Source organism: Streptomyces sp. NPDC039480 (assembly GCF_055597165.1).
Map to the genome: position 1 here is coordinate 115,344 of NZ_JBVITX010000003.1, position 55,879 is coordinate 171,222.

53 protein-coding genes and 1 pseudogene (2 of these 54 only partly in view) are annotated in these 55,879 nt (G+C 72.1%); 28 read left to right on the plus strand and 26 right to left on the minus strand.

Annotated elements, in window-relative coordinates:
* Both ACZ56E_RS11150 and ACZ56E_RS11155 read left to right on the plus strand, forming a co-directional pair.
* A protein-coding gene (locus ACZ56E_RS11150; RefSeq protein ID WP_471213286.1) for a GntR family transcriptional regulator crosses the window boundary here: on the plus strand, positions 1–763 show its 3' portion. Its footprint begins 80 nt before the window's first position; 763 of the gene's 843 nt are visible here — the last part of the coding sequence; its start codon lies beyond the left edge, outside the window; the stop codon is at positions 761–763.
* Complete coding sequence (locus ACZ56E_RS11155; RefSeq protein ID WP_471213287.1) at positions 760–2,325, plus strand: MFS transporter; 1,566 nt, start codon at positions 760–762, stop codon at positions 2,323–2,325. Before ACZ56E_RS11150 ends, ACZ56E_RS11155 begins: the two co-directional genes overlap by 4 nt.
* A gap of 16 nt (positions 2,326–2,341) precedes the next feature.
* On the opposite strand, the gene ACZ56E_RS11160 is transcribed toward ACZ56E_RS11155, so the two are convergent.
* The 8 genes from ACZ56E_RS11160 to ACZ56E_RS11195 form a co-directional block, all read right to left on the minus strand.
* Positions 2,342–3,250, minus strand: coding sequence for a branched-chain amino acid transaminase (locus ACZ56E_RS11160; protein ID WP_471213288.1), 909 nt, complete (start codon positions 3,248–3,250; stop codon positions 2,342–2,344).
* Positions 3,247–4,335: an Ldh family oxidoreductase gene (locus ACZ56E_RS11165; protein WP_471213290.1), complete on the minus strand. Its 1,089-nt coding sequence runs from the start codon at positions 4,333–4,335 to the stop codon at positions 3,247–3,249. The genes ACZ56E_RS11160 and ACZ56E_RS11165 overlap by 4 nt, the downstream gene beginning before the upstream one ends.
* 16 nt (positions 4,336–4,351) lie before the next feature.
* Positions 4,352–5,356, minus strand: a complete 1,005-nt coding sequence (locus tag ACZ56E_RS11170) for a diiron oxygenase (RefSeq protein WP_471213292.1) — start codon at positions 5,354–5,356, stop codon at positions 4,352–4,354.
* Positions 5,278–6,333, minus strand: a complete 1,056-nt coding sequence (locus ACZ56E_RS11175) for an EamA family transporter (RefSeq protein WP_471213294.1) — start codon at positions 6,331–6,333, stop codon at positions 5,278–5,280. Before ACZ56E_RS11175 ends, ACZ56E_RS11170 begins: the two co-directional genes overlap by 79 nt.
* Positions 6,327–7,631, minus strand: coding sequence for a KamA family radical SAM protein (locus ACZ56E_RS11180; protein ID WP_471213295.1), 1,305 nt, complete (start codon positions 7,629–7,631; stop codon positions 6,327–6,329). Before ACZ56E_RS11180 ends, ACZ56E_RS11175 begins: the two co-directional genes overlap by 7 nt.
* Before the next feature lie 33 nt (positions 7,632–7,664).
* Positions 7,665–8,432, minus strand: a complete 768-nt coding sequence (locus ACZ56E_RS11185) for a TauD/TfdA family dioxygenase (RefSeq protein WP_471213297.1) — start codon at positions 8,430–8,432, stop codon at positions 7,665–7,667.
* 96 nt (positions 8,433–8,528) lie between these two features.
* On the minus strand, positions 8,529–9,416 hold the full coding sequence (locus tag ACZ56E_RS11190) for a helix-turn-helix domain-containing protein (protein ID WP_471213298.1): 888 nt from the start codon (positions 9,414–9,416) through the stop codon (positions 8,529–8,531).
* 57 nt (positions 9,417–9,473) lie between these two features.
* Entirely contained in the window at positions 9,474–10,715 is a 1,242-nt protein-coding gene (locus ACZ56E_RS11195; protein ID WP_471213300.1) for a glycosyltransferase, read from the minus strand.
* Positions 10,716–10,898: 183 nt separating this feature from the next.
* Here ACZ56E_RS11195 and ACZ56E_RS11200 point away from each other — a divergent pair.
* Positions 10,899–11,120 (plus strand): annotated as a pseudogene (locus ACZ56E_RS11200) (transposase); the annotation flags it as partial.
* A 19-nt stretch (positions 11,121–11,139) separates the two neighbouring features.
* On the opposite strand, the gene ACZ56E_RS11205 reads toward ACZ56E_RS11200, so the two are convergent.
* The gene (locus tag ACZ56E_RS11205) at positions 11,140–12,027 is read right to left on the minus strand and encodes an SDR family oxidoreductase (RefSeq protein WP_471213301.1); all 888 of its coding nucleotides are present in this window, start codon (positions 12,025–12,027) and stop codon (positions 11,140–11,142) included.
* A 65-nt stretch (positions 12,028–12,092) separates the two neighbouring features.
* Between ACZ56E_RS11205 and ACZ56E_RS11210 the strand changes: the two genes are divergently transcribed.
* Positions 12,093–12,668, plus strand: coding sequence for a TetR/AcrR family transcriptional regulator (locus tag ACZ56E_RS11210; RefSeq protein WP_471213303.1), 576 nt, complete (start codon positions 12,093–12,095; stop codon positions 12,666–12,668).
* Between the two features lie 47 nt (positions 12,669–12,715).
* On the opposite strand, the gene ACZ56E_RS11215 is transcribed toward ACZ56E_RS11210, so the two are convergent.
* The 3 genes from ACZ56E_RS11215 to ACZ56E_RS11225 form a co-directional block, all read right to left on the minus strand.
* Positions 12,716–13,765 carry a DUF8094 domain-containing protein gene (locus ACZ56E_RS11215; RefSeq protein ID WP_471213304.1) on the minus strand — a complete coding sequence of 350 codons (1,050 nt, stop codon included), beginning with the start codon at positions 13,763–13,765 and terminating at the stop codon, positions 12,716–12,718.
* 102 nt (positions 13,766–13,867) lie between these two features.
* Complete coding sequence (locus ACZ56E_RS11220; protein WP_471213305.1) at positions 13,868–14,509, minus strand: response regulator; 642 nt, start codon at positions 14,507–14,509, stop codon at positions 13,868–13,870.
* The gene (locus tag ACZ56E_RS11225; protein WP_471213307.1) at positions 14,506–15,834 is read right to left on the minus strand and encodes a sensor histidine kinase; all 1,329 of its coding nucleotides are present in this window, start codon (positions 15,832–15,834) and stop codon (positions 14,506–14,508) included. The genes ACZ56E_RS11220 and ACZ56E_RS11225 overlap by 4 nt, the downstream gene beginning before the upstream one ends.
* Before the next feature lie 170 nt (positions 15,835–16,004).
* On the opposite strand from ACZ56E_RS11225, the gene ACZ56E_RS11230 reads away from it, so the two are divergent.
* The 3 genes from ACZ56E_RS11230 (at position 16,005) to ACZ56E_RS11240 (ending at position 18,448) form a co-directional block, all read left to right on the plus strand.
* Positions 16,005–17,111 (plus strand): ABC transporter permease, encoded by a 1,107-nt coding sequence (locus tag ACZ56E_RS11230; RefSeq protein ID WP_471213308.1) that lies wholly within the window; start codon positions 16,005–16,007, stop codon positions 17,109–17,111.
* On the plus strand, positions 17,108–17,827 hold the full coding sequence (locus tag ACZ56E_RS11235) for an ABC transporter ATP-binding protein (protein WP_471213309.1): 720 nt from the start codon (positions 17,108–17,110) through the stop codon (positions 17,825–17,827). Before ACZ56E_RS11230 ends, ACZ56E_RS11235 begins: the two co-directional genes overlap by 4 nt.
* Before the next feature lie 84 nt (positions 17,828–17,911).
* Complete coding sequence (locus ACZ56E_RS11240) at positions 17,912–18,448, plus strand: hypothetical protein (protein WP_471213311.1); 537 nt, start codon at positions 17,912–17,914, stop codon at positions 18,446–18,448.
* A gap of 36 nt (positions 18,449–18,484) precedes the next feature.
* Here the strand turns inward: ACZ56E_RS11240 and ACZ56E_RS11245 are convergent, their stop codons facing one another.
* Positions 18,485–19,264 (minus strand): DJ-1/PfpI family protein, encoded by a 780-nt coding sequence (locus ACZ56E_RS11245; protein WP_471213312.1) that lies wholly within the window; start codon positions 19,262–19,264, stop codon positions 18,485–18,487.
* Positions 19,265–19,444: 180 nt separating this feature from the next.
* On the opposite strand from ACZ56E_RS11245, the gene ACZ56E_RS11250 reads away from it, so the two are divergent.
* From ACZ56E_RS11250 to ACZ56E_RS11270, 5 genes are all read left to right on the plus strand, one after another.
* Positions 19,445–20,266, plus strand: a complete 822-nt coding sequence (locus ACZ56E_RS11250) for an alpha/beta fold hydrolase (protein ID WP_471213314.1) — start codon at positions 19,445–19,447, stop codon at positions 20,264–20,266.
* Positions 20,267–20,359: 93 nt separating this feature from the next.
* Positions 20,360–21,229 (plus strand): alpha/beta fold hydrolase, encoded by an 870-nt coding sequence (locus ACZ56E_RS11255; protein WP_471213315.1) that lies wholly within the window; start codon positions 20,360–20,362, stop codon positions 21,227–21,229.
* A gap of 91 nt (positions 21,230–21,320) precedes the next feature.
* Positions 21,321–21,725: an ArsR/SmtB family transcription factor gene (locus ACZ56E_RS11260; protein ID WP_471213317.1), complete on the plus strand. Its 405-nt coding sequence runs from the start codon at positions 21,321–21,323 to the stop codon at positions 21,723–21,725.
* The gene (locus ACZ56E_RS11265) at positions 21,722–22,207 is read left to right on the plus strand and encodes an SRPBCC family protein (RefSeq protein WP_471213318.1); all 486 of its coding nucleotides are present in this window, start codon (positions 21,722–21,724) and stop codon (positions 22,205–22,207) included. Before ACZ56E_RS11260 ends, ACZ56E_RS11265 begins: the two co-directional genes overlap by 4 nt.
* Positions 22,208–22,359: 152 nt before the next feature.
* Complete coding sequence (locus ACZ56E_RS11270) at positions 22,360–22,980, plus strand: L-threonylcarbamoyladenylate synthase (protein ID WP_468611016.1); 621 nt, start codon at positions 22,360–22,362, stop codon at positions 22,978–22,980.
* A 51-nt stretch (positions 22,981–23,031) separates the two neighbouring features.
* On the opposite strand, the gene ACZ56E_RS11275 is transcribed toward ACZ56E_RS11270, so the two are convergent.
* Together ACZ56E_RS11275 and ACZ56E_RS11280 are read right to left on the minus strand one after the other, a co-directional pair.
* Positions 23,032–26,211: an amidohydrolase family protein gene (locus ACZ56E_RS11275; protein WP_471213320.1), complete on the minus strand. Its 3,180-nt coding sequence runs from the start codon at positions 26,209–26,211 to the stop codon at positions 23,032–23,034.
* A 119-nt stretch (positions 26,212–26,330) separates the two neighbouring features.
* Entirely contained in the window at positions 26,331–28,103 is a 1,773-nt protein-coding gene (locus ACZ56E_RS11280) for an immunity 49 family protein (RefSeq protein WP_471213321.1), read from the minus strand.
* 184 nt (positions 28,104–28,287) lie between these two features.
* Here ACZ56E_RS11280 and ACZ56E_RS11285 point away from each other — a divergent pair, with 184 nt between their 5' ends.
* From ACZ56E_RS11285 to ACZ56E_RS11315, 7 genes are all read left to right on the plus strand, one after another.
* Positions 28,288–29,493 carry an alpha/beta hydrolase family protein gene (locus ACZ56E_RS11285; RefSeq protein WP_471213322.1) on the plus strand — a complete coding sequence of 402 codons (1,206 nt, stop codon included), beginning with the start codon at positions 28,288–28,290 and terminating at the stop codon, positions 29,491–29,493.
* A 28-nt stretch (positions 29,494–29,521) separates the two neighbouring features.
* Positions 29,522–29,962, plus strand: coding sequence for a GNAT family N-acetyltransferase (locus ACZ56E_RS11290; RefSeq protein WP_471213324.1), 441 nt, complete (start codon positions 29,522–29,524; stop codon positions 29,960–29,962).
* Between the two features lie 108 nt (positions 29,963–30,070).
* On the plus strand, positions 30,071–30,613 hold the full coding sequence (locus ACZ56E_RS11295; protein WP_471213325.1) for a hypothetical protein: 543 nt from the start codon (positions 30,071–30,073) through the stop codon (positions 30,611–30,613).
* Between the two features lie 41 nt (positions 30,614–30,654).
* Complete coding sequence (locus ACZ56E_RS11300) at positions 30,655–31,299, plus strand: SMI1/KNR4 family protein (RefSeq protein WP_471213326.1); 645 nt, start codon at positions 30,655–30,657, stop codon at positions 31,297–31,299.
* Between the two features lie 328 nt (positions 31,300–31,627).
* Positions 31,628–32,122: a transglycosylase SLT domain-containing protein gene (locus ACZ56E_RS11305; RefSeq protein ID WP_471213327.1), complete on the plus strand. Its 495-nt coding sequence runs from the start codon at positions 31,628–31,630 to the stop codon at positions 32,120–32,122.
* 64 nt (positions 32,123–32,186) lie between these two features.
* The gene (locus tag ACZ56E_RS11310) at positions 32,187–33,323 is read left to right on the plus strand and encodes an LCP family protein (RefSeq protein WP_471213329.1); all 1,137 of its coding nucleotides are present in this window, start codon (positions 32,187–32,189) and stop codon (positions 33,321–33,323) included.
* Positions 33,324–33,482: 159 nt separating this feature from the next.
* Positions 33,483–35,081, plus strand: a complete 1,599-nt coding sequence (locus ACZ56E_RS11315) for a sigma-70 family RNA polymerase sigma factor (protein WP_471213330.1) — start codon at positions 33,483–33,485, stop codon at positions 35,079–35,081.
* Positions 35,082–35,147: 66 nt separating this feature from the next.
* On the opposite strand, the gene ACZ56E_RS11320 is transcribed toward ACZ56E_RS11315, so the two are convergent.
* Entirely contained in the window at positions 35,148–36,254 is a 1,107-nt protein-coding gene (locus ACZ56E_RS11320) for a hypothetical protein (RefSeq protein WP_471213331.1), read from the minus strand.
* A 208-nt stretch (positions 36,255–36,462) separates the two neighbouring features.
* Here ACZ56E_RS11320 and ACZ56E_RS11325 point away from each other — a divergent pair, with 208 nt between their 5' ends.
* Positions 36,463–37,158 carry a ribonuclease H family protein gene (locus tag ACZ56E_RS11325; RefSeq protein ID WP_471213333.1) on the plus strand — a complete coding sequence of 232 codons (696 nt, stop codon included), beginning with the start codon at positions 36,463–36,465 and terminating at the stop codon, positions 37,156–37,158.
* Between the two features lie 289 nt (positions 37,159–37,447).
* The gene (locus ACZ56E_RS11330; protein ID WP_468611005.1) at positions 37,448–38,101 is read left to right on the plus strand and encodes a M23 family metallopeptidase; all 654 of its coding nucleotides are present in this window, start codon (positions 37,448–37,450) and stop codon (positions 38,099–38,101) included.
* A 35-nt stretch (positions 38,102–38,136) separates the two neighbouring features.
* Here ACZ56E_RS11330 and ACZ56E_RS11335 read toward each other — a convergent pair whose 3' ends face one another.
* A complete protein-coding gene (locus ACZ56E_RS11335) occupies positions 38,137–38,958 on the minus strand; it encodes a phosphoenolpyruvate hydrolase family protein (protein ID WP_468611004.1) in 822 nt (273 codons plus the stop codon).
* 24 nt (positions 38,959–38,982) lie between these two features.
* Entirely contained in the window at positions 38,983–40,236 is a 1,254-nt protein-coding gene (locus tag ACZ56E_RS11340; protein WP_471213335.1) for a Tm-1-like ATP-binding domain-containing protein, read from the minus strand.
* A 110-nt stretch (positions 40,237–40,346) separates the two neighbouring features.
* Here ACZ56E_RS11340 and ACZ56E_RS11345 point away from each other — a divergent pair, with 110 nt between their 5' ends.
* From ACZ56E_RS11345 to ACZ56E_RS11355, 3 genes are read left to right on the plus strand one after another with little or no spacing between them, the layout of a single operon-like run.
* A complete protein-coding gene (locus ACZ56E_RS11345) occupies positions 40,347–41,801 on the plus strand; it encodes an aminotransferase-like domain-containing protein (protein WP_471213336.1) in 1,455 nt (484 codons plus the stop codon).
* 12 nt (positions 41,802–41,813) lie between these two features.
* Positions 41,814–43,556: an ankyrin repeat domain-containing protein gene (locus tag ACZ56E_RS11350; RefSeq protein ID WP_471213337.1), complete on the plus strand. Its 1,743-nt coding sequence runs from the start codon at positions 41,814–41,816 to the stop codon at positions 43,554–43,556.
* A gap of 49 nt (positions 43,557–43,605) precedes the next feature.
* Positions 43,606–44,499 (plus strand): AraC family transcriptional regulator, encoded by an 894-nt coding sequence (locus ACZ56E_RS11355; protein ID WP_471213338.1) that lies wholly within the window; start codon positions 43,606–43,608, stop codon positions 44,497–44,499.
* On the opposite strand, the gene ACZ56E_RS11360 is transcribed toward ACZ56E_RS11355, so the two are convergent.
* A complete protein-coding gene (locus tag ACZ56E_RS11360) occupies positions 44,484–44,819 on the minus strand; it encodes a cupin domain-containing protein (RefSeq protein WP_468610999.1) in 336 nt (111 codons plus the stop codon). The two genes, ACZ56E_RS11355 and ACZ56E_RS11360, sit on opposite strands and share 16 nt — an antisense overlap.
* 70 nt (positions 44,820–44,889) lie before the next feature.
* Between ACZ56E_RS11360 and ACZ56E_RS11365 the strand changes: the two genes are divergently transcribed.
* The 4 genes from ACZ56E_RS11365 (at position 44,890) to ACZ56E_RS11380 (ending at position 48,112) form a co-directional block, all read left to right on the plus strand.
* The gene (locus tag ACZ56E_RS11365; RefSeq protein WP_471213340.1) at positions 44,890–45,855 is read left to right on the plus strand and encodes a helix-turn-helix domain-containing protein; all 966 of its coding nucleotides are present in this window, start codon (positions 44,890–44,892) and stop codon (positions 45,853–45,855) included.
* A gap of 104 nt (positions 45,856–45,959) precedes the next feature.
* Positions 45,960–46,448 carry an STAS domain-containing protein gene (locus ACZ56E_RS11370; protein ID WP_471213341.1) on the plus strand — a complete coding sequence of 163 codons (489 nt, stop codon included), beginning with the start codon at positions 45,960–45,962 and terminating at the stop codon, positions 46,446–46,448.
* A 75-nt stretch (positions 46,449–46,523) separates the two neighbouring features.
* Positions 46,524–47,366 (plus strand): DUF1206 domain-containing protein, encoded by an 843-nt coding sequence (locus ACZ56E_RS11375; RefSeq protein ID WP_471213342.1) that lies wholly within the window; start codon positions 46,524–46,526, stop codon positions 47,364–47,366.
* 116 nt (positions 47,367–47,482) lie between these two features.
* Positions 47,483–48,112 carry an acyl-CoA-like ligand-binding transcription factor gene (locus ACZ56E_RS11380; protein WP_471214069.1) on the plus strand — a complete coding sequence of 210 codons (630 nt, stop codon included), beginning with the start codon at positions 47,483–47,485 and terminating at the stop codon, positions 48,110–48,112.
* Between the two features lie 86 nt (positions 48,113–48,198).
* Here ACZ56E_RS11380 and ACZ56E_RS11385 read toward each other — a convergent pair whose 3' ends face one another.
* The 7 genes from ACZ56E_RS11385 to ACZ56E_RS11415 form a co-directional block, all read right to left on the minus strand.
* Positions 48,199–48,747, minus strand: a complete 549-nt coding sequence (locus tag ACZ56E_RS11385) for a tellurite resistance TerB family protein (RefSeq protein WP_365357587.1) — start codon at positions 48,745–48,747, stop codon at positions 48,199–48,201.
* Positions 48,748–48,872: 125 nt separating this feature from the next.
* The gene (locus ACZ56E_RS11390; RefSeq protein ID WP_468610995.1) at positions 48,873–49,493 is read right to left on the minus strand and encodes a PepSY domain-containing protein; all 621 of its coding nucleotides are present in this window, start codon (positions 49,491–49,493) and stop codon (positions 48,873–48,875) included.
* A 117-nt stretch (positions 49,494–49,610) separates the two neighbouring features.
* A complete protein-coding gene (gene secD / locus ACZ56E_RS11395) occupies positions 49,611–51,968 on the minus strand; it encodes a protein translocase subunit SecD (RefSeq protein ID WP_471213344.1) in 2,358 nt (785 codons plus the stop codon).
* A 92-nt stretch (positions 51,969–52,060) separates the two neighbouring features.
* Positions 52,061–52,432 carry a hypothetical protein gene (locus ACZ56E_RS11400; RefSeq protein ID WP_471213346.1) on the minus strand — a complete coding sequence of 124 codons (372 nt, stop codon included), beginning with the start codon at positions 52,430–52,432 and terminating at the stop codon, positions 52,061–52,063.
* A 108-nt stretch (positions 52,433–52,540) separates the two neighbouring features.
* Positions 52,541–53,596 (minus strand): LacI family DNA-binding transcriptional regulator, encoded by a 1,056-nt coding sequence (locus ACZ56E_RS11405; RefSeq protein WP_471213347.1) that lies wholly within the window; start codon positions 53,594–53,596, stop codon positions 52,541–52,543.
* 77 nt (positions 53,597–53,673) lie between these two features.
* Entirely contained in the window at positions 53,674–54,579 is a 906-nt protein-coding gene (locus ACZ56E_RS11410; RefSeq protein WP_471213348.1) for an ROK family protein, read from the minus strand.
* Positions 54,576–55,879 carry the 3' portion of a class I mannose-6-phosphate isomerase gene (locus ACZ56E_RS11415; RefSeq protein ID WP_471213350.1) on the minus strand. 394 nt of this gene lie beyond the right edge of the window, so the window shows 1,304 of its 1,698 coding nt (coding positions 395–1,698); its start codon lies beyond the right edge, outside the window; it ends in the stop codon at positions 54,576–54,578. The genes ACZ56E_RS11410 and ACZ56E_RS11415 overlap by 4 nt, the downstream gene beginning before the upstream one ends.

Genomic DNA, 55,879 nt, shown 5'->3' on the forward strand with positions numbered 1-55,879 from the left:
GGCCCGGCAGGTCGCCGAAGTGCTGCGCCGTCAGATCGCCTCCGGGGCCTTCACCTCGGGCATGCTGCCCGACGAGCGGATTCTGATCGCCGACTTCGCGGTGTCGCGCAACACCGTCCGCGAGGCGCTGGGCGTGCTGCGCGACGAAGGCGTCGTCGAGCGGCGTCAGGGCGTGGGCACGGTGATCGTACGGCGGCCGTACGAGCACACCTTGGAGCGGCTGACCGGCCTGGCCGAAACGCTGAGCACGCACGGCGAGGTGACCAATCAGGTGCGGGTCGCGGACCTGGTGCGCCCACCCGGCGAGGTGGCACGCAAGCTGCACGTCCCCGACGGCGGCCGGGTGGTCTACATCGAACGGCTGCGGCTGCTGGACGGCGCTCCGCTCTCCCTCGACCTGACCTACCTGGCCGCGGACATCGGGGAGCCGCTGCTCGGCGCCGACCTGGCCGGACGGGACCTGTTCGGACTCATCGAGGAGTCCACCGGCGGCCGGCTCGGCTCGGCGAGCGTCACCGTGCACGCGGTGGGCGGCGACCCGCACACGTGCGCGCTGCTCGACCTCCCGGCGGGCTCGGCGCTGTTCACCGTCGAACGGCTGACCAGGATGCCCGACGGGCGCCCGGTGGACCTGGAGTTCCTGCGTATCCGCGGCGACCGCCTCGCGTTCCGCGCCGAACTCGTCCGCGCCGTACCGGAGCCGCACGACGGCCCTCCCCCCAGGAACGACGACAACCTGTCTCGGGCAGGAGGCGAACGGTGAACTCCGACTCCCCGCCCGCGGGCACGGACCAGGACGCGGGCCGAGGCGTAGACGTGGACAGGGACACCGGCCGGGATGCGGCAGACCCCGGCCCGCTGACCGTCGCCGTGATGTGTCTGTGCGTCACCCTGGTGGTGGGCATGGTCTCCGCGGTGAACCTCGCCGTGCCCGCGCTCTCGCGCAGCGCCCTGCGCCCGTCGGCCGAGGCGGTGCTGTGGGTGGTCGACGGCTATGTGGTGTTCTTCGCCTGCCTGCTCATTCCGGGCGGTGCGCTCGCCGACCGGCTCGGCCGCAAGCGGGTGCTGGCGGCGGGCATGGGTCTGTTCACCGCCGGATGCGTGCTGTGCGCCATGGCGCCGGGCATCGGCACGGTGATCGCGGGCCGGGTGATCAGCGGGGTCGGTGCCGCCGCGGTGCTGCCGACGACGCTGGCCCTGATGGTGGGCGGCGCGCCGACGCACCGCCGGCCACGGCTGGTGGCGGTGTGGGCGTCGATGACGGGGCTGGCGGCCGTACTGGGCAACGTCGGCGGTGGTGCGGCGCTGCAACTCGGTTCGTGGCGGGCGCTGTTCTGGTGTGTGGTGCCGTTGGCGCTGGCGGCACTTGTCCTGGTGGTGGCGTTCTCACCGGCGCCGCCGCGGCACGACCGGCCGGTGTCGACGGTGTCCGCGGTGCTGCTGACGGCCGGGTTCCTCGCCCTGCTGTGGGGCATCGTGTCCGGGCCGCAAGCCGGTTGGGGCAGCGCGCGGGTGCTGGGCGGTTTCGGTGCGGCGGCGGTGCTGCTGGCGGCCTGGGCCGGCTGGGACCTTCGCCGAGAGCATCCGATGCTGGACCCCCGGCTGTTCACCGTGCCGGTGGTGCGGGCGGGGGCGGTCGGCATGGCGTTGGTGTTCTTCGGGATGTTCGGCCTGTTCTTCGTCAACGGGCAGTATCTGCAGTACGCCAAGGGCTACTCACCGCTCGGGGCGGGAGTGCGGCTGCTGCCGATGGCGGGTGCGCTGTTGCTCGCGCCGCGCTGCGCGGCGGCCCTGGAGCGGCGCACCGGGCCACGGGTGACGCTGGGATCGGGGTTGATGGTGCTGGCCGCCGGTCTGGGCACGGTCTCGTTGGTCGGCCCGAGCACTCCGTATCCCCTGTACGCGCTCGGGGCGACGCTCACCGCGGCCGGGTGCGGCCTGTCGACGCCGCTGCTGTCGTACGGCATGATGTCCGCGCTGCCGGCGCAGCGGGCCGGGGTCGGTTCCGGTTTGCAGAGTCTGGCGCGGGAGTTGGGCAGTGCGCTGGGCGTGGCGGTCAGCGGCAGCGTGGTGACCGGGGTGTTCACCGCGGGCCTCCCGGCGCCGCTGCGCGGGCCCGACGCGCCGACGACCGTCCCCGCCGCCGAACACCGTCTGGACGCCCAGGGGTTGACCTCGCCCGACCTGCGGCACGCCGTCGTCGCGGACTTCACCACCTCCCTCGACACCGCGATGCGTGTGCTGGCGGTTCTGGTGGTGGTGGTCGGCGCGCTGGTGCTCGCCTGGTATCCGCGTCGCACGCCCCGGGCAGAGGACGGACGGTAGAAGGGTGACGGAGTGCTCACACCTCGGTGAGCCAGTCGGCGGCTGCCGGAGATTTTCCGCCGACCGCGTTCCGGTAGGCGTCACACAGCGCCGCCGTGACCGGACCGCAGCCCTCCGTCGTGGTGCGGCGGTCATCGACCGACTCGACCGGCACGACGCCGATGGCGGTCCCGGTCAGGAAGATCTCGTCCGCGGTGTACGCCTCGGCGTGTGACAGGGGGCGCTCGACGGTGGGGATGCCTGCGTCGCCGGCCAGTTCGAGCACGGTGGAGCGAGTGATGCCGGGGAGTATGCCCTGCTCCACGGGAGGGGTGTGCAGTACGCCGGAGCTGACGAGGAAGACGTTGGCGGCGGAGCTCTCGGAGATGTGTCCGGACGCGGTCAGCAGGAGGGCGTCGTCGTAACCGGCCCTGACCGCCGCGATCTTGGCGAGTGAGGAGTTGAGGTACGCGCCCGTGGCCTTCGCAAGCGGAGGAATGGTGTCCTGGTGGTTGCGCCGCCAACTGCTCGTCATGAGGCGCCAGTTACGGGTCGGTTGCTCCTCCCACGCCCAGGCGGCGATGGTCACGCGTACCGCCGACAGGTCGAGGGCGACGCCCATGCTGCCGTACCCCAGGTAGACGAGGGGGCGGACATAGCGTGGTCCGGGGCCGCCCGCTCTGATCAGTTCGGTGGTGGCGGCGATCAGTTCGTCGTCGGTGTGGGGGATGTCCATCAGGTAGACGCGGGCAGAGCGCCGGAGTCTCGCCAGGTGGTCGCGGAGCCGGAACACCGCTTGGCCGTCCGCGGTCTCGTGTGCCCTGATGCCTTCGTAGACCGCCCATCCGTAGTGCAGGGACTGGGTCAGCACATGGATCTGTGCGTCGTCCCAGGGGATGAGTCGGCCGTCCATCCAGATGAATTCGGCCGGGGACAGTGCGGTCACGGTGTCCTCCTCCGGGCGCCCGGAGGCGCGGGGGCTGCGATGCGGTGCCGCTGTGCCAGCGCGTACAGCGCTCGTGCCGTGTCCGGGTCCAGCGGGATGCCGTCCCTGGCGGCGCCGGCTTCCTGGTCGCGCTCCGGGTCTCCCGGGCACCGCACCGGCTCGGAGCCCGCGGGCGGTGCCCCGCGCGTGGTGCGTACGAGGTCGCGCAGCCGCCCGTCGAAGGCGCCCCGCCCACCGAAAGCGGCCGGATCCAGGCACAGCAAGAAGTGCGCCACCTCACGGCCTTTGCCGGGCGTCGCCTGTTCCATGTGGTCGAGCTCCCAGTCCAGCGGAGCGTCGGCGAGGACCGCGGTCATCAGGGTCACCATCATGCTCAGGCCTTGGCCCTTGTGCCCTGCGCCGAGCGGGGACAGGGCCGCGACCTCGGCAGCGTCGCGGGTGCCGCGACCGTCCGCGGCCGTGGCCCAGCCGGGGTCGAGGGGCAGACCGCGGCGCCCCCGTTCCCGTACCTCCCCCAGGCACACCTCACTGGTCGCCATGTCGAGAGCGAACTCGGTGTCGCCCTCTCCTGCCGCGACGCTGACCGGATTGGTGCCGAACATCGGGCCCCGCCCGTTGTAGGGGGCCACCCGCGACGAGGCGGACGTCATGGCCCAGCCGACCATCCCTGCTCTCGCCATGGCCCGGCTGTAGACCGAAGCGGCTCCGAAGTGGTTGGAGTTGCGGACCACGACGGCCGCGACCCCGTGCTCGGCCGCGCGCCGCACCGCCTCCCGTACCCCCGCGGTCCCGGCGACCACACCCAGTGCGGCGTCGGCGTCGATGAGCGCTGTCGAGCCGGTCTCCCTGACGGTCCGGATCTTCGGCCTGGCGTTGGCGATGCCCCGTTCGATGTCGTCTAGATACCGGGGCAGCAGCCGCAGCCCGTGGGTGCTGATGCCGCGCATCGAGGTCTCCACGAGCGCGTCGGCGACGACAGCACGGGCCTCGTCGTCGACGCCGTGGTCGGCCAGGGCGGCGACCACGATCCTGCGGGCCGTCTCGGCATCGATGCGGTACGTCCCCGTTGTGTCCTCGGATTTCATGGGGCCAGTACCCTCCTCACAGCACATAGGGCAGGTCGCCGGTCACCTTGACACTCGACCAGTCGAAGTCGACCTCGTCGATGACCTCCAGTTCGGTGAGGACCTGGTGCAGTCCGCTGTAGTCACGCAGCAGCGCGGTACGCCCGGCGGCCCTGCAGTCCTGGAGCATCCGGGTGCCGTCCGCCACCCCGACGAGCCGCATGATCGCTTCCCAGGCCCGGTAGTCGTTCGCGGAGTACGCCTCCAGCGCCCGGCAGAGCGCACGGACCAGGAACCGCTGCTGCTCGCGGCCCAGTTGGGGGTAGAGCACCTTGAGCAGTTCGCCGCTGATGGAGCCGTGGCAGACCTCGTCGTGCCGGTGCAGCCGGGAGATCTCCACGATCATCGGCTGGACGCCCGACGCCTTGGCGACGAGTTCGAGGTAGGCGCCGATGGACAGTTCGGTGGTGATGGCGAACGCGAGCGTGTACAGACTGCGCTGCCAGCGCTCCGACGCCTGCCCGCGCAGCGCGCGGTGCGTCTCGGCGACGTACGGCAGCGGCAGTTCCTTCGCTCGGAAGTGGCTGCCTCGTTTGGCCCGGGTGACGTCGCTGGCCATGCGGTGCATGAGGATGTGGAACTGCTCGTCCACCATGGCCTGTATCAGCGAGACCTCCAAGGCCTCGCCCCACAGGCCGGGGAACTCACCGCGCAGGATGAGCCCGAAGGCCGGATTGACCACATGGGTCTCGGAGTACTCGGTGTTCCTGTTGAGGGCGATCATGGCCCAGGTGAGGATGGCGCCCCGCTGCTCAGGAGGCAGGCCCAGATATACGGGGTGGTCGGCGAACGGGACGATGTCCTCGGGGTAGTCCGGCAAGGAAGGGTCGAACAGGTCGAGCAGTTCGGGGTCGTCCCGCTTGACGGTGGCCCTGCGCCGCCAGTTGGCCGCGAGGCGGTGGATCACCGGGTTGTCGACGGCGCCGAAGAGGGTGCTGCCGAGTTCGTCTTCCTCGGGGTTGCTGATGAACCGCTCGTCCATCCTTCATGTTCCTCTCGTGCTCTCGTGGCATCGGGGGGCGCGCCCGGTCCCGGCGGTCGCGTACGCATGGACCGCTGGGCCAGCAGCACCCCGGCGAGGACGGTGGCGACTCCCCCGCACTGCACGGCCGACAGGGTCTCGCCGAGGAGGAGGAACGCCGCTCCCGCCCCGGCCACGACCTCCAGGGTCGCGAACAGGCTCGCCGTGGAAGGCACCAGGAACTGCTGGGCGGCGATTCCGCTCAGGTAGGCGACGAGCGTCGCCACGACAGCGGCCCAGACGAGCACCGCCCATACGGGGGCGGAGACCGATCCGTAGTCGACGGTGTCCGCGAGGGCCGCGTAGGGGAAGCCGGTCGGCGGGGACAGGACGTTCAGTGCGACCGCGCCGACGGCGATGCCCAGCGCGGCCACGGCCACCGGATCGCGGTGGAGCAGGGCCCGGCCCGCGAGCAGGAAGCGTACGGACAGGGCCGCCGCCGTGCCGAGGGCGGCCAGCACCCCGATCAGGTCGAGCCGCAGCCGTGCCCACACCTCGCCGACCAGCAGCAGGCCGGTGAGCACGACGGCCGTGCCCGCCCAGACCAGGCGCGGCTGCGCGATCCGCCGTACGCAGCGCGACCAGACGACGACGATCACCGGTGACAGGAACTGCAGCACGACGAAGACACCGACCGGGATCCGCGCGACCGCGACGCCGCACAGCGTCTGCAGCGCGGCGAAGGAGAACAGTCCGAGGACGGCGATGACGGCCCACTCCTGTCGGGTCGCCAGCAGCTGCCGCGGCCGGCTGACGGCGGCGTATGCGAGGAGCAGCACGGCCGCGACGGTGAGCCGGGCCTGGGCGATCTCGGGCGCCGAGAGTCCCGCCGACGCGAGGACCTTGGTGGCGGGGCCGACCGTCCCGAAGGCGCAGGCCGACAGGACGGCGAGAGCGGCCCCGGCGGCCGCGCCGGTCGGGCGTGCGGCGTTCAGCACGGTCGTTCCCGTACGGCGGCGGCCTGCGGGAAGAAGAGCCGGTCGGGCCCGCCGAACGGGACCAGTTCGGACCACCACTGGGCGGCCGGGTCCCACCGCGCGTGGAAGGGCCGGCCCACCAGGTCGGGTATCCGGGCCTGCAGATAGCGCAGCGCGAAGGCCCGCCCGCCCGGCAGTTCGGTCACGCCGTCCACGGTCACCTTGCCCTCGGTCGTCGACATCACCGGTCCGCGGGCGGTACGGCCGAGTCCGGACATGCGCCGCACGGCGTCGCGGTGGATCTCGTACGCGCGCTGGAGCGGCAGGCCGAAGTAGCGTCGCGCGCCGGTGTCGCGCTCCACGAACAGGTAGTACGGGTGGATGCCGAGCAGGAGCTGTGTACGCCACGCGTTCGCCCACACCGCGGGGTCGTCATTGACGTGGCGTACGACGGGTGCCTGGGAGCGCAGTTGGGCGCCCACCCCGTGCAGGGCGGCCACGGCGAGCCGGGTCAGGTCGGGTTCCAGCTCCCTCGGGTGCGACACATGCACCATGACCGCGAGGTGGCGTCCGGCGCGGACCACGCGTTCGAGCAGGCGGAGCAGGCTGTCGGCGTCCGGCCCTGTCACCAGGCGGGCGGGATGGAAGGAGAGTGCTTTGGTGCCGATGCGGATGGTGGTGATGTGTTCCAGGCCGGGGCTCAGGACGGCGTCGACGTAGGGTTCCAGGAGTTCGGTGCGCATCACGAGCGGGTCGCCGCCGGTGAACAGCACATCGCTGATCTCGGGATGGTCCCGCAGATACGCGATGACCTGTCGCGGGTCGTCGTCCGCGATGCGCAGCTCCGGCCGGCCGACGAACTGTGCCCAGCGGAAGCAGTAGGCGCAGTACGCGTGGCAGGTCTGCCCATGGCGGGGGAAGACCAGGGCGGTCTGCGCGTATTTGTGCTGCACTCCGCTGACCGGGATGTTGCGGGTGAGCTGTTCGCCGGGGTGCGGATTGAGGCGGCGGCGGATGGCGGCCACGGTGTCCCGCAGCGCGGCGGGGTCGCCCAGCGCGCGCTCGACGGCCCGGAAGTCCCGCGGGTCGAGCATGTCGCGGTGGGGGAAGACCAGCCGGTACAGCGGATCGTCGGGAACGTTCTCCCAGTCGATCAGAGTGTCGATGACATGAGCGCTGACCTTGAACGGCAGTACGTGGCCGACCACTTCCACGTCATGGGCCTGCTGGGCGTCCTTGCACCGGTCGCGGACCAGCATGGCCAGCCTGCGTCCCGACACCGTACGTGTCGCGGAGACGGCCTGTTCGGCGATGGTCATCTGAGGGTCGGGCCCTTCTGCTGGGAGGCGCGCTCAGGCGGCGATCCAGTACCTGGTGAGGTGGCGGCCCGCGTCCTCGTACTGTGAACGGGCGTGCAGCAGCCGCTGGTTGTCCCAGATGAGCAGCGAGCCGTCGGCGACGAGCACCTGGGTGCGGTACTTGTCGAACAGCTCGCTCACCCGGCGGGCGAGGTCGGCCCCGGCCTGCCCGAGTGGAAGCCGTTCCGGCGGCAGCGGTGCCGAGTCGAGGGAGGCGTCGTAGTCCGCCGCCGTCAGCAGGTTGTAACTGAACCGCAGGACTGGGCGGCCGTGTTCGTCGTCGTAGAGCATGGGAGCGAGTACGGGCTCGCTGTCGCGTGCCGGGCCGGGAAAGACGAGGCGCGGCCCGGTCAGGAGCGCGTGCTCGGCCGGGCCGAGCAGCTTCTCCAGGACCCTGAGGTCGAGCAGATCGGTGTGGCCGCCCCCGCAGCGGGCCTGCTGGTGGCAGTACAGGGCCAGATAACGCGGGCTCGGGTCCAGGCCCGGTGCTTCGGTGTGGGCGCGGATGGTGTTGCGGCTCTGGGAGTAGGCGCGGCCGTCGTTGCCCGGACGGTAGACGACCTCGTGTTCCACGGTGCCGGTGTACTGGGGGATGAAGCGGCCGATGTCCTGGAGCAGCTCGATCGCATCCCGCTGGCCTCCCGGCAGGGCCACGACGGCAAAGCCGTCGGCGTCGAGTGCGGACCGTACGCTGGACTCGTTTGCGGACCGTACGCGCGATTCGCGTGCGGATCGTACGCTCGACTCGCATGGCACCGGCATGCCGCGCCCCCCTATACGCCGCTTCTCTTCTCCGAGCAGCCTGGCAAGGGGCACCGCGGCCGTATTGAAGAAAACCGACCTCGCCCCCAGGGTGGCTCAATCGGGCAGTACCAGGCTGGTCGGCTGGCCCTCGACCCGGTCCACGTCCGGGGGCCCTGTGCCGACGGTGGCGCGGGCTCGCAGGAAGCGTGACATGGTCCAGCCGGTCATGGACTTGAACTCCCGGCTCAGGTGGGACTGGTCGGAGTAGCCGGAGAGGGAGGCGGCGATGGCGCCGGGAAGCCCGTCGGTCACCAACCGGAGGGCGCCGCGCAGCCGCAGGATGCGGGAGGCCGTTTTCGGCAGCAGCCCGATCTGGTGCTCGAAGCACCGCTCCAAGTGCCTCTCGCTCCAGCCGCATTCACGTGCGAGCAGATGGACGGGCACGCCTCCGGACGTCTCACAGAGCCGGTTCCATGCCCACAGGACGCGTGCGGAGACGGCCGGCGCGCCGTCGAGCCAGCGGGTCAGCACCGTGTCCAGCAGTGCGAAGCGCCCGGGCCAGTCGGGGCAGTCGTCCAGCCGCTCGTCGAGTGCGTGGAACCGGGGGCCGAGCAGGTCGGCGGGCTCGGTCAGCGAGTTGGCGAGCTGGTCCATCGGGGTGCCGAAGAAGGTGTACGCCGCCCAGGGGGCGAGGACGACCTCCACGCCGCGCAGCCTGCCGTCGTGCTCACCGAGCCGGGCGCGCGACTGCGGGCCCGACACCAGGGAGGTGAACGAACATGCCGCGTCAGGCTCCTCCCGGGTGGCGTCGTGCACGCGCAGCTTCTGCCCGAAGAGGATGACCAACGTCGCCATGCAGTCGGGGAGTTCGAGCCGCCGCCGGGGCGCGGTCAGGTCGAAACTGAAGCCGCGGTAGCGCACGACGAGCGAGCGCAGCCGGGCGGCGGGCAGGGCGGTTGCCACCTCCCAGGTTCCGGCCGGGTCGAACTCGTGCCTCACCACCTCGCCATTGTGGGCGGGCGCGTGCCCGGCTCCGACCGTTGGTTCGCGCCAGAATCCTCATCCGAGCCTGTCGAGCGCGTCGAGGACATGCCGTGCGCCGTCCTCCTCGGCGATGCCTGCGGCGAGGAGGCGGGCGCGGCCGCGCAGGGCGGGGTCGCGGACCGCGGCGGCGATCGCGTCCGACAGACACTGTGCGGTCAGGCGCTGGTAGCGCAGGGGACGTGGGGACACGCCGAGGTCATGGAGACGGGCGGCCCAGAAGTGCTGGTCCAGCTGCACCGGGACGGGCACGGCGGGTACACCGGCGCGCAGGCCTGCCGCCGTGGTGCCGGCACCTGCGTGGTGGACGACGGCGGCGGTCCGGGGGAACAGCCAGGCGTGCGGTACTTCCTTGACCGTGATCAGGTCGTCGTTCTCGGCGTGCAGACCACTCCAGCCCGCCTGGAGAACACCCCGCACCTTCGCCCGGCGCATCGCCTCTCCGACCAGGACGCTCAGCCGTTCGGCGTCCTCGGTGACGAAGCTGCCGAAGCCGGCGAAGACCGGTGGCGGACCAGCGGCGAGAAAGTCGACGAGCCGCGGCTCGGGCTGCCAGCCCGGCGGGGTTTCGGGCCACCAGTACCCGCAGACCCGGTGCCCTTCGGGCCAGTCCCCCGGGCGCGGGACGACCCGTGGGCTGAAGCCGTGCAGGACGCCGCGCCCGCGGGGCATGCCCAGGGGCCCGCCGAACCTGCGCGGTGGCAGCCCGAGTTCGCGCCGCAGCTGCCCGACAGCCGGAGCGAACATCCGGTCGGTGGCCGCCAGCAGAACGTGGGCGCTCAGGCGGTTCCCGTACGAGCCGAACGAGCGAGCCCCGCCGACCGGTGCCGCGAAGGCAGCTGTGGGCTGGATCGGCTGGAGGTAGACGCCGAGGCTCGGCAGCCGCAGCGCCTCGCCCAGCACCGCGCACATCGGGTCGGTGACCGTGGAGCTCAGCAGTACGTCGGCGCCCTGCCGCACGGCGTCGTGCACGCCCGCCGACAGCGCCGGCATGAAGGCCTTCGCCATCCGCATCAGCCGTGCGAGAGCCACGGGCGCGCTGACCGCCCTGGCCAGCCCCTGCCCGCCCGCGGAGGCCAGCTCCGCCCGCGGGTCCACGGGCAGCGCCCGGAACCCGAGCCCATGAGCGGTCACCGCCGCCCGGAACCGCTCATGCGTGGCGACGGCCACCTCATGTCCCGCGGCGCTCAGCCGCACCCCCAACCCGGTGTAGGGAGCGACATCGCCCCAGCTCCCCGCCGTAACGATCAGTACGCGCATGGCGACACTATGTCAGGAGGGCGGGACGGCCGGCATGGGGGTATGCGGTGGCGCGGCCGAAGCCGTGGGAAGTCGGAGACGAGCTGTGGGCGGTGATCGAGCCGCTCCTGCCCAAGTCCGCAGGAACTCGGCCTCGGGTCGGGAATGACTCCGCAGCGCGACGCCACCGGCATCCCGCTCGCCGACCACGACAAATACCGCCGACCGGTCTGGGTCCTCGGGGTGAAGCCGCTGATCGCCCGTCGTGGCACCGAGCACGGCTCCGGACTGGGCACTCAACGCTGGGTCGTGGAGCGCGCGTTCGCCCATTCACATTGGTTCCGCCGCTTGCGAATCCGCTGGGAGATACGCGACGACGTCCACGAAGCGTTCCGCACTCTCGGATGCGCGCTCATCTGCTGGTGACGCCTGATGCGATCGCGTATCAGTGGGTGAAGGCGACAGATTCAGCGAGATCCTTCTGGGTTTCGAGCGCGGTGAGACGTTCGGTGAGTGCCGCGCGGATCGCGCTGTAGGTGTCGGAGCCGAGAGCCAGGCGCAGTGGCGGGCTCGGGTGGCGGGTGGTGTCGTAAATGGCGGCGGCGAGCTTGGCCGGGTCGCCGGTGAAGACGCTCTCGTCTGCTGTTTCCAGGTAGTGCCGGGTCTGGCCGACGGCATTGTCGCGGTAGACGGCCGTTTCGGTGGTGTATTGCAGGGCCGAAGCGAAGCCGGTGCGGGTGGCGCCGGGCTCGACCAGAGTGAGGTGGATGTTGAAGTCGGAGACCTCGCGGCTGACACTCTCGGTGAAGCCCTCCAGCCCCCACTTGCCCGCGTGATAGGAGCTGTGAGTAGGGATACCGACCTGGCCGCCCACGCTGGAGATCTGGATGATCCGGCCACCGCCCTGCTCCCGCATCGGCTGCAGGAAGGCGCGGGTGATCACCATCGGCGCGAGCAGGAGGACCTCGATCTGGTCTCGAATCTGCTCGACGGTCATTTCCTCGGCGGCGCCCACAACCGCGTATCCGGCGTTATTGACCACAATGTCCACCGGCCCGGACCGGAGAGTCCTGCCGACCACCTCGTCCACATCGGCCGGCCGCGTGAGGTCGAGGATCTCGACAGTCAGCCGGTCGCCGTGCGTCTCGCGCAGGTCGTCCAGCGCCGCGGGGCGGCGGACCGTCGCCGTGACGCGGTCGCCGTTCCGGAGGGCGTGCTCGGTGAGATGGCGGCCCAGCCCACCGGAGGCTCCGGTGATGAACCAGTGATGTGAGGCCTTGTCGGAGGGAGGAGGCATGCGAGTCTCCTGAAGTAGAGTGATACCGGAATCCATTCCGTTTAGAGTTAAGCGGAACGGATTCCGGAAAGCAACTGGAGACTGACACCGAAGGAACCCGCATGCCCGCCACGCCCCGCCGCACCAGGAGTGACGCGCTGCAGAACCGGGAGCGCCTGCTGGAGGTCGCCGCGCAGGCCTTCGCCGAGCAGGGGCTGGACACCGCGCCTGCCGCCATCGCCAAGCAGGCAGGCGTCGGTGTCGGAACGCTCTACCGGCACTTCCCGACTCGGGAAGTCCTCATCGACGCCGCCTACCGGCGCCAACTCACCCAGGTGTGCGAGAAGGTGTCCGACCTCCTGGCCCAGCATCCGGCCGCCGAGGCCACCCGGATGTGGATGGAACACTTCATCCACTACGCCACGGCAAAGAGCGGAATGTCCGAAGCCCTCAACGCGGTCATCGCCTCCGGCATCGATCCATACTCCGACAGCCGCGCGCTCCTTACCGACGCCGTCGCCACCCTCCTCACGGCCGGCGCCCGAGACGGAAGCCTACGAACGGACGTCGCCCCCGACAATGTCCTACTCCTCATGGGGGGCATCGCCTATTCCGTGCAGCACGGCACCGAAGAGCAAGCCCGTCCGCTCGTCGACTTCTTCATGGACGCGCTGACCAAGGACTCGACCGCGAGCTGAACCCGAGCTCCCGGACCGGCACGCCAACGCGAGCGCAGCAGGAGTTCTCAGAGCAGCCTGCGCCGCGGGCCCTTCGCCTCGGTCATTTCCCAGCTGTCCATGACCATGGAGACCTTGCCCTTGGCGGGGATGTACGCCGAGGCCTGGTGCAGGTAGTCCACGAGGAACATCATCTCGGACTTCTTGCTGCCGGCGAGGAAGGCGATCTGCGGTGACGGGGTGATGCGCGCCGCCGGGTTGGTGGTGTGCATGTACTCCTGGACGTCCGCGTTGAAGAAGGTCAGCGTGCCGCCTTCCTCGGTCCGCAGCGCGTAGACCTTCTTGTGGTCCGTCTTGCCCGCCTTGTACTCGGACTTGCCGCCGGGGCTGAGCATCTTGTTCTGCTCCACCGGGAACTGGGTCATCCACTTCGAGCTCTCGCTCGCGCCGACCTTCGAGCCCAGCTTCTCGTCACCCGAGTAGAGCGCCACCAGCGCGTCGTCCATCTGGTCCGGCGCGAGGACACCCCGCTTCTTCGCGGTGTCGGTGACCGGCACCGCGAAGCCGTCGGAGTCCTTGGTGAGGGCCGGCGTCTTGGGGTCCTTCTTGCCGGTCCAGCCGCTCCACACGGCCTTCCAGTCCCCGTCGCCCGCCTCCTTGTCGAAGATGACGGTGGCGCGGCTCGTCTTCGCCGATGTGCCGTTGTGATCCTTGGTGTCGGCACGCAGCGCGAACCAGGACACGCCGCTCTTCGCGGCCGGGATGACGTACTCGCGGTTCACGTAGTCGAAGGGCTTGCGGCGCTCGGCCCTCTCCTTCGCGGACAGCAGCTCGTCCTGCTTGTAGATGTTCGCGCTCGCCTCGAAGAGTCCGCCGCCCTCGACGGCGGAGAGGGCGCCGCTGTCGCGCTTGGCGTTGGCCCTGTTGTTGACTTTCACATAGTGGTCGACGATCTTCTTCGCCTCGGTCGGGGTGACCACGCCCTTGGCGGCGCGGTCGGCGGCACCCTTTCCGCCGTCGTCCCCGGTGTCGGACGAGCAGGCGCCGGCGGTGAGGGCGAGCACGGTCGTGCCCGCGGCCATGAGGAGGGCGGTTCGGTTCGTGCTGTGCGTGAGCATGTGGTTCCCCGTTGACATAGCGGAGGCTGACGTTCCTGACGGGATGCCACGTTAGCTTTCGCTCCGGCCCACCCCCCGGGCCGGGTCCCCGCACCAGAGGTTTCAGCGCCGGATGTAGCCGAGTTGGGCTGCCGCGGCGACGGCCGCGGTACGGGAATCGACGTCAAGTTTGGTGAAGACACGGGCCAGATGGGATTTGACGGTGCCTTCGGTGAGGTGCAGCCGGGACCCGATGGCCTGGTTCGACAGACCGTCGGCGACGAGGGCGAGGACTTCCGTCTCGCGCTTGGTCAGGGCAGTGCCAGGGGTACGCATACGGGTCATCAGCCGGTCGGCGACGGTGGCCGCCAGCGTGGTGCGGCCCGCGGCGGCGGTGCGTACGGCGGCGGCCAACTCCTCGGGCGGGGCGTCCTTGAGGAGGTAGCCGGTGGCGCCGGCTTCGATGGCGGGCAACGTGTCGGCGTCGGTGTCGTAGGTGGTGACGATCAGGACGCGCGGCGCCCCGGGGCGGGCGGTGATGGCGGCGGTGGCCTGCGCGCCGTTCATCCCCTTGCCGAACTGGAGGTCCATGAGGACGACGTCGATGTCGCCCTGTCCGGCGCGGACGACGGCCTCTTCGGCGGTGGCCGCCTCGGCTTCGACGGTGATGCCGTCCTCGGTCTCCAGCACGGCACGAAGGCCGGCCCGCACGACGGGATGGTCGTCGGCCAGGAGCAGACGGATGGGGGTGTGGCGGTCGGTCACGGGCGGGCCTCGGGGGCTGAGTCGGGGGCAGGATCGGGGGCGGCGCAGGGATCGGGATCGGCCGGAGCCGTGTCGGGGCCGGGCGGGCGGCCCGGGGCAGGGTCGAGGACCAAGGCGCCGGGGTCCAGCGGCAGTTGGGCGGTCAGGGCCGTACCGTGGCCGGGCGTGGACTCGACGGTGAGGGTGCCGCCGAGCGCATGGACGCGGGCACGCATGGCGGCCAGTCCGAACCCGCCGGCCTCGGGGTCGGGCGCGGGCAGACGGGCCGGGTCGAAGCCGCGTCCGTCGTCGACCACGGAGACGGAGACGTGCTCACCGAGGTGGCTGAGGGTGACTTCGGCGGTGGTGGCCTCGGCGTGGCGGACGGTGTTGGCGAGGGCGGACTGGGCGACGCGCAGCAGTGCGACCTCGTGCGCGGTCGGCAGCGGTACGGGGTCGCCGGTGGACCGGAAGCGTGCGGTGAGGTGGTGGCGGGTGCCGGTGGTGGCGCACAGGCGTTCCAGGGCGTCGGCCAGGGTGGTGCCTTCGAGGCCGGGCGGGGCGAGGGCGACGACGAAGCGGCGGGCCTCGGCGAGGTTGTCGACGGCTGCCTGCCGGGCCTGGTCGACGTAGCGGGCGGCGTTGTCGGGGGCGGTGGGCAGGGCGCGTTCGGCGGCGCGCAACAGCAGCTGGATGCTGGAGAGGCCCTGGGCGAGGGTGTCGTGGATCTCGCGGGCCAGGCGTTCGCGTTCGGCCAGCACGCCGGCGGTGTGCTGGGCGGCGGCGAGGTCGGAGCGGGTGGCGGTGAGCTCTTCGATCAGGTGTCTGCGCTGCTCGCTCTCCCTGTACAGGGCCTGATAGCCCCAGACCACCGCGACGGCGACGGCGGCGCCGAGGGCGGGTCCGATGGCCATGGCGGCGCTGAAGGTGTCCTGGTGGGCGGCGAAGCCGGCGATGGCCGCCACCGCGGTGACCGTCACGGCGGAGAGCCCGGTACGGCGGGGCAGCAGGTGGAGCTGGAGGAAGTACAGCGGGAACGCCACCCACACCCCGTCGGCGGTCAGGGCCAGGAGCACCAGCCAGCCGGCGCCCACGGCGGTCAGCCAAAGGGCGGCGGCCCGCCGTGAGCGGCTCACGGCGGGCAGTGCCGGGCCTGCCGCGTAGACCAGCCCGCACACCACGGCCGCGGCGACGACCCAGCCGGCGTGCGGGCGGCCGTCGACGACGGCCCGGGCAGCGGCCAGTCCGAGCAGGCCGACCACCAGCAGGTGCAGGCACCAGGCCGAAGCCCGGGTGGTCGGGGTCAAGGTGGGGGTGGGGGGCAGAGCGGGGGCGGTGATGTTCACAGTCGTTCCAGCCTATGCAGACCTCGCCGAGGCGGCCTCTGTCCAAAGTTGGAATCCGCGTGCCGTCTTTCGGTGCGCGTTTTGCTGTCCGGAGCCAGATGTCCGGCGGGCGGGTCGGCGGCGACGGTGGGGGCACACCACTTCCCCCTACGAAAGAGCGGGCTCGATCCGTGTTTGTCGCCTGGAGAGACCTGAGGTTCGCCAAGGGGCGTTTCGCCCTGATGGGCACCGTCATCGTGCTGATCACCCTGCTGGTCGGGCTGCTGTCCGGGCTGACCGCCGGTCTCGGACAGCGGAACATCTCCGCGATCACGGGTCTGCCCGCGGACAGGATCGCCTTCGGCAAGGGGGGCAGCGGTAAGGAGTTGTCGTACGCCGATTCCACCGTCACCGAGAGGCAGTGGCGGCAGTGGGCCGAGGCGCCCGGTGTGAGCAGCGCCGAACCGCTGGGCATCGCCACCACCAAGGCGACCGCCGGGGACCGGAGCGCCGGAGTCTCCGTCTTCGGTGTCCGGCCGGGCTCCGCGCTCGCCCCCGACAGCGAGAAACTCGTACCTGGCGGCGGAGCCGACGGCCGCACGGCGGTCCTGTCCACCACCGCCGCCGACGAGCTCGGCGTGGGGGCGGGTGACGCCGTCACCCTGGCCGGGCAGCGGCTGACCGTGGCTGCGGTCAGCGGTGACGCCTCCTTCAGCCACACCCCTGTCGTCTGGACCGGCCTCGGCACCTGGCGGCAGGCCGCCCCTCCCACCGGCGGGAGCGCCGGGCCGACCGCCACCGTCATCGCCCTGAAGACCACCTCCGGTGCCGATCTCCGGGCCGCCGACCGGACGGCGGGCACCAGGACGGTCACCAAGGACGACTCCCTCTCCGCGATCGGCTCCTACGCCTCCGAGAACGGCTCCCTGCAGTTGATGCGCGGTTTCCTGTTCGCGATCTCCGCGCTGGTCATCGGCGCCTTCTTCACGGTGTGGACCATTCAGCGCAGCGGCGACGTCGCCGTCCTCAAGGCGCTGGGCGCCTCCACGGCCCACCTGCTCAAGGACGCACTCGGCCAGGCCGTCGTCCTGCTGGTCGGCGGCACCCTGATCGGCACCTGTGGCGCCGCGGGCCTCGGCGCGCTCGTCGCCGGGTCGGCCGTGCCGTTCCTCCTCACGCCCGCCACCGTCCTCGTGCCGGCCGCCGTGCTGATCGCGCTCGGTGCGCTCGGGGCGGCCCTGTCCATCCGCCGCATCACTTCCGTCGACCCGCTGACCGCCCTGGGGAGCGCCCGATGAGCCTTGACCTGACCGACATCACCCTCACCTACCCCGACGGCGACTCCCGGCTGACCGCCCTCGACCGCGTCACCCTGCACGTGCCTCGTGGTGGCCTGACCGCCGTCCTCGGGCCCTCCGGATCCGGCAAGTCCAGCCTCCTCGCGGTCGCCGCCACCCTCATCACCCCCGACGCGGGCACCGTCACCATCGACGGCACGCCCACCACCGGCATGGCCCGCGGTGAACTGACCGAGCTGCGCCGCCGGAAGATCGGCATCGTCTTCCAGCAGCCCAATCTGCTGCCCTCCCTCACCGCCGTCGAACAGCTCCAGGTGATGGCGGAGATCGACGGCCGCAAGGCGCGTACCGCACGTGGCCGTGCCATGGAGCTGCTGGACGCGGTCGGTCTCGCCGGGCAGGCCCGCCGACGTCCGCACCAGCTTTCCGGCGGGCAGCGTCAGCGCGTCAACATCGCCCGCGCCCTGATGAACGACCCCACCGTGCTCCTGGTCGACGAGCCCACGAGCGCCCTCGACCACGAACGTGGCGCCGCCGTGCTCGGCCTGATCACCCGGCTCACCCGGCAACGGGCCACCGCGACCGTCCTCGTCACACACGACCGCGCCAACCTCACGGAGGTCGACAGGATCGCCGAAGTCCACGACGGACGCCTCCACTCGAACATTTCAGCCCCTCTGGGGCAGGCGGTCGAGCGGGGCGTCCCGAAAGCGTGACGCTGCCGCGAACGCGTTCCCCCGGGCCGAGGTCAGGCAACAGACTCGCCTTCACGACCCTCGTCTGCATGCCGGAGACATCCTGTGCCATCGCCCTGCGACCCCCAGCACGCGCCCGTCGGCGAGGTCGGCGTGGCGCTCATGATGATCGACTCCCGCCTCAAGGGCATCCACGACGGCAAGACCGAGACCGATGCCCAACAGCAGTTGCTGATCAGCCAGTTCGCGCAGTCGCTGGGTCCCGACGGGGCCACTGACGTGCTGGACGGCACGTGCACGCTCATCTACATGTACATGAGCTGGCTGCGGAAGGTGCACGAGCAGCACGAGAAGGACGTCATCGAGTACGTGGTGCCCAACCTCGTGGCCACGATGCGGATGATGCCCAAGAGCTGCCCCACGGAGGTCATCCCCATCATGGCCGGTCTGGTCACCGCCGCGGGCCTCGGCCTGAGCCCCAACCTGTGGCGCGGCCAGTACGGGGACTGGACGGACGAGGAGATGACTCCCCTCGAGGCCACCGCCTTCCTGCTCGCGGAGCACATCAACCGCATCGCCGACGACCCGGACTTCGCCACCCGCATGATCACCGAGGCGCTGTCCAGCGCGGAGGAGGACTGACGCACTGATCGCCGGCAGAAGCGGTCGCCCGGTACCTCAGACCGCCGCGTCGGCGATCAGCTTCAGGGCGAGTGCTTCCGTTTCGGCGTCGGCCTTCTCGGGGCTGCCGGTGTCGTACGGCGGGTCGGGGTCGTACTCGACCGCGAGTTGCACGGCCTGCGCCACCTTGACGTCGGAGAGGCGGGCGGCGAGGTGGAGTCCCATGTCGATGCCGGCGGAGACCCCCGCGGCCGTGATGATCTTCCCGGCCTCGACGAAGCGGCCGGGCGTGAACGTCGCGCCGACCTCCGCCAAATACGGTCTCGATGCCCAGTACGTCGTCGCGGGCAGGCCGCGCAGCAGCCCGGCCGCTCCCAGGATCAGCGAGCCCGTGCACACGGACGTCGTCCAGACCGACCGGCGGTGGATGAGGCGGATCCACTCGTGGACCGCGGTGTCGGCCATCATGGCCGTGGTCCCCCGCTCACCGCCTCCCGGGACCACCAGGACGTCCGCGTGGCGTACGTCCCGTATGGCGCGCTCCGCCACCAGGCTCAGCTCCCCCGTGTCCGTACGGACCGGGCCCGTCTCATGGCCGACCATCGTCACCCGCACGCCCGGCACGCGGCACAGCACTTCGTACGGTCCGACGGCGTCCAGCGCCGTGAACCCGTCGTAGAGCAGGATCGCCACGCGCAGCCGCCCGCTCGCGGGCGCCGCCTGCGCGGATCCGCTCGTCCCGACGGCGAGGGCCGCCCCCGCTCCCACCGCTCCCGACACCGCGCCCCGCAGCACCCCGCGCCGACTCGGCTCCCGCCGTGCACCTTCCCTGGCCATGCCCACCAACGCCCCTCGCTGTCGCAGCAGTTGTCGTTCCAGTAGTCGTGGTCAGCGGCGCCGGAGTTCCCCCCGGGTTCGGATTACCTGCGGAGTAATCGACGAAATGGGCGGCGCTGGGCGAGAGTTGGCCCGACACAGCGACACGGCGACACCTCGCCACTCAGGAAGGAACCACCCATGCCGTACTTCGAGGGCTCCGACGGAACCAGCCTCTTCTACACCGACTGGGGGCAGGGCAAGCCGGTGGTGTTCGTGGCGGGGGCCTGGCTCAGCAGCAGCTCATGGGAGTTTCAGATGCTGCCGCTCGCCGAACAGAGCCTGCGCTGCGTCGCGTTCGACCGGCGGGGGCACGGCCGCTCGGACTGGGTCGGTCACGGCTTCGACTACGACACCCTCGCCGACGACCTCGCGGCTCTCCTCGACCGTCTCGACCTCCGCGAGGTGACTCTGGTGGCGCACTCGATGGGCGGCGGAGAGGTGATCCGCTACCTCTCCCGGCACGGCTACGACCGGGTGAGCCGGGTGGCGCTGATCGGGACCACCGCGCCGCTGATGCTGGCGACGCCGGACAACCCGGACGGCATCGGCCAGGAGGTCTTCGACGCCATGGAGGCCGAGCGGACCAAGGACCGCCCGAGGTGGATGGCGCAGAACGCGCAGGCGTTCTTCGCCACACACCTGGGCAACGCCATCTCCGGCGAACTCATGGAGTGGATGGTCCAGCGGTGCCTCGACTGCTCGGCCAAGGCCGCCGTCGAGGTCGTGAGGACGGCGTGCGGTACCGACGTACGCGAGGAGGCCGCCGCGATACGCGTGCCGACGCTGATCCTGCACGGCGACGCCGACGTCTCCGCCCCGGTCGCCCTCTGCGGGCAGCGCCTGGCGAAGCTGGTGCCGGACAACGTCTACAAGGAGTACGCCTTCGCCGGGCACGGCATCTTCATCACCCACGCCGACGCGGTCAACCGGGATCTGCTGGAGTTCATCGGCGCCGCCTGAGACGTTCCGAGACATTTCGGCGTGACATCGCCGATGAGTTCTTGCGGGGCGAACGGTCTTCTTTCACGAGACCGCAAGCATCGAGGAGATCTCATGGCTGAGACAGAGACCCGCACGCTGACCGCGGACGGCGCCACGCTGACGTACGACATCCGCGGCGGCGGGACCGGCGGGGAGGTGCTGTTCCTGGTCGGCTCGCCCATGGGCGCCGACGGGTTCGCCACCCTGGCGTCGCACTTCACGGACCGGGTCGTGGTCACCTACGACCCCCGGGGAACGGGCCGCAGCGCCCGTACCGATGGCGCGGCGGAGACAGCGGTCGAGGAGCACGCCGCCGACCTGCGGCAGATCATCGAAGCGCTCGGCGCGGGCCCCGTCGACGTGTTCGCGAGCAGCGGCGGCGCCGTCAACTCGCTCGCGCTGGTGGAGCGGCACGGGGATCTCGTCCGTACCCTCGTCGCCCATGAGCCGCCGGCCGCGCAGGTCGTCCCCGACCGGGAGGTGATGCTCGCGGTGTGCGCGGACATCCACGCGACGTACCTGCGCGACGGCATGGGTCCCGCGATGGCGAAGTTCATCGCGGCGACGAGCCGGAAGGGGCCGTTCCCGATGACCTGGGCGGACGAGCCGGCGCCCTCGCCCGCCGACTTCGGGCTGCCGACCGAGGACGACGGTTCACGCGACGACCCGCTCCTGGGGCAGAACATCCGGGGCTGCACCGGCTACCGGCCCGACCTCGACGCGCTGCGTGCCGCGCCGACCCGCGTCGTCCTCGCGGCCGGGCAGGAGTCCGAGGGCGAGTTCGCCGCGCGCGCGGCGGCCGCCATCGCCGAGGGGCTCGGCACCGAGCTCGCCGTGTTCCCCAGCCATCACGGCGGATTCCTGGGCGGCGAGTTCGGTCAGCACGGCGCCCCCGAGCCCTTCGCGAAGACACTGCGCCACACGCTCGACACCCACCGCTGAGCCAGAGCGGCCCCGACAGGACCTGCCATGCCCGGCGAGACCTTCCGCTTCCGGTCGACCGGCGGACCCAACCGCGCTAACATACAACCAAATGGTTGTACATGAAGTGGGCGACCGGGCCGTGGACCACCTGTTCCACGCGCTGGCCGACACGACGCGACGGGACATCCTGCGCCGGTGCGTCCGGACCGGGATGTCGGTGTCACAGCTGGCGGAGGCCTACCCGATGAGCTTCGCCGCCGTGCAGAAACACGTCGCGGTCCTGGCGCGGGCCGGCCTCGTGACCAAGGAGCGCCGCGGCCGCGAGCAGCTCGTCCGCACCGACGCCGACGGCCTGCGGCAGGCGCGGCAGGCGCTCGACCAGCTGGAGACGGCGTGGATCGGGCGTGTGGACCGGATGTCCCGGCTGCTCGCCGAGGAGGCCGCCCCGGCCACGGCCCAGGACCCGGACCCGGACACAGAAGAGAACAACCCCGCGAGGAGAGCCGAATCATGAGCATCACCAGCATCGACAAGGATCTCGACAACCTCACGCTCACGCTGGTCGCCGACTTCACCGCCCCGGTCGGGCAGGTGTGGGAGCTGTGGGCCGACCCGCGGCAGCTGGAGCGGTGGTGGGGGCCGCCGAGCTACCCGGCCACCTTCGAGGAGCACGATCTGACCCCCGGCGGCGACGTCACGTACTTCATGACGGGCCCCGAGGGCGAGAAGCACCGCGGATGGTGGCGCGTCACCGCGGTCGAGCCGCCGACGTCCCTGGACTTCACCGACGGGTTCGCCGACCAGGACGGCAAGCCGGCCGCGGACCTGCCGGTCTCGACCGTACAGATGCGGCTGACCGAGCACTCCGGCGGCACCCGCATGGAGATGCGCTCGGCCTTCGACTCCCGCGAGCAGATGGAGCAGCTCCTGAACATGGGCGTGGTGGACGGCCTGACCGAGTCCGTCGGCCAGATGGACGCCCTGCTCGCCGGCTGACGCGACGCCGGGCGGGGAGCTCCCTGCCCCGCCCGGCCCCCCTCCCCCTTCCCGCGCGCCGCCACACAAGCCCGGCGAGCCCGGCGAGCCCGGAAAACCCGACAGGCCCGCCGCACCCCGGCGGACACGCGCGGGTCACCTAGACTCGCGCAATGGCCAAGTACTTCGACGTGCATCCCGACAACCCCCAGCGGCGCAGCATCAGCAGCGTGGTGGACGGGATCCGCTCCGGCGCGCTCGTCGCGTATCCGACGGACTCCTGCTACGCGCTGGGCTGCCAGCTCGGCAGCCGCGACGGCATGGACCGCATCCGGTCGATCCGTCAGCTCGACGACCGCCACCACTTCACCCTGATGTGCCAGAGCTTCGCGCAGCTGGGGCAGTTCGTTCACCTCGACAACAACGTGTTCCGCGCCATCAAGGCCGCCACCCCGGGCAGTTACACCTTCATCCTGCCCGCCACCAAAGAGGTGCCGCGGCAGATGTTGCACCCGAAGAAGAAGACCGTCGGTGTCCGCATCCCCGATCACATCGTCACCCAGGCCCTGCTCGCCGAGCTCGGTGGGCCGCTGCTCTCCAGCACGCTGCTCCTGCCCGACCAGGAGGAGCCGCTGACGCAGGGCTGGGACATCAAGGAGCGCCTCGACCACCTCGTGGACGCGGTCGTGGACTCCGGCGACTGCGGCACGGAGCCCACCACGGTCATCGACTTCTCCAACGGCGAGGCGGAGATCGTCCGGCGGGGCGCGGGAGACGTCACGCGCTTCGAGTAGGCCCCGCTCGGCCGAACGCGTGGGCGGCGGTCCCGTTCCAGGTCTCCCCGTTCAGATCTCCGGTGTGCAGCATCCGTCCCGGCGCATCAGACGGCCGACCTTCAGCCAGTCCGCCTCGCCCACCCGCTGCCGGTCGAACGCGGACGTCAGCTCCTCGGTCGTGTACGGGGTGCCGCCCCGGAGCACCGACACCGTCCGCACCATCGTGTCGAAGTCCGTGAACGGGTCGCCGTCCACCATGGTGAGGTCGGCGACCTTCCCGGCTTCGACGGTGCCGAGGTCCCGGTCGAGGCCGAACACCCGGGCGGGCAGCACGGTCGCGGTGCGCAGCGCCTCCGCCGGGGACAGGCCGCCCAGGTGCAGGGCGCGCAGCCCCAGGTGCAGGGCGAGGCCGACCGGGACGAGGGGCTGGTCCGTGCCGAGGGCGACCCGGCCGCCGGCGGCGAGGATGCGCCGGTAGATGTCGGTCTCCCTGCGCAGGGTGGCCAGCTGGGCCTCGCTCGGCGGTACGGCCGCGCCGGCCTGCACCGCCACGGCGTCCCACGGCGGCATCACCGCGGTGACACGCGGGTCGTCCGCGAGGGCGGGGTCCGCTCCGAGTAGGGGCGCCGACGTGAACGGTGTGGCGATCAGTGAGAAGTCCGCGCCGCGTGCGCTGTAGATCTCGACGACGTCGTCGTAGGCGCGGCCGGTCGCCGTCACGGCGTGCCCGAACTCCGCTCGCTGCGTTGCCTGCAGATGGGTCGTCAGTTCCTGGCCGAGCTGGATGCCGGGCGACAGCAGATGGCCGCCCGTGCGCACGCCGAGCCGTTCGTGCGCGAAGCGCGCCGCCTCCTCCATCACCCAGCCGGGCGCCCGCACATAGGTCTTGACGAAGTCCCAGTCGAGCGCGTCGCCGCGCTCCAGGGAGCGCCTCAGGGCCGCCCTGCTCCGGTGGGCGCGGCCCATGCTGTACGCGACGCGGGCGCCGTCGAGGAGTTCGCCCGTCGTGAGGAGGCGGGGTCCTGCCAGTTCGCCCGCGAACACCGCCTCACGGACGCGGGCCTGTTCGTAGGCGAAGCCGCCCAGCGACACCGCCGTGGTGATCCCGTACGTCAGCTGGCCCGCCGTCTGGCGTCCGCCGTAGGTCGTCTGCCACGGGTGGGTGTGGGTGTCCCACAGTCCGGGGACGACCGTGTGCCGCGAGGCGTCGACGCGGCGGGCTGCGGCGGCGTGACCGGCGGCTCGGTGGGGCCGCACGGAGGCGATCCGGCCGCCGCGGACGACGATGTCGACGTCCTCCCGCACCTCCTCTCCTGTGCCGTCCCACAGTCGGCCCGCATGCACGACGACATCGGCGGGCGCGGGCCTGCGCCCGTCCAGCGGGACCCGGACCGTGCGCGGGCGGCCTCCGTCGACGCCGGTCAGGCGCAGTCGGCCGCTCGACAGGTAGAGGAGCGACGCCGAGTCGCCGGACCACGAGGGGTGGTCCGCCGGTTCGCCGGAGAGCATGCGCGGCGCGCCGCGTGGCGTGCCGTCGGGCGTCACGGGGATGAGATGCAGCGCCGATTCGATGATCACGGCGAGCCAGTGGCCGTCCGGGGACCAGACGGGCCCGGAGTCGTACCGGTCGGAGATCGAGGTGTGCGGGGCCACGGCGTGCAGCCGGTCGGCTCCGGTGGCGGTGTCGACGATCCGGATGAGGTTGTAGCCCTCGCGGAAGCGGCGGTTGAGGCGGTTGCGGTCGCAGAGGGCGAGATGGCGGCCGTCCGGCGACCAGCTCGGCCGGCCCGGCAGCCCGCCCCCGCCGAGCGGCTCGGCCAGCGCGCGTTCGGTGCCCGACGCCAGGTCGCGCACGATGAGGCGGCCGGTCATGTCCAGGCAGGCGAGCCGCTCGCCGTCGGGTGAGAGCGCCGGGTGGACGCGGCCGCCGGTCGCCAGCGCGGTCTCCGCGCCGGTGGCGAGGTCGTGCCGGTACACGCCGAGCAGCCCGTCGCGGTCGTCCGCGTACACCAGGGACTTCCCGTCCCGCGCCCAGGACGGGCCGAGCAGATAGCCGGTGGGCGCCGCCCGGCGGAGTCTGCGGGGCGGGCGGCCGCCGGAAGTGTGCGCCAGCCAGAGGGAGTTGAGGGCGGCGAAGGCGATCCGGCGCCCGTCGGGCGAGAGCGCGGGCAGGTGGATGCCGCGGGCCGGTCGTGCTCGCCCGAGGCCCAGGTCGTACTCCTTGACCCGGTACCGGGGGCGGTGCACCGGCAGGGTGGCGTCGAAGGGGATCGCTTCCGGCTTACCGGGTCTGTCGGGGCGCAGGAGCGTGAAGCGGCCGTCGACGGTGAGCAGGAGCTCTCCCTTCGCCGTCCAGCGCGGTGGCACGGGAGCGAGATCGCCGTCGAGCGCGACGGGCCGGCCGTCGACGACGAGGGTGCAGGAGGCGCGGGGCGCGGCCGTGGTGCGCAGGTAGGCGAGCCGGTGCCCGTCGGGGGCCAGGGCGGGCGTCATGACCTGCGCGGCCGAAGTCTCGGTGTGGACGACGGTGACGGGGCCCGCTCCCCCGGCGGGGACGGCTGCCACGGTCCGGGCCTCCAGTGCGGTGCCCTGCTCCGTGGTGACGGACTTCGCGCGGACGAACAGGAGTCGCTCGCCGTCCGGCGACCAGGTCGGGTCGAAGTCCTCCCACGGCCCGTCCTGCAAAGGCCCGTCCTGCCCTGGCCGCCCGGTCACGCGGGTGAGTTCGCCGCTCGCGAGGTGCAGGACGTGGATGCGGTACGGGGCGCCGCGCACCGGGTCGCCGCCGCGCTCGGACGCGAACGCGATGCGTGATCCGTCGGGCGACCAGGCGGGTCCCCGGTCGTCCCAGGGGCCGTCGGTGCGCTGCCGCAACCGTGACCCGTCGGCGCGCATCGTCCAGATGTGGAACCCGCCGTCCTGGTAGGCGCAGAACGCGACCGACGTGCCGTCCGGGGCGTACACCGGCCGGTTCGGCTCCAGCCCCGCCGGTGTCAGCGGCACCGCATCGCCGCCGGCGCGGGGCAGGGACCACAGGGTGGCCTGCGCCTCGACGACCAGCCGGTCCGCGGCGGGCGAGAGGGTCGCCGCCCCGTTCGTGACGCGGGTGAACGAGAGGGGGACGGTGGTGCGCGGCCGGGCCGGCGCCGGTGGCGCCCCCAGCGCGGCGACCGCCCCGGAGGCACCCGCGGCAACGAACAGCTGACGTCGGGACAGAGGCAACGCGGTGTCGTGCCGGTCACAGTCCATGACACAGCACACTCGCCCATCACCACCGCCGTGGACAACACCGCACGACGACAACACGCCGGTGGCCGAGGTCTGTTCTACGCCTGTTCTACGTGTGCTCTGCGTCTCTCCTATACGTCTTACGTCGGAAACTCGCCGAGCCAGCCGCGGTTGAGGAGGTACCTGGGCAGGAACGGAGCCTTCTCGTCGACGGGGAAGTCGGCGTCGTACGCCAGGCACGCCATCGCGAGAGGGCCGAGTGCGACGCGGCGGTACAAGGCGGCACCCTCGCTCTCCGCGGGCCGGTCGGCCCAGTACCGCTCGTGGTGGGCGAGGGCTTCTGCGAGGGCCTGCGCGAAGGCGTCGCGGTCGCCCGCGATCAGGCGGTGGAGAAGCGCGGCCGGCTGATAGTCGATGAAGTTGAGGAAGTCGCCCGGGGTGCGGGTCGCGACGTGGGGGTGGGAGGTCTCCATGGTGGCGATCAGATGCTGGACGACATCGTCCATGGGCCGCCTCAGCCAGAAGGCCCGCAGCGTCTCGATCCAGTGGAAGACGTACTCGTCGAGGGGCGCGGCCCGGCGCAGGTCGTCCAGCGGCACGCCGCAGAGCATCGTCAGCCTGTCCTGTTCCCGGCAGACGGCGGCGAGGTAGAAGGCGTCGAGCCAGGCGCGGGCATCCGCGGCGGGGCCGGGTCCGGTCGCTGGCAGCGGCAGCACGCGGTCGGCGATGCGGCACTCCACCGTGCCCTGGTGGGACGTGGCCGTGCTGAACAGCGCCGAGCCGGTCTGCATGGCCCACACCCAGGCCTCCCAGGTCTCCAGGCTCGCCCCGTCCGGGTCGGCCGCGAAGCGCGCGTCGCTCAGCTTCTTCGTGACCGTGAAGGCGTGGGCGGGGCCTGCCGGGCTCTGCGCCAGCCGGACGATGTGTTCGGCTGCGGCGGCGGGGTCGAGTCCCGCCAAGTCGCCCCCGGCGGCCGCTTCGGTATCAGGTGCGGCGGAGGCGACGGGCGGCGGCGAACCGGCGTGCAGCTCCCTCATCACGTCCATCAGCTCGGGCGGCGGCACCACGGAGAAGGAGCGGGTCTCGTGGTCGATGACGGTGAGGGAGGTCAGCCGCCCCTGGTGCCACCAGTACAGCCGGGGTGACAGCGCGCCCGGCCCGTCCTCGTGCGCGCCGAGCGCGTACGAGCCGAGGTCGTTGACGGCGTCCACCACCGTGCCGTCCTCGATGGGGTGGAACGCCAGCCGGTTCCTGCGGGGGACGACGACGAGCGCGCCGGCGTCCGGCAGGTCCCTGCCGGTGGTCGCGCGGGCCAGTTCCGGGAGTACGAGCGCTTTGCTCGCCACGAAGTGGGAGTCCCCGTGGACGGAATGCAGCCGCGCACCCTGCGGGCCGGTCACCTCCGTGTGCTCCACCGGTTCGCGGAGCAGGTTCTGCCGGGCCGCCGCCCAGAGCCGCTCCGGGCCGGCGAGCGCCACGTCGCGATCGGTGAGGATGCGGACGGAGGTGGGGCCGTCGAGGGCCAGCGCGAGGATCAGCCCCTCGGCGACCGGCTGCGCGTAACGGAAGCTGTTCGCCATCTCGCCGGGGAAGGCGTCGTCGGGCAGGAGGCGCAGGACGGTGCCGTCGAGCAGTACCTGTACGTTCTCGCCGCCCCGGGACGCCTCGGCGAGGTGGGTGAAGTGCTGTTCGACCAGGGCGGGCCAGTGTTCCTCGGCCACGGCGCGGCACTGGTGTGCCAGGTTCAGGAGCGGGCTGCGATGCCCGTCGCCCACCAGTACGGCGTCGCCCTCCATCCGAGGACGTATGCCGCGGTGCGTCAGGAAGTAATCGGCAGTCACACTCCGCAGACGTTCGGCCTGCGGGAAGGTCAGCATCGGCAGGTGTGGATCGGGTGCGTGGTGTTCGTTCACCCGGTGACTCTACGAAGGGGCTCCGGCCGGGCCACGAGGGGGTGGCGGAGTGACGCCGGAACACGGCTCCTGCCCGTCATACCAGGAGCTGACATGCCGTCCGCGGCGTACCTCCAGAGTCTGGCCGCGCGTGCTACTGCAGGGCGACGTGCCCCCAACTGCCCCTGACCTAGCCTCCTTTGCCATGAAGGCAACCCGAACCCTCCTGCTTCGACGCACTCTGGTCACCACTGCCGCCCTCGCTCTCGCCCTGCCTGTCGCGGGCGGAGCGACCGCCTTCGCCGACGGACGCGGCGGCACCGGCGGCCCCGGCGGCGTCTCGGTGAGCGACACGGCGACAGCGCCTCTGCATCTCCCGCGCCCCACCGGCCCGTTCGCCGTCGGTCGCGACACTCTGCACCTCGTCGACAAGAGCCGCCCCGACCCCTGGGTGCCCTCGGCGGACGCGCGGGAGCTCATGGCGTCCGTGTACTACCCCGCGCGGCACGGCGGCGGCCGTCCCACCTCCTACACGTCGGAGGAAGAGGCCAGGCTGATGCTGGAGTGGTGGAAGCTGGACCAGCAGGTCTCCCCCGCCGCGTACAGCGCCACCCGCACCTTCGCGCGCGCAGGCGCAGGGCCGACACCGGGGCGCTTCCCGCTGATCGTGCTCTCCCCCGGCTTCACCGCTCCCCGCGCCACCTTGACCCACCTCGCCGAGGACCTGGCCAGCCGTGGCTTCGTCGTGGCCACCGTCGACCACGCCTACGAGTCGACCGGCACGGCCTTCCCCGGCGGGCGCGTCCTCACCTGTGAGGCCTGCCCCATCGTCGAGGAGCCCGGCGGGGGCAGGACCGCCACGGAGGGGCGGGCCAAGGACCTCTCGTACGTCATCGACCGGCTGACCGGACGCAAAGCCGCCTGGCGGCACGCCCGCATGATCGACAGCGAGCGGATCGGCGCGGGCGGGCACTCCATCGGCGGGGCCGCCGCGCTCGCCACCATGACGAGCGACCGCCGGGTGCGGGCGGGCATGAACATGGACGGCAGTTTCCACACCGGGCCCGCCGGGATCGACGGCCGCCCCTTCCTGATGCTGGGCACCGAGGAGGAGCACACGCCCGGGGTCGAGGACGGCAAGAACTGGGACGAGACCTGGCGGGGCCTGGACGGCTGGAAGCGCTGGCTCACCGTCGCGGGTTCCGGCCACTTCACCTTCACGGACGCGCCCGTCCTGATGGGGCAGGCCGGGGTGGTGGACCCGAAGGTGCCGCTGTCCGGTGAGCGTTCCGAGCGGATCACGCGGGCGTACATAGGGGCGTTCTACGAGCACCATCTGCGCGGCAGGCCGCAGCCGCTCCTCGACGGGCCGACGGCGGACCACCCCGAGGTCACGTTCCAGCGACGCTGACCGCAGGAAACCCGCTAGCATGTAACACATGCAAGACATTACTGACCCTTACGAGGTGCGCGCGGGAGTGCCGTCCGTCGAGACCTTCCGCCGTCTGCGTACCGACGCGGGACTCTCCGACAAGACGCCCGAAGCCGTCGCGCTCGCCCTGCCGAACACCTGGCACGGCGTGGTGCTCCACCACGAGGGCGAGCCCGTCGGCATGGGGCGGATCATCGGCGACGGCGGCACGGCGTTCCAGATCGTCGACATCTGCGTACACCCCGCGCACCAGGGGCGCGGGCTCGGCAAGCGCATCATGGCCGCGCTGACCGAGGAGCTGGAGCGCCGCGCGCCCGCGACCGCGTACGTCTCACTGATCGCCGACGGCCCGGCGCGCTTCCTGTACGAGAAGTTCGGCTTCGCCGACACCGCCGAGCACGACTCGATCGGCATGTACCGCACGATGAAGGCACAGCCGGAGCACTGATCCGCGCGCCGACTGCTTGAGCCCACCCCTCCATACCCCGGCGCGGCCGGGGTACCCGGGAATTCGACACGACAGCACCAGCCCGTCGATCCCGAGGAGGCACCGGCCGTGGACGGCTTAAGGCGCTGGTTCGACCACAGCCTGTTCGCACAGGCACTGCTGCTCTTCCCGCTGTGCGTGGGGGTCGCCGCCCTGTTCCGACAGGACGCACACCCGGTCCAGTGGCTGATCCAAGGCGCGCTCTACACCGGCGCCGGCCTCACCTGCGTGGCCTTCCAGCGCCGCAGGATCAGCCGCGCCATCGGCACGCACCCCCGTGCGGTCATCGACCTCAACCGCAGGATCCGGCACCGCGACGTGCCGAGCGACCCCGGGGAACGGGCGACGATGCGGCGCCTGGTCGCCGAACACCAGGACCGGCTGGAACGGGCAGAGCGGTGGCTGCCGTACTGGCTGGGCGTCATGGGACTCATCGCGACAGCCGTGCTCGTGCTCGGCGCAGCCACCGGCTCACTGCTCCCTTGCCTGCTCCTCGCCGGCGGTGTGGGTGCCTTCTGCTACTGGATCCTCTGGATGCGACGCCGCAACAAGGAGCGCTGCGAGTTCATGCGCTCGTCCCTGCGGGAGCAGAAGAACGAACCGGTGGGATGACCGGAGCCGGTTCGTGAACGGCCGACGCTAGCGTGTTCGGTATGGATCGGTATACGGCACGCGTACAGGGCATTGAGCGGCGGCAGATAGACGACGCCTGGCAGCGCATTGAGTCCTGGCTCGAACGGAACGCTCCAGCGACCTTGGCGAACCTGTTGCCCGGGGCTTCCGAGGCGGAAATCGAGGAATTGCAGGGCTCTTTGGGCGTGCGTCTGCCCGTCGGGCTGAGGGCGTTGTGGAGTCGGCGGGCAGGAGTGCGGCCGGAGCCGATGCCTGGATTCATGCCGGGAGAGTCTGTGCTGATGCCGTTCGATGTCGTCCGCCGCACGTATGAGCTCAAGATGCTGCTGCGACGGAGTGACGAGGAGGCGCAGCGGCGGACGGGCGACACAGAGGAGATCACGGTGTGGCGTCCCTCCTGGATCCCCTTTGCTTCGATCGGCGCAGATGCTGTGTCCGGCCTGTCTTTGGACGCTGAGACCGGCAGGATCTGGTACTGGTGCGAGTACGCGGAGCGCAGCGTGCAGTTCGAGTCGCTGACGGACTACATGGAGGAGATGGCTGACGTCCTCGAAATTCCGTCGCTCGCGGAAGAGGCGGGGGTCGGCCTGATGAACGGGTTCTTGGTGTGGGGGGTGCCGCACGATGCGGCCGAGCGAGCCGCGTGGGTGCCGTTGGCCGGGTGAGGCGTGCGCGTGAGGGAGGCCATGGCGTGGCGCTTTCCCGCCCGTCCTCGGTGACCCAGCCCACTTCCGGGGGCCCGTGGCTGTGAGGCCACTCATAGGGGACACGTCACATGCTAAAGGCGGTAGTAGGCGGGCGGGCGGGGGCGGGAGGTGGCTGGGGGTGTGCCGGGCAGGGGCCTCTTCGTAAGCGGGTAGTACGTCACATGATTGCGCGCCTCCCCGAGCGTCGCTAACTCTGGCTAGGTCTTCGGGACGCCCCGACCACCCGGCACAGTCGCCCGCTCCGGTCCGGCGCCCCTCACGTCCCCACCCAGGAGTTCGCTTCCGCATGTCGATGACCCGTACCGCCCGTACCGCCCGCACCCGCAAGTTCTCCATCGCCGGCCTCGCCACCGCCGGTGCCGCCGCCGCGGCCCTCACGCTGGTCCCCTCCCCCGCCCAGGCCGCCGAGCCGGCCCAGGCGCCCGCCTCCGCGCCGCAGGCCGCGGGCGACAAGAAGTACCCCGAGAACCTCGACGGCTGGATCCGCGAGTCCCTGGACATCATGAAGTCCAAGGGCATCCCCGGCACCTACGAGGGTCTGCACCGCAACATCATGCGCGAGTCCGCCGGTGACCCGAACGCGCAGAACGGCTGGGACGTCAATGCCCAGAACGGCACCCCCTCCAAGGGCCTGCTCCAGGTGATCCAGCCCACCTTCGACGCGTACCACGTCGCGGGCACGCCGAACAATCTGACCGACCCGGTCGCCAACATCACCGCGGCCGCCAACTACGCCGCCGACAAGTACGGCTCGATCGACAACGTCGACTCCGCCTACTGAGTCCCCGGACCAGCACTCCACTGTTCAGGTCCACCGAGTCATCGGTCGCGAAGAGAGGCAGCGCATGCCGCACGAGAGCGGGAACGACCAACCGGCGCACACGGTCGGCGGCCCCGCGGCGCCCGACTACGGGCCCGCACGGGTACGCGGCTCGCGGCGCCGGCCCCGGAAGAAGGCCCTGCGGTACATCGCGTGGGGCGCCCTGGGCACGGTCCTGATCGGCGGCGGGGGCGTGGCCTACGCCTGGCAGCACCTCAACGGCAACATCCAGGGCACCGACGTGAACGCCGCCCTCGGCCACGACAGGCCCGCCGAGCAGCGCGACGGGTCGATGAACATCCTCCTGCTCGGATCCGACTCGCGCGCCGGCACCCACGGCCGGTACGGCAGCGGTGTGAGCGGTGCACGGGCCGACACGGCGATGGTCCTGCACGTCGACAAGACCCACAAGAAGGCCTCGGTCGTCAGCATTCCGCGCGACACCATGGTCGAGCGGCCGCAGTGCGCGCAGCCCCACGGCGGCGGCGCGGCCGGCGCCCAGCAGGCCATGTTCAACTCGTCCTACCAGGTCGGCGGCCCCGCCTGCACGGTGAAGACGGTCGAGAAGATGTCGGGCCTGCGCATGAACCACTACCTCGAAGTCGACTTCAAGGGGTTCCAGAAGCTCATCGACGAGCTCGGCGGCGTCGACATCACCACCCGCAAAGCCATCAAGGACCCCAACAGCGGTCTCTCGCTGACCGCAGGCAAGCACACGCTGAAGGGCGAGGAGGCGCTGGCGCTGGTCCGTACCCGGCACGGCGTGGGTGACGGCAGCGACCTGGGCCGCATCCAGCTCCAGCAGGTGTTCATCAAGGCCCTGATCCACCGCGCCGACACCGTCGACCCGCTCAGCGACCCCGCCACGTCCTACGACCTCGCGGACACCGCGACGAAGACCATCAGCGCCGACTCCGACCTGGCCTCCGCGGACAAGCTGCTCGGCCTGGCCAAGGAGCTCAAGGGCATCAGCCCGGACCGCACCGACATGGTGACCATGCCCGTCACCTACGACGCCCGGGACGCGGGCCGCGTCCTGCCGCTGGACAAGGCGTCGCACCAGGTCTGGAACGCGCTCCGCAAGGACCGGCCCGTCCCGGACTCCGCGACGCGGGAGTCGGTGGCCGACAGGACGGACTCACCGGTGTCGGCCGGCTCCTGACGCGAGGCACCGGGGCACCGGCGCGCCAAGGCGGCATCGGGCCTGGCATCGTGACCCTCACCACGAATCCCACCCGAGTGGTTTCTGTTATCGAGGTGGGCGCGGGACGTCTCCCCTGTGTCGGAGGAGTCAGCCCCCCACACAGAGAGTGGACACAGCGTGAGCAGCGAACGCCAAGTCACGATGATCAGGGCAGCGCAGGACGGGAACCAGCAGGCGCAGGACGCGCTGGTGGCGGAGTATCTGCCGCTGGTCTACAACATCGTCGGGCGGGCCCTGAACGGCCACGCGGACGTGGACGACGTGGTGCAGGAGACCATGCTCCGCGTCCTCGGCGGCCTGGACGGGCTGCGCGGTCCGGAGAACTTCCGCAGCTGGCTGGTCGCCATCACCATGAACCAGATACGCGGCCACTGGCGCGAGCGCGCGTCGGGAGCGATACCCGCCGGCGGCGGTCTCGCGGACGCGTACGACGTGGTGGACCCGGGCGCGGACTTCGTGGATCTGACCATCACCCGGCTCGGGCTCTCCGGGCAGCGGCGGGAGACCGCCGAGGCCACCCGTTGGCTGGACGAGGACGACCGCGCCCTGCTGTCGCTGTGGTGGCTGGAGTCCGCGGGCGAGCTCACCCGGACGGAGGTCGCCGCGGCGCTGGAGCTGTCGCCGCAGCACACGGCGGTACGTGTGCAGCGCATGAAGGCCCAGCTGGAGACGGCCCGCGTCGTCGTCCGCGCCCTGTCGGCCAGCCCTCCCTGCGCGGGGCTGCGGCAGATCACCGCCGGCTGGGACGGGGTGCCGTCGGCGCTGTGGCGCAAGCGTCTGGCCCGCCACGCCCGGGACTGCTCCGCCTGTGCGGGCCACTGGTCCAACCTGGTGCCGGCGGAGGGGCTGCTGGTGGGCCTCGGCCTCGTCCCGGTGGGCGCCGCGCTCGGCGGCCTGGTCGTGGCACCGGACCTCGTCGAGGTCGGCTCGGCCTCCGCCGGGTCCGCCCACGGCGCCGCCGCCCCGGTCTCCGCCCGGACGCTGGCCCGCCGTGACCGCGCCAGACGCCGACGTCGTACGACCGGCGTGGCCGCCGCGGTCCTCGCGCTCGGCATCGGCGGCACCGCGGTGCACCTCCTCACCGGACCGGAAACGGACGAGAGCACACCGGCCACCGCCGCCGCCCCCGCCTCACCCACCGCTCCCTCGGCATCGGCCTCGAAGAGCGCCTCCCCCTCGGCCTCCCCCAAGCGCTCGGCGTCCCCCAGCGCCAAGCCGACCCCGAGCAAGACGAAGAAGAAAAAGAAGGCCGAGCCCTCCCCGAGCCGCACCGCGGCCAAGCCGAAGCCCAAGCCCAAGCCCGAGGCGCCGGACCCGGCGCCGCCGAAGCCGAGCGGCACCGCCGAGCAGGTCGTCGCGCTCGTGAACACGGAGCGGGCCAAGGCGGGCTGCGGCCCTGTCCGGTCCAACGGCAAGCTCGCCACGGCGGCGGCCAAGCACTCCTCCGACATGGCGGCCCGCGACTACTTCGACCACCAGAGCCCGGACGGCACGGACCCCGGCGACCGCATCAGCGCGGCCGGCTACCGCTGGAGCACGTACGGCGAGAACATCGCCCGCGGACAGCAGACCCCGGCGTCGGTGATGGACTCGTGGATGAAGAGTCCCGGCCACCGCGCCAACATCCTCAACTGCGACTTCAAGGAGCTGGGCGTGGGCATCCACAACGCGTCCGGCGGCCCGTGGTGGACGCAGGCGTTCGGCACGGCGCGCTGAGACTGGGGCTGAGGCTGCCCAGGCTGAGGAGCCCCGAGCCGCCGGGTGCGGTCGGCCGACGTGCGGTCAGCCGACCTGCTGGGTGTGGAACTGCTCGAGCCGCCGCTGCGCGAGCTGCAGCGTGCCGCGCTGGCGGCCGGGCACCCGGCGGCGCAGGGCGATCAGGCCGGGGCCCAGCGCGCGGACGGCCTCGGGGTCCCGTACGCGGTCCCAGAGGTGGTGGGCGCGGTCTGCCGCCGCCTCCACCTCCGGGGAGTCCGCGGCCTGCCCCGCCGCGAGCCGGGCCGATGCCACCGCGAGCCAGATCTCGCAGCTGCGCGCCAGGTCCCCGGCGAACCGCGCCAGGTCCGCCCGCACCTCCATCCAGTGGATGGTCTCCTTCGAGCCCGGGCCGTGCATGCGCAGCGCGCTCTGTTCCCAGGACGCCGCCAGGGCCGCCGCCTCGCCGTGCCGGCCCGCCTCGACGGCCGCGGTGATCGCCGCGTGCGGGTCCATGGAGGCGTCGGCGGGCGGCGCGGGGTGCGGTGGGGGTGCAGTGGGCGGCGTGCCGGGGTCGTGGACCGGCAGCAGGTCCGGGGCGTTCTCGCCGAGGCTCAGGGCGGCCTGCTGGTGCAGCTGGTGCAGCGGGGGGCGGTGGCCGCTGCGGAGGACCGTCGCGAGGGCCTTCATGTACGCGGGGGTCGCGGGCGTACGGCGTTTCGCGGGCGGCGCGACACGGCCGTAGAACGCGACGCCGGGGCCCGCGTCGAGGGGCCGCTCGGTGAGGGCCTGCCAGCTCTCCGGGTCGGTGTGCAGATCGGCGAGGACCGTGGTGCTGCCCACCGGGCGCAGCCGCAGCTCCTGGGCGATCCAGTGCCAGGGAAACCCGGTGTAGCGGACCGTCGCCGTGGTGGTCCTGGCGAGCGCGAGGTGCAACTGCCTCTGGCGCCGGTCGAGATGGACCTGCCCGATGAGGTAGATCGTCAGCGGTCCCGGCGCCATCGCGGCCGCCCGCAGCCGGGTCAGTACCGTCTGCGGGTCCAGCGGGTCCGCCAGTTCCACGATGCTCGCGGTCGGCGTACCTGCGAGGGTCTCCGGGGGCACCGCCGCGAGAACGGGAAGTACGGAGGCCGCGTCCACCAGGCGCCCCTTGCCCACCGGGGCAGCCGCGACGAGCAGCACGGTTCCAGGCATGGGCCCCTCCCTCTCGATCATCACGTCAGCACCGTATCCGCATCTCCCGCCCGCCGCGCCCATAGGGCTTCACCTGCTGTGGCACCGGGGGGTGCGGTTCGGGCGGTCGCTCCCAATTCCGGCTGAAGCGCGTGAAGTCGGACGATGCCGACACGGCACCCGGACACCCGGGGGGAGCTGAGCGGCGGATCGATGAAATCATCGAGGAATGTCTGACTTGATCATTGCCGCCTGCGACGGAGCGGCCAAGAAGAATCCCGGGCCCGCCGCCTGGGCATGGGTGGTCGCCGACGCCGAGGGCCGCCCGCAGCGCTGGGAGGCGGGGCCGCTCGGCCACGCCACGAACAACGTGGCCGAACTGACCGCGCTGGCCGAGCTCTTGGAGGCCACCGACCCCGCGCGGCCGCTCGAAGTGCGGATGGACAGCCAGTACGCGATGAACGCGGTCACCAAGTGGATCGCGTCCTGGAAGCGCAACGGATGGCAGACCGCGGCGAAGAAGCCGGTCGCCAACAAGGACCTCGTCGTCCGCATCGACGCGCTGCTGCAGGGCCGTGCGGTGACGTTCCGGCACGTGGCCGCCCACCAGGTGGGCGGTGATCACCTCAATGCGATCGCCGACGTCGCGGCCAGCGACGCCGCGACGACCCAGCAGCCCGCGGGCACCGCCCACGGCGCCCGCGAGATCCCCGAGCCGCGCCCCGACCGCATGACCGCCGCCCCCGCGGGCCGCGCGCCGAAGAAGACCGCCACCCGCGCGAAGAAGTCGACGTCGAGCGCGGTGATCAAGGCCAAGTACCCCGGGCGCTGCCACTGCCAGAAGCCTTACGCCGCCGGCGAGAAGATCGCCAAGAACGCGCACGGCTGGGGCCATGTGGAGTGCCGGGACACCGCCGACGCCTGACACCTCCGTCGTCGCGGAGGCGAACATCCGGCCGTGCTCGACGACTTCGCCGGAGAATCAGATGGCGTTCCACCCCGATTCCAGCAAGTGCCTTGCCGATGGAGTGGACTGTGGTGACGTCGTCATGCGAAGCACAACCCCCTTGATGCGCGCTGAAATTGTCGTTCCGGTGTTCGGAGGGCGTCCAATATCTGTTCGTACTGACCACCAGGCCGGTCGGTTATGGGGGCTTCCCCCGGATGGCGCAGCCGACGTGCGCTCTCCCGCCACGGACGGTCTCCTTTCTGCAATGGGTTACGACATAGACAGCCCGCGTGAAGCGGGCACCACACGACGTGACGCACTGGGCATGGCCGCGGTGCTGTTGGCAGGCGGCGCCCTCTCCGCGGGGGCGGCCGCGCCACGGGCCGGACTGGAGCCCGACGGCTCCTGCCCGGCGACCTACGACGCCGAGTTCGAGGAGGCCCTCGCCGAGGCCGACGCGGAGTTCCCCGAGGAGGACGACCGGGGTCTCGCCGAGGCCGGTCCCCGCCGGCGGTTCACCCTCCCGCTGCGCCGCCGCTACCGGGTCACCACCCGGTACGGGAAGCGCGGCAACTGGCTCGCCGGTCACCACACCGGGGTCGACCTCGCGGTACCGCGGGGCACCCCCGTGTACGCGGTGGGCGCCGGGGTGGTCGTGCTGGCCCGCTGGTCGGGTGCGTACGGCAACGCCGTCACCGTCCGGATGCCGGACGGGCACTACGCGCTGTACGCCCACCTCTCCCGCATCCGGGTGCGCAAGGGTGCCCGGGTCCGCGCCGGGACGCGGCTCGGGAGCAGCGGCAGCACGGGCCGGGCCACCGGCCCCCACCTGCACCTGGAGATCCGCGCCCGGCGCAACTACGGCTCGGACATCAGCCCTTACCGCTATCTGGCCCGGCGGGGCGCCCGCCTCTGGTGAGGACGGCGGGGGCGGCCAGGCGGTGAGCGCGGAGTTCACGGCCGCAGGGACTTGAACGCCCGCGTCTGCTCGACGACGGCCCGCTCCGTGGGCAGCCGCTCGATCGACGAGGCGCCGAAGAAGCCGACGATGCCGGTGGTGTGCTCGAGGACGTACCGCGCGTCCTCGGGCTCGGCGATGGGGCCGCCGTGGCAGAGCACGAGGGCATCGGGGTTCACGCGCTTGGCGGCGTCGTGCATCTCCTGGACGGCGGCCGCCGCCTGGTCGAGCGTCATCGCGGTGCCCGCGCCGATGGAGCCCTTCGTGGTGAGGCCGACGTGCGGGACGAGGACGTCGGCGCCCGCCCTCGCCATCTCCGCGGCCTGCTCCGGGTCGAAGACATAGGGCGCGGTGAGCAGGTCGCGCTCGTGGGCGGCGCGGATCATGTCGATCTCCAGGCCGTATCCCATGCCGGTCTCTTCGAGATTGACGCGGAACGTGCCGTCGTACAGGCCGACCGTGGGGAAGTTCTGCACGCCGGTGAAGCCCATGGCCTTGAGCTGGTCGAGGAAGAGGTCCATGCGGCGGAAGGGGTCCGTGCCGCACACGCCCGCGAGGACCGGGGTGTCCCGGACGACGGGCAGGACCTCGCGCGCCATGTCGACGACGATCTCGTTCGCGTCGCCGTACGGCAGAAGGCCGGCCAGGGAGCCGCGGCCCGCCATCCGGTAGCGGCCGGAGTTGTAGATGATGAGCAGGTCGACGCCGCCCTCCTCCGCGCACTTGGCGGACAGGCCGGTGCCGGCGCCCGCTCCGATGACGGGCCGGCCGTCGGCGACCTGGGCGTGGAGGCGGGCGAGTGCTTCCTTGCGGTTCATGGGGTGCTCCTGGAAAGGGTGAGGTCAGCGGCCGGCCGGTACGGCGGCGCGTTCGCCGATCAGCTGGTGCAGACGGTCGGCCATCGCGACCGCGAAGGACGCGTCGTTGATGTGCGCGTCGACCTCGTGCAGGCGTACACCGCTGCCGCACACGGTGGCACGCAGGGCGTCGAGGCCCGTCATGTCGGCCACCGGGTCGGCGAAGGGCGCGTCCGTCATGTCCACGGCCGAGAGCCCGCGCAGGGGCCAGAAGATTTCGGCGGGCCCGCGGGCCGCGGCGAGCTTGTGGCCGAGCATGGCTCCCAGAGCGGCCATCTCCCGGGCGGTCGTCCGCATGAGGGTGACCGTCGGGTTGTGGACCAGGAACCGTCGTCCGGCGAAGCGTTCCGGGATGCTCGCCTCGGGGCCGAAGTTGACCATGTCGAGGGCGCCGGGCGCGACGACTTGAGGGATGGCGGCGGCACCCGCGGCGGTGAGCCGGTCGGGGCCCGCGCTGAGCACTCCCCCGACGAGTTCGTCGGCGAGTTCGGTGGTGGTCAGGTCGAGCACGCCGTCCAGCAGGCCGTCGGCGGCGAGCTTCTCCACGGCGCGGCCGCCCGCGCCCGTGGCGTGGAAGACCAGGACCTCGTAGCCGAGTTCGGCGAGCCGGGCGCGGGCCGCGTCGACGGCGGGTGTCGTCACGCCGAACATGGTGGCGGCGACGACCTTGCGCCGGGGGCCCGCCAGCTCCTCCAGGTTGCGTTCCTGCCGGCGCGCCATGCCGGCCGCGGCGGCCGCCGCGTTGCCGAGGACGTGGCGCGAGACGGAGTTGATGCCGGAGACGTCGACGACGCTGTACATCATCGTGAGGTCGCTGCTGTCGACGTACGGTGCCACGTCGCCGCCCGCCATGGTGCTGACGAGCACCTTCGGTACGCCGATGGGCAGGGCCCGCATGGCCTGCGCGGCGATGGCGGAGCCGCCGCTGCCGCCCGCGGCGAGCACCGCGTGGAGCCTGCCCTGCCGGTGCAGGTCGAGGACGACCCGGGTCAGTCCCTCGGCCATGGCGGCGACCGCCACGCCGCGGTCGCCCGCGGCCCGCAGCGCGGCGAGTTCGTGCCCGCCGGCGCGCGCCACCGTCTCCGCCGATATGTCGGGTGTGGGCGTCTGGGCGGGCGGCGGGAGCACGCCGACGTCGACCAGCAGGACGTCGCTGCCGTACTCGCGGAGCCGTTCGCGCATCCAGGCGTACTCCTCGCCCTTGGTGTCCAGCGTTCCGACGAGGACCACGGTCGCCATGTCCTTCACTCTCCTTCAGGTGCCCAGTGGTGCTGATCCTGTGGCCGGTCCTGGTCGGTGACAACGACCAGTGGGGCCGGATTGGCCTGCGGGTAGGCGAAGATGAGGGCATGGCGAAGATCCCGACGGCCCGATTGTCACGGCTGCTCACCGGTTGGTCGTCCGAGGGGGCGGGCCCGCTGCCGCGGCGACTCGCGGATGCTCTGCGGGAGTTGGCCGAGCGGGCGGACGTGGCGCCCGGCACGACGCTGCCGTCCCAGCGTGAACTGGCCGGTGTGCTGGGGGTGAGCCGCTCCACGGTGACCGCCGCGTACAGCCTCCTGGAGGACGCGGGCTGGCTGGAGAGCCGGCGCGGCAGCGGTTCGCGGCTGCGCGGCTCGGGTTCGCTGGAGCGGCACGCGGGTGAGGGACGGCTCGCGAGCTTCGACGCGCGGACGAGCGGGGCCGATCTCTCCAGTGGCGCGCTGGACGGGCTCGGCGCGGTGGGCGACGCGGTCGGTGCGCTGTCGGCCGCGGACCTCGCCCCGATGCTGCATGGCGACGGCTATCTGCCGCACGGTCTGCCGGAGTTGCGCGAGGGCATCGCGGCGTACTACCGCGAGGCGGGGGTGCCGACGGAGCCGGAGCAGATCCTCGTCACCTCGGGTTCGCAGCAGGCCGTGTGGCTGGTCGCGCAGGCCCTCGTCGACCCGGGCGACACCGTCGTGGTGGAGAACCCCACCTACCGGGGGGCTCTGGAGGCGCTGCGGTCGCGTGGCGCGCGGCTCGTCCCGGTCGGCGGCGACCGTCCAGGGGCGGGCGGTGACGGCTCCGACGCCGCGGCGCTGCGGCGGCTGGGCGCGACGGTGCGGCCGCGGCTCGTCTATCTCCAACCGGCCGTGCACAATCCGACGGGCCGCAGCCTGGACGGCGCGGCGCTGCGGGAGTGGGCGTCGGCGCTCGGCGAGCGTGAGCTGTTCACCGTCGAGGACACCGCGTGCGCGGAGCTCGGCCTGGCGGGCGACGGGGCTCCCGTGCCGTTGGCGGCCCGGCTCCCGATGGCGTCCACGATCACGGTGGGGACGCTGTCGAAGCTGTTCTGGGGCGGGGTGCGGGTGGGCTGGGTCCGGTCGTCGCCGCACATCGTCGCGCGGCTCGCGAAGATCAAGACATCGGTGGACCTGTCATGTTCGGTGGTGGACCAGTTGGTGGCGGTGCGGCTGCTGGCCGGGCTGCCGCGGGCGCGGGCGACGCGCCGCGCGGTGCTGCGCGACCGGCTCGCGGGTGCGGAGAAGTTGTTGCGCGCCCGTGCCCCGCACTGGGAGTGGGACCGGCCGGCCGGCGGCCCCGCCCTGTGGGTCCGGGTGCCGGGCGTCGACACGGAGGCGCTCGCGCAGTTGGCGCGGCGCCGGGGCGTGGCCGTCGTGCCGGGGTCGGCGTTCTCCGCCGTGGACGGTTTCCGGGACCGGCTGCGGCTGCCGTACGCGCACGGCGTCGACTTGCTGGAACGGGCGCTTCCGACGCTGCTCGACTGCGCGGAGCGCAGTCGCGACAAGAGCTCCACGTCCGTTGTCAGACCCTCCTGACAGCATGAAGGCATGGGATTCTTCGACGACTTGGTGCTCACCTCGGAACCGGCCGAGCCGAAGGGCGAGGTGGTCAGGCTGGGCCCTCCGGGAGAGGACGCGGCCCGGGACAGGCCGCCGCTCGACTGGTTCGAGCCGGCGCCGGTGCCGCAGCTCGCGGTGGCCGGAGAGGGGCCGGAGGCCAAGGTGATGGTGACCGGCTGGTCCGTGTGGCCGGATTCGGTCACCTTGCACCTCGCCGTGCACCGGCCGGTCCACCGGTCCGGCGGCGGGGGCCACCGGCAGTCCGGGCTGCGGGTGGGGCTGCTGCTGGCCGACGGCAGGCGGGTGACCTCGCTCGACGCGACGACCCAGGAGACCGTGCCGGTGGTCGGCCCGTCGGAGTTGCGGGCGTACGCGTCGCGGCGCGTGCCGACCGGACTGATCCCCCTGGACCCCGGTGGCCTGGGCGACTCCTTGTTCAGGACCTGCGTCTACCTGTATCTGGCGGAGCTGCCCCCACCCGGCGAGACACGGCTGGTGGTGGAGTGGCCGGACGAGCACATTCCGGAGACGGGCACGCCGGTCGACGCCGCCGCCCTGCGCGCCGCGGCCGCGCACGCCGTCGAGGTGTGGCCGGACCTGCCGACGCCGCCGGCCAAGGGGCCCGAGTCCTTCACGGTCGTCCGGATGGGCGGGCCGCCCGACTTCCTCGCCAGGCCGATGTCCGCGCACGAGCGCCGAGAGCTGCGCGAGCGGGAGGAGGCGGAGCAGCGGTATGTGCCGCGCGGCGACTGGGACCGCATGGGCTATGCGGACTGGGACGACGCCGCGCTGATCCGGGCCCGTCTGGAGGGCGGCGCACCGGCCGACGCGGTCGTGTGGTCGGGTGCCACTCCCCTGCACCTGGCGGCGGAGCGGGGCTGCGCGGAGTCCGTGGCCGCGCTGCTGCCGCACGTCGAGCGGATCGACGCGCCCGACGAGGAGGGGCACACCGCGCTGTGGCACGCCGTCTGCACCGGCGACGAGGACAGTGTCCGTGCGCTGATCCGGGCCGGCGCGGATGTCTGGACCCCGCAGACCGGCCCCTGGTCGCCCGGTCGGCTGCTGCTGACGACGCCGCTCGCCCCGCTCGTCGCCGCCCTGCCGGGTGCGGTGGCCCTGCCGCCCGACGAGCTGGCCGCCTTCCGCGCCGCGGACGCGCTCATCGAGGCCTTCGACGATCCGCAGCTGTGGACGGAAGGGCTCGGCATCGCCTTCGTGCGCGATCTGGACGCCGAGGAGGTCGTCCGACGGCTGGGCGCGGACCCGGCGCGCTGCCCGGAAGTCCCCCCGGAGCACGCCCCGTTCGACGAGGACGACTACGACGAGTCCCTGCGCTTCGTCGGAGTGACCGACCTGCCCGGCAGCCCCGGCGGCTGTGTCCTCACGCAGGACGGGTACATGCCGAGCGACGACGGCGTGCTGCACGCGATATCGGCGGGGACGACCGCCTATGGTCTGTACTTCAACCCCAAGGGCGGCACCCACGGCACCCTGGCCAGGGACGGCCGCCCCGTGGAGTACGAGGAGATCGGTCTGACCCCGGACGAGACGGAGCCGGCCGCGCACTGGCACTTCCGGTTCTGGCGGTCGGGTCGCAATGTCCCGTACGCCGCGCACAATCTCGCCTACGCCTGTGCGGCGGCCGGGCTGCGCGTCACCGACGCCCGGCCCGCCCTGGACGACACCCTGCCGCGACGCTGGGTGGAGCTGCCGCCGCATCTCGTGCGCTGACCGCGGGGTTCCGCAAGCGATTCGCCGGCAAGAGGCAGGAGATCCGGGAGTGCTGGAGCGGCTCAACGAAGCCATGGAGTACGTCGAGCGCCACCTCGGCGAGACGGTCGACGTGGCGGAGGCGGCCCGTATCGCGGCCACTTCGGAGTACCACCTGCGCCGGATGTTCTCCGCCCTCGCGGGCATGCCGTTGGCGGAGTACGTCCGGCGTCGGCGGCTCACCCTCGCGGGCGCCGAGGTGCTCGCGGGCCGGGACACGCTGCTGGAGATCGCGGTGCGGTACGGCTATGGCTCGGGCGAGGCGTTCGCCCGGGCGTTCCGCGCCATGCACGGCGTCGGGCCCGGCGAGGCGCGACGCACGGGAGCCACGCTCAGCTCCCAGTCCCGGATGTCCTTCCGCCTCACCATCGAAGGGGGTGGCGACATCCGCTATCGCGTGGCGGACAAGGCGGCCTTCACCGTCGTCGGCCCGAAGACCCGGGTGCCGCTGGTGCACTCGGGTCCCAACCAGTCGATCATCGACTTCGTCCGCGGGATCGCGGCGGCGGACGTGGAGCGTCTGGAGAAGCTGTCCGACGGCGAGCCGCGGGGCATCCTCGCCGTCTGCGACGACCTGGACCCGAGCCGTGCCGAGGGCACCGAACTCGACTACTACCACGGGGTGATCACTTCCGCGGCCACCCCCGAGGGCGCGTCCGTGCTGCCCGTCCGGGCCGGGACGTGGGCGGTGTTCTCGGCGTCGGGTCCCGTCCCGGAGGCCATCCAGCACCTGTGGCGGGACGTCTTCATGGAATGGTTTCCGTCGAATCCGTACCGCAGCCGCCCCGGCCCGGAGATCCTGCGCACCCGGCTGTCGCCCGACAAGTCCGTGGCGGACGCCGAGCTGTGGCTCCCGGTGGAGCGGGACCGCGGCCTCGCCGGCCCGGGCTACCCCTCCGGATAGAAGACGAACAGTGTGCAGCCGGTGGTCGTCTGCGGTATGTGCGAGGAGCCGGCGGGCGCGTGGATGAAGGAACCCGCCGGGTAGTCGCGTTCGCCGTCGTTGAAGACCCCGGAGACCACGAAGACCTCCTCGGGCCCCGGCTCGTGCACGTCGATGCCCTCCCAGCAGGAGTGCGGGTCCATCTCCAGGACCTGGGCGCTCGCGCCGTTGGCGCCTTTCCACAGGGGGCGCAGGCGGATGCCGGGGAAGAGTTCGCGGGTGGGGGCGTCGTGCACCGCCGACCAGACGTAGCCGGGCGGGGTGTGCTGTTCTGTCGTCATGGCCCCAGCCTTCCCGGTCGGCGCCGCCCCGCCGAGTGTCTGAAAAGACATGACGAGGTATTTTCCTGCCATGCATCATGTCGTCGCGCTCGCGCACGCTCCTCAGTCGACGTTCGAACTCGCCTGCGCGGCGGAGGTGTTCGGCATCGAGCGGCACGGGATCGCGAGACGGTACTCGTTCGGGGTGTGCGCCGAGCACCCCGGCCCGGTGGCCACACGCGCCGGGTACGACATGCTCGTGACCGACGGCCTGGACGCGCTCGAACGGGCCGACACCGTGGTCGTCCCCGGCTGGCAGCCCACCGCCGAAACCCCCTCCCCCGCCCTGCTGCGCGCACTGCGAGGCGCGCACGACCGCGGCGCGCGGGTGGTCAGCATCTGCTCGGGCGCCTTCGTGCTGGCACACGCGGGGCTCCTCGACGGCCGGCGCGCGACCACGCACTGGGCCCTCGCCGACGAACTGGCCGCGCGTTTCCCGGCCGTCCGGCTCGATCCCGACGTGCTCTATGTGGATCACGGGGACGTGGCCACCAGCGCGGGATCCGGCGCGGGCATCGACCTGTGTCTGCACCTGGTCCGCGCCGACCAGGGCGCCCGGTACGCCGCGCACGTCGCGCGGAACATGGTGATGCCGCCCCACCGCGAGGGCGGGCAGCTGCAGTACGCGGCGCCTCCGCACCCCGCGCAGTTCGACGGTTCGCTGGCGCCGCTCCTCGCGTGGGCCTCGGAGCGCCTGGCCGAGCCCGTCGGCGTCGAGGACCTGGCCGCGCACGCGGGCGTCTCGGTGCGCACGCTGGCCCGCCGTTTCGCCGACCAGCTGGGCGTCAGCCCCGGTCAGTGGCTGCTGAGCCAGCGCGTCGGCGCCGCGCGGGAGTTGCTGGAGACCACCGATCTCCCGCTCGACGCGGTGGCCCGGCGCGCCGGACTCTCCTCGGCGACCAATCTCCGCAGGCGTTTCCTGCGGGCCCTCGGGACGACGCCGGGCGGCTACCGCCGGGCCTTCCGAGCGGCTCCCCAGGTGGACCCGCCATCATGACTACTCTTCGTAGTCAAAGAATTGACGCCCCATCAGTTTCCCTCGGCCGCTAATCCTATCGTCCGATGAGGGTAAGAACGGCTCTGAGCGGGAACGATTGACTCGTGACCTCGGTGCCGCCCTGGACTCGATGGCGTCCGGCGCCGGTCATCGTACGGCCCGCCATCACCGCTCCGACTACTCTCCGTGAAGGGAAAGAGACACTGCTGGACTGGGATACGGGCACCGCCGACTTCACCTTCGGCCTGCGTCACCGCGTGGTGAACGGCACTGATGTCCTTGCGTTTTGGGGCGAGCTGGACGCCTGGGCCGACCAGGAGCTCTCTCCCCGCGTCACGGCACTCCTCGACCGGGCCGGCCCGCGGGTCGTCGCGGACCTTCGAGGGGTGACGTTCATGGACGCCGGCGGCCTGCGGCTGCTGGTGCGCATCCGGAACCAAGTGATCCTCGACCGTGGCACCTTGTGGCTCGTGCCCGGCAGCCCGCGCAACCGGCGGCTGCTGCGCATCACCTCCCTCGACCGCGTCTTCACCATCCCTGCGGGCGCGCCGGTCCCCTACACACGGGCCGGCGCCCGCAGCGGGTTCCGCTGATGCGGTCCGAGGCATGAGGCGGGGCTGTCCGGGCACTCGGACGGCATGCATCTTCCCTCCATTCGGCTCCCTGACATGCGTCTCCCGTCGGCCGCGACGCGCGGCAAGAGCAAGGCACGGCGGGCGGCCAAGGGGCGCGGCGTAGCAGCGGTGGCACGCGCCGGGTTCATCGGGCGCGGCGTGCTGTACCTCCTCGTCGGTGCGCTGGCCCTGCGCATCGCCTTCTCCGACGGCGGCGGCCGCCAGGCCGACCGCGGGGGCGCCCTGGCGGAGCTCGCGGAGAAGCCGTTCGGGAACGTACTCCTGTGGCTGCTCGGCATCGCCCTGGCGGGCATGGCCCTGTGGCGGCTCTCCGAGGTCTTCTTCGGTCAGGCGGGGCCGGACGGCGACTCCGCGCGCAAGCGGGCGCTGGCCGGCGCGCGTTTCCTCTTCTACACCTTCGTCGCGTACTCCATCCTCGCCTACGCCGCGGGCGACAAGGGCAGCGGCAGCGGCTCCAGCGACCGGCAGACGCAGGATGCGACAGCGAAGGTGCTCGACTGGCCCGGCGGGAAGTGGGTCGTCGCCGCCGCGGGCGCGGGCGTCATCGTGGCGGGGCTGTGGATCGCCGGACGCGCCCTGCTGCGCAAGTTCCACGACAAGCTGCGCATGGGTGAGATGTCCCCGCAGGTGCGCCGGGGCGTCGACGCCGTCGGCATCGCGGGCGGCACCACGCGAGGTGTGGTCTTCGCCGTCGCGGGCGGCTTCGCCATCGCGGCCGCGCTGCGGCACAAGCCGGGCGAGGCCAAGGGCATCGACAACACCCTGCGCTCCTTCGCCGACACCGCCGCCGGGCCCTGGCTGCTCGCACTGATCGCGGTCGGCCTCGCCGCCTTCGGCCTCTTCTCGTGGGCGAACGCGCGCTGGCGCAAGTTCTGACGGCTCACGGCCCACAGGCTCGTAAGACGGCGCCGCCATGCCGCATCCCCCGCCAGAAGTGGCATGGGATGCCATGGCGGCGCCTGAGCGCCATAGAGGGCATGCGGACGCCCGACATGTACGATGACGTGGTGACTTCCCACCCTCCCCTGAGCCTGGCCGAGCGCAAGCGCCGACTCGTCTCGGACGAACTGACCGAGTCCGCGCTGCAGTTGCTGGCACGGAAGGGGTACGACGCGGTCACCATCGACGAGATCGTGACCACCGCCGGCGTCTCCCGGCGCACGTTCTTCCGGTACTTCGCGTCCAAGGAGGACGTGGTCGTCCAGTTCCTCGCCGACATGGGCGCCGGAATGCGCGTGGAGCTGGCGGAGCGCCCCGACGGGGAGAGCCCCTCGGTGGCGTTGCTGCACGCCGTCAAGGTTCCTCTCGCGGCCTGCTCCGACCACTTCGAGCGCGCGCTGAGCGTGGTGCAGCTGATCCTGCGGACGCCCGCCCTGCTGGCCCGCTTCCTGGAGCGGCAGGCGCAGTGGCGCGACGATCTGACGGAGGAGATGGGGCGCCGCACCGGGCGCGACCCCGAGACCGACCTGTATCCGCGGCTGGCCGCGGGGATGGCCCTGACGGCGTTCGACGCCGTGCTGCAGCGGTGGAGCGGCAGCGACGGCGCCGAGGACCCGGCCGAGCTGCTCGGCCGGGCCTTCGAGGTGGTCGCCCCGGCGCTGGACGCGGTCAAGGCGGCGTAACCCCTTCGGCCAGGGCGTTAGGCCCTTCGGCTCGGTGCTGACCCCTTCGGCTCAGCGGGCCCCGGCCGCCGTCGCTCACGGCTCGGTCAGAGACCGAACTCCTGCGGGGAGACGCCGAGTGCCGCGCACGCCTCCCGCAGGACCTGCTCCTCGGCCGGGGCGATGTATCCGTCCGCGCCGGCGACGACGAAGCCCGTCTGCACGACCGCCTTGGCCTCCATCGGCTTCTTGGCGGCCTTGGCGATCTCCTGCATGGCCTCGGTCTTGCCCTGCTGGAAATTGACCGACAGCTGGTCCACGTGCTTGTTGAACCGCTGGCGCAGCTGGTCCGGCGGGAAGTTCTGCAGAACGTCGTTCTGCACGATCAGTGACTCGACGTGCTGGCGCTCGGCCGGGTCGACCGATCCGTCAGCGGCCGCGACCAGGGCGCACATGGCCATGCTGGCGTCGCGGTAGGCACCGCTCTTGAGCTCCGTCTTGAGCGAGGCGAGCTGGGTCTTGAGCACACCCACGAGCTGAGCCTTCGATCCCCCGCCGGACCCAGAACCCGGCCGTCCGTGGCCGCCGGAGCTCCGTGTCCCCTGCGACTGCTGCAGACCCTTGGCCTGGTCCTTGATCCGGTCCCACATCGCCATCCGTGCCACCTCGACTGCTGTTCGCTGGTCGGCGCGCGGCCGCGCGCCACTTTGCCAACGCCTTACCAGTCCACGAAGTTCCACACGTGGCACCCGTTCAGTTGTTCAGCCCCGTGTTCAGGCGTTCAGTCCTTGTCGACGTGCTCACGGAGGATCTTGCGGTTGGTCGCGTCGACGTCGAAGGTCGTCTTGTTCCAGTCGTCGGTGGTCACGACGTCGACGGACCACAGCACCGTGCGGCCCTTGTCGGAGTCGTCGAGCTCGACGGAGGTGACGGTGCCCTTCTTCTTGTTCGTGGCGGTCTCCACGGCCTGCTGCGGCGTCACGGTCGCCTTCTTCAGCCAGTCCGCCAGCTCGCGCTTGTCGTCGGCGTCCTGGTCCGTGTCGGCCTGGGGCTTGTCGGCCTTGCCGGTGACCGCGTCGACGCGTACGGAGTGCGGGGTGCCGTCGTCGGTCGCCACCTCGGCCTCCCAACGCGGGGCGTCGGGTGTGCCCTTGAGCTCGATCGAGACGGGCTTCGAGTTGTCCACCGTCGCCAGCGCGCTCTTCAGCGCGTCCTCGTAGCCGACCTTGGCCTTGGGGACCAGGGCCTTCCGCTCGGCCTGGTCGTCCGTGAGGGTGCCGCCGTCGGCCGAAGTGGTGGGCGACGCCGCCCGACCGGCCTCGGAGGCGTCGGTCTTCGCGGCGTCGCCGTCGTCGTTGCCGCAGCCGGTGAGCAGGGCTCCCGCCGCGATCGCGGCACACATGAGAGTCGCACCCCGCGAGGCCGCCGGGCGGCTACGCCTTACAGATACATTCCTTTTTGTGACCATATGGCCACATTAAGCCACTTCTCGTCCCCTCACACGGAGAGACACGATCGGCTACACGACCGCCCCCGTTCCCCTTTCCCTCCTCCGCCGCGCCTCCAACGGGCTGTACCCGTCCGCCGCCTCTTCCGGGACGTCCGGACCGCCCGGACCGCCCGGTCGGCGCGTTCGTACGGACGGCTGCGCCGGGTTGCGACGTTCGAGTGCGAGGGCGATCGGCACGGCCGTGAAGACGGTGGAGGCCATGCCGATCAGGACCCCGGCGATCAGCGCAAGCGAGAAGTCCGCGAGCGAGTCGCCGCCGAGCACCGCGAGGGCGGTCAGGATGAACAGCGCGCCCATGCCGGTGTTGACGGTGCGGGGCAGCGTCTGCACGACGGCCCGGTTGGCGAGCGCCGCGAGTTCGCCGCGCGGATCGCGGCGGCGTGCCTCGCGCACGCGGTCGAAGACGACCACCGTGTCGTTGACCGAGTAGCCGATGACGGTGAGCAGAGCGGCGAGGAAGACGCTGTCGACGGGCTTGCCGAGCCAGGCGAAGAGGCCCACCACCAGCAGTACGTCGTGGACCATCGCCGACACGGCCGCCGCCGCGAGGGTCCAGCGGAAACGTACGCTCAGGTAGATCAGCTGGGCGGCGACGGCGATGCCCAGCGCGATGAGCGCCTTCTGGCGCAGTTCGCTGCCGAGGCTCGGGCCGATCATCTCGTCGCGCTCGACGGTGACCGTGCCGCCCGGCCGCTCCAGTGCCTCCTTGACGCGCTGCTGTTCGGCGTCGGTCAGCTGTTCGGTGCGGACGGTGATGTCGCCCTCGCCGGACTCCTGCACCACCGCGCGCGGGAAGCCCGCGTCGGACACGGCGGCGCGGGCGGTGTCGGCGTCGACGGGCCTGCTGGTGCTGTACTCGACGAGGCGGCCGCCGGTGAATTCGACGCCGAACTCCAGGCCGCGCAGCACGATGCCCGCGACGGCCACGACGACCAGCAGGGCGCTGACGCCGAGCCAGCGGCGCCGGTGGCGCACCAGGTCCGGGTTTCTGCGGGCCAGCCAGGTGCGGACGCGGCCCGTGGAGGCGATGCCCGTCAGGGCGGGCCGCTTGCGCACGGAGCTCCGGCCGACGGCGAAGTCCGCGAGGACCCGGGTGATGACGAGCGCGGTGACCATCGACGCGAGGACGCCGATGCACAGGGTGACGCCGAAGCCCTTGACCGGTCCGGTGGCGAAGAAGAACAGCAGCCCGGCGGCGAGCAGCGTCGTCACGTTCGAGTCGACGACCGCGCTCCACGCCTTCTGGAAGCCCGTGCGGACGGGTTTGCCCAGGTCGGTCGAGCGGACGGCGAGGTAGTCCTCCCTGGCGCGTTCGAAGACGAGCACGTTGGCGTCGACGGCCATGCCGATGGCGAGGACGAATCCGGCGAGCCCGGGCAGGGTGAGCGTCGCGCCGAGTGCCACCAGGGCGGCGTACGAGATGAGGCCGTACAGCGCGAGGGCGATGGCGGCGAGGGCGCCGAGGAGCCGGTAGACGACGGTGATGAACAGCGCGGTCAGGGCGATGCCGATGAGGGCGGCCCGGGTGCTGGCCTCGATGGCGTCGGCGCCGAGCGTCGGGCCGACCGTGCGCTGCTCGATGATGTCCACGGGCACGGGCAGGGCGCCGCCCTTGACGAGTGCGGCGAGGTCGCGGGCCTCGGACTGGTCGAAGCCGCCGGTGATCTGCGTGGTCCCGCCGGTGATGCCGGTCTTGCAGGCCACGCCCTCGTTGACGCCGGGCGCGGAGATGATCTTTCCGTCGAGGGTGATGGCGACGCGCCTCTCGGGGGCGCCCTGCGGGGCGCAGGCCGCCTCGCCGGTGATCCGCGCCCAGGTGTCGCCCGCTTCCTTGCGGAAGTCGAGCGTGACCAGCCAGCCGGAGAGCGTCTGCTGGTCGAGGGTCGCCTCGGCGTCCTTGACGCCTTCGCCGGTCAGCGCGGTCGGGCCGAGCCTGAGGTGGTTGCCGGGCCGGTCGGGGTCGGGGAGGGTGCGCGAGCCGTCGGCGGCGGGCTTCGCCGTGCCCTTGTCGGCGGACTCCCCCGTCACCGGGTGGACCGTCAGCTGGGCGGTGCGGCCGATGACGTCGGCCGCCTTCCGCGGATCCTGTACGCCGGGCAGCTCGACGATGATGCGTTTCTCGCCGGAGCGCGCGATGCCGGGTTCGGAGACGCCGAGGGCGTCGACGCGCTGCCTGAGGACCTCAAGGGCGCGGTCGGTGGACGCGGCGTCCGCCTTGACGGTGGGTGAGTCCTTGGTCTCCAGGACGATCTGGGTGCCGCCCCGCAGATCGAGGCCGAGGCGAGCGGTTTGGGTGAGGGCGATGTACAGGGACAGGGCGACGACCGCGAGCGCGACGATCGCCCGCCACAAGGCTGGGCGGGACATGGGTTCTCCACGATGAGGGCAGGACGGAAGGGCGCGTGACCGGACGTCGCGAATGCGGGGCGCCGGTCAGGCGCCGGGGACGGTCTGCGTGCTCATCGGTGGGGCGGGCCGCGCGGGGCGGAGGCGGCGAGGGGCCGCCGCGGTGGGGCGGGCGCGGTGGCGGGGCGGGTGTCGGGCCCGCCCAGGGCGCGGTGCGGCGCGGTGTCGACGGCCGTCTGCGGCGGGCCGGCCGGCTGCGGGCCCGGAATGTGGGCGTCCGGCCGGTGTGCGACGGCGACGTGGAGCGCCGGGACATCGTGCGGTCCGGTCGGCTCGCCGGCGTGGGCCGCCACGGTGTGCCGGGTGAGCGGCGCGTCGGCCGGTGTCCCGTGGGCCGCGGCGGAGGGGACGAAGAGGGCGAGCACCGTGACGACGAAGGCCAGCGCGGAACCGGCCAGGCGCGCGGAACGGCTCTGCTGCGCCACGCGTGCCCCCGTCCCGTCGGCTCTCACCGGATGTCTCTTCGGGTGCGCACGGTGTGGCACCGCCCTGCTCAACGTACGGCCCACCCGGAACCGTTCCGCCCTACGGCATCAAGTTCCGTACTCCACGAGGCTGGTGGACACCACGATCTGGCGCGGTGGTCCCGCGGCCGTGGTGTGCAGGCGGTCGGCGAGGAGACGGCCCGCCGCACGGCCGACCTCGTCGCTGTCGTACGCGACGAGCGTCAGGGGCAGCCCGAGCGCGTCGGCCAGTTCGAAGTCGTCGAACCCCGCGAGGGCGACGTGCGCGCCGTCGCGGGACCGCACGTCGGTGGCCCGCAGGGCGCGGAACGCCCCTATCGTGTTGCGGTTGTTGGAGCAGAACAGCGCGGTCGGCGGGTCGGGGAGCGCGAGGAGTTCGGCGGCGGCGCGCGTGGCCTCGTGCGGTTCCGTCTGGCCCTGGCGTACGAGGCCTGGGTCGACGGAGAGGCCCGCCGCCGCGAGGGCCGCCGCGTAACCGCGGAGCCGTTCGGTGCCGGTGTGGACGGCGGGCGGGGAGCCGAGGAAGCCGATGCGGCGGTGGCCGCGCTCCAGGAGGCGGGCGGTGGCGTCGCGGGCGCCGCCGAAGTCGTCGACGAGGACGCAGTCCGCCGCGAAGCCCTCGGGCGGACGGCTGGCGAGGACCACCGGCACGCCGTCGGCCACCGCCGCGGCGAGGTGGCGCTGGTCGGCGCCCGCGGGCACGGCGATGATGCCGTCGACGCGGCGGGCCAGCAGGTCGCCGACAAGACCCCGTTCGACGTCGGCGTCCTGGCCCGTGTTGCCGATGACCGTCTTCAGGCCGTGCTCGGCGACCACGGAGTCGACGCCCAGCGCGAGGCGTGAGTAGAAGGGGTTGGCGAGGTTGGTGACGACGAGCCCGACCAGGCCGGTGCCGCGGCCGAGCCGGAGGCTGCGGGCGACCTCGTTGGGCCGGTAGCCGAGGGCTTCGGCGGCCGCCCTCACCCGCTCGCGGGTGGTGGGCAGCACCTGCGGGTCGTCGCGGAGGACCCGGGACGCAGTCATCGCACTGACCCCGGCGCGTTCGGCGACGTCCCGCAGGGTCGGCTGACCGCTTCTGAGGTCGCGCGGTGACCGACCGCTGTGGGGGTCGTGCGGTCCGGGCATGGTGCGGACGTCCTTCCGTTCCGTTCGGCGCGCTGCCCGGACACGGTGGCTCGGGCGCGGCGGGTCAGGGCAGCGGGTCAGGGCACGGCGGCCGCGTGGGCCGCCGCTCCGACGAGCGCCGCCTCCGCGCCGAGCCCCGCGGGCCGCAGCGTGACGGGAGTATCCCCCAGCCCGCGGCGCAGCGCGGGACGCAGCAGGTCCCAGGAGGCGGCCATGGCGCCGCCGACGACGAGCACGCTCGCGTCGAAGTCGCGCAGGCGAGGGGCGAGGACGGTGCCGAGGGTGGTGAAGGCCACGTCGAGCACGCGCCGCGCGCGCCGCTCCCCGGCCCGCGCCCGTGCCGCGATCTCCCTCACGTCCGGGTCCGGGGGCACGTCGTCGCCGTCCGCGCGGTCGGCGTCCTCCTGTGCGTAGCGCGCCAGGATCGCGCGCCGGGACACCGAGTCCTCCAGCGGTCTGCCGCCCGCCTCGACGAGGTCGATGCGGCCCTGCGGCGGTACGCCCGGCCCTTCTTGCCGCAGGTCGCCGGCGTCGAGGAATGCGGAGCCCACACCGGTGCCGAGGGTGATGCCCACGCAGCGCCGGTGGTCGCGTGCGGCGCCCGCCAGCCACTCGCCGAGGAGGAAGGCGTGCGCGTCGTTGAGGAAGACCGTTTCGGCGGGGCGCGGCCACACTCCGTCGAGGAGTACCGCGCGCACGTCGATGCCGTACAGGTCGTCGAACTTGCCGACGCCCGCGAAGCGCGCGATGCCCTTGTCGTAGTCGAAGGGTCCGGGGACGGCGACGCCCCACACCTGTCCCGCCGGGGCGTCCAGTTCTCCGGCGCAGCGGACGAGCCCGCCGAGTATGTGCTCGGCGGTGCCCCGGGTCTGCACGGGCCGGCGCACACGCCGGGTCACGGTCGCCGTACCGGGGTCCACGAGGGCGGCGGCCACGTGGGTGCCGCCGAGTTCGAGTACGGGTCTGCCCTGTGGCGGTCTCACGAGCGCACCAGCGCCTTGACGACCTTGACGGGGGCGTCGCCGATCGCCGCGAGCCGGTAGGGCCCGACCGCGGCGGGCACCGTCAGCGTCTCCGCCCAGGAGAGGGCGTGCCGCTCCCCCGCCGCCGTGGTCAGCAGGACACCCTCGCCCTCCACCACGTTCAGGACGTGGAAGCGGTCCGCCGTGTCGTCGTCGGCCTCGGCCCCCGCGTCGAGCACGTGGCGCCGCACTTCGTAGAACATCTCGTCCAGCGCGCCCAGGAGCTCCTCGCGCCAGCCGCTTCCGGTGCGCAGGGTGCGCGGTTCCTGGACCAGGTCGTGTGCGACGGCGTCGCCGCGGCGTTCGGACTCCAGGTTGGCGAGACCGTGTTCGTAAGGGAGGGGGCGCGGCCGGCCGTCGGCGTCGGGCCGCAGCCAGTCGTAGAAGCGGAGGGAGTAGAGGTAGGGGGTGGCGCTGATCTCCAGGACGACGTTCCCGGCGCCGCTCGCGTGCGGGGTGCCTGCGGGGATCATGAAGAGGCGGCCCTGTTCGGCGGGGAAGGTCATGACGTGGTCCTCCGGGTCCATGGGGACCCCGTCGTGGGCGGCCTCTTCGATCTCCTTGCGGAAGAGGTCCAGGTCGGCGTCCTCGCGCAGGCCGAGGAAGACGCGGGTGTCCGGGCTGCCGAGGGTCATGTAGTACGTCTCGTGCTGCGTGTAGGACCAGCCGAACCGCTCCTTCATGTACCGCTCCTTGGGGTGGCAGTGCACGGAGAGGTTGCTGCCGTCGACGGTGTCGAGGTAGTCGAAGCGGATCGGGAAGGAGGTGCCGAATCGGTCCCGCACGGGCGGGCCGAGCATCGCCGCGGGGTGCAGCACGCACAGCAGTTGGAAGGGGATCTCGGCTTGCAGGCCGGGGTGGGTGCCGATGAGGACGCCGGCCTCGGGGGCGATGAGTTCGTAGCCGAGGGCGGTGTTGCGGGCCGTGGGGTCGAAGCCGAGCCGGCGCTGGGCCCAGTGGCCGCCCCAGGGCGTGGAGTTGAAGTAGGGGCGGGTGCGTACGGGGCGGCGGGCGAGGCTCGTGAGGGTGGCGTGCAGGCCGGTGCCGTCGATGTACGTGGGGCGTTCGGGGTCCTGGACGTCGAGCCAGGCGTCGAGGCGGGGTGCGAGGGCGTCACGGTGGCGGTCGAGGATGGGCCAGTCGATGTAGAAAAGCCGCCTCACCTCCCCCTTCCGGTGCGGAAGTCCGAGGTTGTGGCCGGTGCCCGCGGCGACGGCCGCCTCGGCGTGGCGCTTGGGCAGGTCGGCGTACCAGAGCAGGT

Excerpts from the sequence above, each read along its gene's own strand:
- ACZ56E_RS11165 (WP_471213290.1), bottom strand. The coding sequence starts at position 4,335 with ATGAAATCCGAGGACACAACGGGGACGTACCGCATCGATGCCGAGACG.
- ACZ56E_RS11170 (WP_471213292.1), bottom strand. The coding sequence starts at position 5,356 with ATGGACGAGCGGTTCATCAGCAACCCCGAGGAAGACGAACTCGGCAGC.
- ACZ56E_RS11180 (WP_471213295.1), bottom strand. The coding sequence starts at position 7,631 with ATGACCATCGCCGAACAGGCCGTCTCCGCGACACGTACGGTGTCGGGA.
- ACZ56E_RS11185 (WP_471213297.1), bottom strand. The coding sequence starts at position 8,432 with ATGCCGGTGCCATGCGAGTCGAGCGTACGATCCGCACGCGAATCGCGC.
- ACZ56E_RS11195 (WP_471213300.1), bottom strand. The coding sequence starts at position 10,715 with ATGCGCGTACTGATCGTTACGGCGGGGAGCTGGGGCGATGTCGCTCCC.
- ACZ56E_RS11205 (WP_471213301.1), bottom strand. The coding sequence starts at position 12,027 with ATGGATTCCGGTATCACTCTACTTCAGGAGACTCGCATGCCTCCTCCC.
- ACZ56E_RS11210 (WP_471213303.1), top strand. The coding sequence starts at position 12,093 with ATGCCCGCCACGCCCCGCCGCACCAGGAGTGACGCGCTGCAGAACCGG.
- ACZ56E_RS11215 (WP_471213304.1), bottom strand. The coding sequence starts at position 13,765 with ATGCTCACGCACAGCACGAACCGAACCGCCCTCCTCATGGCCGCGGGC.
- ACZ56E_RS11235 (WP_471213309.1), top strand. The coding sequence starts at position 17,108 with ATGAGCCTTGACCTGACCGACATCACCCTCACCTACCCCGACGGCGAC.
- ACZ56E_RS11245 (WP_471213312.1), bottom strand. The coding sequence starts at position 19,264 with ATGGCCAGGGAAGGTGCACGGCGGGAGCCGAGTCGGCGCGGGGTGCTG.
- ACZ56E_RS11250 (WP_471213314.1), top strand. The coding sequence starts at position 19,445 with ATGCCGTACTTCGAGGGCTCCGACGGAACCAGCCTCTTCTACACCGAC.
- ACZ56E_RS11255 (WP_471213315.1), top strand. The coding sequence starts at position 20,360 with ATGGCTGAGACAGAGACCCGCACGCTGACCGCGGACGGCGCCACGCTG.
- ACZ56E_RS11260 (WP_471213317.1), top strand. The coding sequence starts at position 21,321 with ATGGTTGTACATGAAGTGGGCGACCGGGCCGTGGACCACCTGTTCCAC.
- ACZ56E_RS11265 (WP_471213318.1), top strand. The coding sequence starts at position 21,722 with ATGAGCATCACCAGCATCGACAAGGATCTCGACAACCTCACGCTCACG.
- ACZ56E_RS11270 (WP_468611016.1), top strand. The coding sequence starts at position 22,360 with ATGGCCAAGTACTTCGACGTGCATCCCGACAACCCCCAGCGGCGCAGC.
- ACZ56E_RS11275 (WP_471213320.1), bottom strand. The coding sequence starts at position 26,211 with ATGGACTGTGACCGGCACGACACCGCGTTGCCTCTGTCCCGACGTCAG.
- ACZ56E_RS11285 (WP_471213322.1), top strand. The coding sequence starts at position 28,288 with ATGAAGGCAACCCGAACCCTCCTGCTTCGACGCACTCTGGTCACCACT.
- ACZ56E_RS11290 (WP_471213324.1), top strand. The coding sequence starts at position 29,522 with ATGCAAGACATTACTGACCCTTACGAGGTGCGCGCGGGAGTGCCGTCC.
- ACZ56E_RS11300 (WP_471213326.1), top strand. The coding sequence starts at position 30,655 with ATGGATCGGTATACGGCACGCGTACAGGGCATTGAGCGGCGGCAGATA.
- ACZ56E_RS11305 (WP_471213327.1), top strand. The coding sequence starts at position 31,628 with ATGTCGATGACCCGTACCGCCCGTACCGCCCGCACCCGCAAGTTCTCC.
- ACZ56E_RS11310 (WP_471213329.1), top strand. The coding sequence starts at position 32,187 with ATGCCGCACGAGAGCGGGAACGACCAACCGGCGCACACGGTCGGCGGC.
- ACZ56E_RS11320 (WP_471213331.1), bottom strand. The coding sequence starts at position 36,254 with ATGCCTGGAACCGTGCTGCTCGTCGCGGCTGCCCCGGTGGGCAAGGGG.
- ACZ56E_RS11325 (WP_471213333.1), top strand. The coding sequence starts at position 36,463 with ATGTCTGACTTGATCATTGCCGCCTGCGACGGAGCGGCCAAGAAGAAT.
- ACZ56E_RS11330 (WP_468611005.1), top strand. The coding sequence starts at position 37,448 with ATGGGTTACGACATAGACAGCCCGCGTGAAGCGGGCACCACACGACGT.
- ACZ56E_RS11335 (WP_468611004.1), bottom strand. The coding sequence starts at position 38,958 with ATGAACCGCAAGGAAGCACTCGCCCGCCTCCACGCCCAGGTCGCCGAC.
- ACZ56E_RS11340 (WP_471213335.1), bottom strand. The coding sequence starts at position 40,236 with ATGGCGACCGTGGTCCTCGTCGGAACGCTGGACACCAAGGGCGAGGAG.
- ACZ56E_RS11345 (WP_471213336.1), top strand. The coding sequence starts at position 40,347 with ATGGCGAAGATCCCGACGGCCCGATTGTCACGGCTGCTCACCGGTTGG.
- ACZ56E_RS11350 (WP_471213337.1), top strand. The coding sequence starts at position 41,814 with ATGGGATTCTTCGACGACTTGGTGCTCACCTCGGAACCGGCCGAGCCG.
- ACZ56E_RS11360 (WP_468610999.1), bottom strand. The coding sequence starts at position 44,819 with ATGACGACAGAACAGCACACCCCGCCCGGCTACGTCTGGTCGGCGGTG.
- ACZ56E_RS11365 (WP_471213340.1), top strand. The coding sequence starts at position 44,890 with ATGCATCATGTCGTCGCGCTCGCGCACGCTCCTCAGTCGACGTTCGAA.
- ACZ56E_RS11375 (WP_471213342.1), top strand. The coding sequence starts at position 46,524 with ATGCGTCTCCCGTCGGCCGCGACGCGCGGCAAGAGCAAGGCACGGCGG.
- ACZ56E_RS11380 (WP_471214069.1), top strand. The coding sequence starts at position 47,483 with ATGTACGATGACGTGGTGACTTCCCACCCTCCCCTGAGCCTGGCCGAG.
- ACZ56E_RS11385 (WP_365357587.1), bottom strand. The coding sequence starts at position 48,747 with ATGGCGATGTGGGACCGGATCAAGGACCAGGCCAAGGGTCTGCAGCAG.
- ACZ56E_RS11390 (WP_468610995.1), bottom strand. The coding sequence starts at position 49,493 with ATGTGTGCCGCGATCGCGGCGGGAGCCCTGCTCACCGGCTGCGGCAAC.
- secD (WP_471213344.1), bottom strand. The coding sequence starts at position 51,968 with ATGTCCCGCCCAGCCTTGTGGCGGGCGATCGTCGCGCTCGCGGTCGTC.
- ACZ56E_RS11405 (WP_471213347.1), bottom strand. The coding sequence starts at position 53,596 with ATGCCCGGACCGCACGACCCCCACAGCGGTCGGTCACCGCGCGACCTC.